This is a genomic window from Caballeronia sp. GAWG2-1 (genome assembly GCF_023631405.1).
Taxonomy (GTDB): domain Bacteria; phylum Pseudomonadota; class Gammaproteobacteria; order Burkholderiales; family Burkholderiaceae; genus Caballeronia.
In genome coordinates this window covers 57,672-107,703 of record NZ_JALQDD010000024.1, presented here as the reverse complement: position 1 = coordinate 107,703, position 50,032 = coordinate 57,672, and the positions used below count along the sequence as shown (strand labels likewise).

The window sequence follows — 50,032 nt, the reverse complement described above, 5'->3', positions numbered from 1 at the left end:
CCCGCCGTGATGCTCGAACCGTTACGTTGGGTACTGTCTTCGGTAAAGGTCGACTTGCTGCTCGACGAGCCCACGCTCAGTTCCACCTTCCAGTCCGGCGTCTTACCGCTGGCCAAGGGACTCGCCCCATTGATCAGACTGCCGCCTGCGGCAAGCGCGTGTAGCGTGTCCACGCGCGCATTGCCCGAGCCACTCCCCGCTGCTTGCGCCTGCTGACCCGCGGTCTGGATCGCATCGATCACCGAGGACTTGAACGCCAGCGTCACGCCCGAGCTATGCATCTCGTGCGTCTCGTCATGATGACGATCGGTCTGCGAGGCATCGACGATCACCTCCGCGCCCGTGCCTGTCACATTGCCCGCTGCAAGCACGTCCGAACCCGTGATGTGCAGCGTGTTGCCCGCCTGCATCGTCACGTTGCCCGTGGTGCTGCCAATCAGGCTGCCTTGCGCGCTCTTGTTTGCATCGTTGACCGTATCCTTGTTATCGACGGTGCCGTAGGAAATACCCACGCCCGCCGTGCCAAACCCCGTCTTCTTCTCTTCGTGGAAGTGGCTCGACTGGTTGACGTCCTGCGTCGTCGTAACCGTCAGATCGTGGCCAGCCACCAGACTGACATCGTTCGTGGCGGCCACCGTCGAACCGGCAATCGACACGTCATGCCCGGCGTTGATGTTCACCGAATCGCCCGACACCGTACTGCCCACACCGATATTCGCGTGCGTGTTCTGCACGTCATCGGTCGTGGTCTTCTTGATGACACTGCCGCGCTCCGAATGCACATCGGCGTAACGATCATGCTCTTCGCGCGCTTCGTTGAGCGTCACGTCGCCCGTGGACACGATGGCCGCCGCGCCCGTGTCCGCCGATAGAGACGAGCCCGTGAGCGTCACATTGCCTTGGCTCTTGTCCGTGCTCACCGCCTTGAGCGTCGCGTTGCCCGCTGCGCTAAAGCTCGTGCCAACCGCTTGCTCATCGTAGTCATGCCCGACGCGCTTGTCACGGTCATCGGTCGCGACGTTGTCGGACTTCAATGCGTTCGTCACCGTCGTCGCGGTGAGATTGCCGCCCGCCACCACCGTCATGTCTTTGCCCGCGCTCACCGACGCGCCCTTGAAGGTCATGTCGTTGCCGCTTTGCATCGACAGACTGCCGCTCGCGCCGATGCCGCTCGTCTGGTTGACGAGCGTGTTCTCTTCCCAATGATGATTTGCGCTCTTCGTCACCGATTGCGATGTGCTCGACTGCACCGCATCCACGACGATGTCATTGCCCGCCGTGATCTGCGCGTCGCCGCCCACGTTGAGCGTCGCGCCATGCACCGTCAGATCGTGGCCCGCCGCGACCATCATGTCGCCCGTCGATTCGATCGCGCCTTGCGCGCCCACCAGCGTCTGCGTCACCTTGCTGTTGCCTGCGGCCGAACTCACGCCTACCGTATCGACGAGCGTCGTGTTGACGATGTCATGTCCGGCCAGCACCGCCACGCGATTGCCGCTGATACGACCCGATGCATTCACCACATCGTTCGTGGCGGACACCACCGTCGCGCCGTTGGCCGATGAGCTGCCGATGCTGCCGCCACGGTTCAAAATGTCCGTTGCGCTGATCACCGTCTGCGTGCCGCCCTTGATCACGCCGCTATTGGTCACGCTGCCGGTGGCGTGAATCTCCACATCGTCCGCGGCAATGAGCGCGCCGCTCGGCTGCAAATCATTCGCGTGCGCCTGCGCCAGATACACCACCGGAGCCAGCACATGCTGCGTCGCGCCATCGGGCAAGGTCACGACCTGATCCACCAGCCATACGATGTCGCTCGTGAGCGCATCCATCTGCGCGGCGCTCAACGCCAGGCCCGGCGTCAAATTGAATTCCTTCGCGTAGTTCACGCCATTGGTCATCAACGCGCGATACTCGTCCTCGTTACTCGTATAGCCTTGCAAGTACACACGGCCCGTGAGCTGCGTGATTTGATTGCGGATCGATTGCTCTTCATACAAGCCATCGCCCAGACGCTTCTCGGTCTTCGCCGGATCGAGGTTCAGCGCCTTTAACATGTAGTCGCTGGAGATGAAGCTGGCGTAGCTCGTCAGCCGCGGATCGGTCGCGATCAGATACGCCGCGCTCGGCGACGTGTCGATGTGATACAGGCCGCTGGTGGGCAGCGTGATGGTCATCGCGCCCGTGGGACCCGCGACCGATTGCGGCGCGTTGACCCGCGCGCCGTTGCCCGTGGCCGCGCTCGTGGCGGGGCCGCTGGCATCGCTCACTGTCGACGATGCGCCGCCCGCCGCGTTCACGCTCGCCGCGCTGCCGCCCGAGACTGGCGCCATCGCCGTATTCGCGCCAAGCGTGCCGCCGGTGGCGCCCGTGGCCGAATTGGCCGCCGCCACGTTGACGTTGTTCACATCCAGCGCGTCGATCACAATCGCGTTATTGGCGATGATCGTGCCACCCGTGCCGCCGAACGCAACCGGCGCGAGGACGATCGACGGCTCCTTGACCTTGCCGACATCCTGACCGATGTCCACGTTCCAGGCGTAAGTCGATTCGATGTTCTGCCGCTGATATTGATAAAGCGTCTGCCCAATGTTGTTGACGATCGTCCCGGCGATGTTGCCGTTGCCGCTCGCGTCAATCGTGCCGTTTTGTACTGCGCCGCCGATGCGGATCGCATCGCCCGCCGCAATCGCGCTATACGCGTTGTTGATCGTGCCGACGTTGGCCAGCGTCATCGTGCCGCCCGCGAGCAGTTGAGCTTGCTGGGCTTGCGTGCCGCTTATCCGATCTTCGCTCTTGGTGGTCGTCGTATCGCGCGCGATCTCCACGCGCTCCCAGCCGTTGTGTGCGTCGTCGCGTGTCGGATATTCGCTCGCCGGGTCGTAATTGATGTGCGGATCGTAGGCGTCCCAGAAGACCACCGTGATCGTTGCGTCGGAGTTTTTGGTGAGCGTGTTGTAGTAGATCGTGGTTGGCGTGCCGTTCACGTTCACGACCAGCACGCGATCGACCCCGTTCGCGCCGTCACTGCTCGACACCACGTCCGCGTCGCTAAAGGTGCGTGTGAACGGCGTCTTATAGTCGTTCCAGTTCGAGCATGAACCTGAGTAGTTCGTCGCGCATCGGGTGTATTTCTGACGCTTCGTCTGGTGAACGGTGTCCACATTGGTCGTCACTGTTTCAACCGTCACCGCCGCACGCGTGTTGTTGAGCGTATTCGCCGCGACCTCGATATTGCCTTGCGCCTCGATCGTCGATTGATCGTTGGTCACCGTGTTCGCGCGATTCGCGAGCACGCCGTTGGCGTCGCGCGTGGCGTCGCCCGCGATGTCGATGTCGCCCAGGCTGAACACGTTCGCGCCTTGCGTGTTGCTGATATCGCCCGACGAGTACAGGTTCAGTTGCGAGGCCGCCGCCATCACCGCCGCCGCGCCCGTATTCATGATCGATTGCGTGCCGGTGAGCGTCACCGTATTGCCGATGATCGTCGCGGTATTCACGAGCGTCGCGCTCGTGGTCGTAACCGTGTCGCCTTCGATACGGCCTTCGTTGGTGATCGCATTCGCCGCGTTGAGCGTCGTGGTCGCGGAATTCAAATCCGCGAGCGCCTGATTGTCGATGTTCCGCGCGTTCACCGTCAGCGCGTTGACCGCTGCGAGCGTGCCCTGATTGGTGAAATCGCCGGTCGTCGTGAACGTCAGATCGTGGTTCGCCTGAATCTGGTTCACGCCATCGAGCGTGTAATCGCCGTTGATCGTCACCGCGCCATCGTTGCCCGCGATCATGCGGCCGTCGCCCGTGAGCGTGTTGGTCACGAGACTCAGGTTCTGGTCGCTGCCGATCGCGCCATTCTGGTTCGCGAGCATGCCCGTGGCGATCGACACGCTGCCGCCGCTACCCTGATCGTTGCCGATGCGGCCGTTTGTATTGTCGATCGAGGCCGCGTTCAAACCGAGCGCGCCGTTCGCGTGAATGGAGCCGCCCGCGTTCAGCAAGGCGGCGTTCGCACCGTTCAACGTCAAGGCGTTCGCGCCCGAGAACGTCGCGTTCGTGTTGTCCGCCCACTGCGCGAGGTTGAGCGCGAGGTCGTGCCCGGCGAGCACTTGCGCGCCGTTCGTGTTCGACAGCACTTGCGCGTTGAGCGTCAAATCGCCATTGCCGCCGATGGTGCCCGCGCCCGCCACGCCGTCCGTATTGCTATTGGTGATCGACGCCGCGCTCAGGGTGCTCGCGCCGCTGCCGGTATTCGCGATGCGTCCGTTCGTGTTATCGATCGATGCGCCCGCGACGCTCAAGGCCGCGCTATCGCCATCGGCTTCGATCTGGCCGCCGGTGTTATCGATCGCGCCCAGAGCGCCTAGCGACACGCCCGTGTTGCCCTGAATCAACCCCGCGCGATTCGTGAAGCCGCTCATCGATTGCGCCGCAAGCGCGCCGCCCGCAACCAGCGTGCCGCCTGAATTATCGACGCTCGCACCCGAGACCGATACGTCGCCATTGCCGCCAATGAAGCCGTTGTTCGTGTTCGTCAGCGCAGCGCTGGCCGTGACCGTGGTCGCGCCCGCGCCGCCATTGGCGATCGAACCGTTGTCGTTGGTAATCGATTGCGCCGTCACGGCTAAACTATTGTTCGCTTGCAGCGTGCCGTTCGTGTTGTCGAGCGCGCCCGTGTCGTTGATCGATACGTTTTGCGCGCCCACATAACCGCCCGCGCGGTTGTCGAGCGACGCGACATCGAGCGTCGCCGACGTTTGCGCGGCAAGCGTGCCGCCCCGGTTCGACAGCACACCGCTCGTCACGGCAAGCGCGCCATTGGTCGCAATCGTGCCGCCGGTGTTCGAAAGCGAACTCGTGCTCACGGACAGCGTGCCATTGCCCGAACTGGCGATCGTGCCATTGTCGTTGACGAGCGCGGCCGGCGCGAGCGTCAAATCCGCGGCATTGGTTTGAATCGAGCCCGAGGTGTTGTCCAGCGTGCCCGACACGATGAACGCAGTCGCGCCGGTCCCGGTTTGCGTGATGCTGCCGCTCCGGTTCACGAGATCGAATGCCGACAGCGCGAGCTGATTGCCCGTGATGGTGCCTGCATTCGTGAGCGTCGTGCCAGCCGATACCGTGATCTCGCCGTTCGCCGCGAGCGTGCCGCTGTTGAACACCGTCTGCACGGCGCTGGCGATCAGGCTCTGCACCGCGGTGATCGAGCCCGCATTCACGAGCTGCCCCGCCTGCGCGATGACACTCCCATTGCCGCCGATCGCGCCATTCCGTGCGTTGTTCAACAAGCCCGCGACGTCCAGCGCCACGCCGCCCGTGCCGAGGGACGCGATACTTCCACTCGTATTGTCCAGACTGCCCGCGCGCAACGAAAGCGCACCGCCCGCCTGCATCGCGCCGCCTTGATTCGATATCGCGCCACTGACGTTCTCGACGAGCGCGCCGTTGGTCGCAATCGTGCCGCCGTTATTTGACAGACTGCTTGTCGTGATCGACAGCGCGCCTGCGCCCGCGCTCGTGATCTTGCCGTTGTCGTTCAGGATCGCGGCGGGCGCGAGCGTCGGGTCGGGCGCGTTGGTCTCAATCGTCCCGTTGGTGTTATCCAGCGTGTTCGAGACCGCAAGCGTGGTCGCGCCCGCGCCGGTCTGTGTAATGCTGCCGTTGCGATTGGCGAGGTTCGCCGCGGTGAGCGCGACCTGGTCGCCGGTGATCGTGCCACCGCTGTTATCGAGCGTCGCGGCGCTCGCCCTCACCGTTTGACCGGCTGAGAGACTGCCGGCGTTTGTCAGCGTCGTGCCGGCCGATGCGCTCGCGTCGCCGTTCGCCGCGAGTGTGCCAAAGTTGACGAGCGCTTGCGTGGCGCTCGCCGTAAGGTCTTGCACCGCGGTGATCGATCCGGCGTTCGCAAGTTGACCCGCTTGCGCGATCACGTTGCCGTTGCCGCCGATCACACCGTTCTGCGCGTTATTCAGCAGCCCCGCGACATGGATGCTCAAGCCATCCGCGTTTAGCGACGTGAGATGGCCCGCGCTGTTATCGAGGCTATCGGCGCGCATGGAAAACGCGCCTGCGGCTTGGATCGTGCCGCCTTGATTCTGCACCGCGCCGGCGATGTTCTCCGTCAGCGCATCGCCGGCAATCATTTGGCCATTGCGATTGGAAAGCGCGCCTGCGGTGATCGTCTGCGCACGGCCCGATTTCAATGCGCCATTGTCGTTGGTCAGCGTGCCGGCGGCGTTCGCCGATAGGCTGCCGCCGGCGGTCGTCGTCGCGCCCGTCAGGTTGATGTCGCCCGCCGTTGCCGCAAGCCCTAGATCGCCGTTGGCCGTGCTCGAACTGCCCGCTAGATTTACCGCTGCGCCCTGAATCGTTGCATTGCCGCCCGCGGCATTGCGCCCGTTGGCGGCGATTGCGCCGGTCGAACTCACCGTCAGATTGCCCGACTGAGCGATTGAACCATCGACGTTCACGCCCGCGCCAAGCGTGCCGGTCGACGAAACGCCGCCCGCGTTGAGCGTGGCGTTCTGTTGCGCGGCGAGCGTGCCGCTGTTGGTCAATGCGCCCGATGTGCTCGCATTGACGTTGCCTTGCGCGTAGGTCGTGCCATTGTTGTCGATGCCTTGCGCAGCGCTCGCATTGATGTTGCCGCTCGCGTTCGTCGTGCCCGCCAGGACCAACTTGCCGTTGGATTGCAGCGTCAAGTCGCCGGCTTGCGCCGCGAGCACGCCTTTAGTCGACACGCCCACGCCGTATTCGTTGCTGACTAGAAATATCCGGTTGGCATACATGCCGCCCAATGCACTCACGTCAATCGCAACCGACGGCGCCGGGCCGTTGCCGGCGATAGGCGTCGCGGCGAGCGTGTTGTAGTCGATCTGATTTGAACCTGCAATCGCGTTCAGATTGTTGGCGTACACCGCCGCATTGATTTGAATTGCTCGGGATAGCAAATCAACCTGATCGACGTTGGTGGCATTCAACCCCGCGCCTTGCACGGTGATCGTCCCGCCCGTGACATTAAAGCCCGCAAGACTGCCGTTCGGCCCATAATTCGGCGTGCCGGTGGTGAGAATGGCGCGCGAGGTATTGATGAAGCCAGCGCCATCGATGACCAGGCCATTCGGATTGGCGACGACCACCTCTGCTTTAGGCCCCGCAACTTCCAAATACCCATGCAGTTGCGAAGGCGCATTGCTCATCACCTGATTGACGATGATCTTTGCTGAATTGCCGGGCGTCAGATTGCCGTTACCACTGATATAACCAGCCTGTTGCGTCTGGATACTGACGGGCGAATTATTGAGAATCACGCCTTTCGCAGGCACGTCAAACTGTGAAAAATTATTGGTGGAAACACCGCTCCCGCTCGGTCGAGCGATATTCACCTGATTCAAACCATTCTGAGTTTGAATGACCTGCGCGCCAGAACCGGGCGCTGCGACGATCTGTGCTAACGTCAGCCCGGAAGCCGAACCGAGCAGCAGCATGGCCGCCCAGGCCATCGCGCTAAAAGCTGACTGAAACACCGAGGCCGCTCGTGCGCGCCGCGCAACGCCTTCTCCCTGCGCGGCTCCGCTGCCGTGCGCCGATGCAAACTCAGCCACCGCAACCAGCATGTGTCGTACGCGATTGAAAACTAACCTGTAGTAATGCTTATTCATTTGCTTATTGTTTTAGATCTTTCGAGAATGCAGCTCACGCCCAAGGCGGAAGGCCGCCATTTACGCGCAAACCAACCGTTGGTAACAATCGGAATTCTCTGACTTTGAGCGGGCGCCTTGACATTCAACAAAAGTTCTGCCTTGCGAGCGCAGGTCGAACGAGAACAAGGAGTCGTCTTTGTCCGACGCGTCGAGGCAGAGTAAGCACGGCCCGCAAGACGGCTTCTTGGCGGTTCAAGTCAACCCGTGCAATCGTCGTGGTGGTCACGGATCACCGTCGCGAACGACTTGAAGCGCTCCTCGCCACGCGTTACATGCAGGTCATTCGGAGGTGATCTGCAAAATGGCGTCGATGATCTTCGCCGCGCTGTCTTTCTTATGGTCGATCGCTTGACGCCGTGCTCGCGTATAGAGCGCGACGCTCGTGGATTATCTTGCGTCGTCAGAACGGCAAACTTGATGGCGGGGAAAAACACGGCAAATGTTCTCGAACAGCGCCGCGTTTGGGCGCCGTCGGACATGCTTAAATTTATGGCGAGCACATCGCACGCGTGCTGCTTTAGCACATGGACGAGCTCAACGAAGGACGTAGCCTGGCCAACCAAGCCGATTTCGTATGCTGTCTTAGCGGCTGCGCCACGCAGAAGAAGATGATCGGATGTGCGTCCGCAAAGATTGTTCGAATGCAGGGCACGTCGAAAAACCGCAATGGGAAGATAAGTAGCAAGCGCCCCGCCCCGAACGAACGGCGGCTAGACGCTGACAGCCGACGGTGTCTTTGTGAAGACTCGAATGACGACAGCGGGCCGAAATCCGTCTCGTCCGGATTGCCATTTTTGGCATTCCAAAGACCGATTGCCACGCACGTCGAACTAGCCCGTTCGCGACTGAGGTAAAACGCGACACGTACCACCGCCTGATTTTCCACAGAGCGCTGACCCACTACCCGCGAAAACAACTCTAGTCGTCGAGGCGACGTGGGCAGCGACCGCCGTCTCCTTACCCTTCGATAAAGCGCAAAGCTCGCCGGCACGTGTACTCATCGCCGGCTACTTTCATTTCGGGATATTGATTGCTCACCTACAAGGCGTCGGATGAGCAAGAAAGGGAATGAGCGCCGAAGCGGCGCAGGCAAGCTGAGCAAGGCAGACAGCCAGCACGCTGAATGAGTAGCGTCGTCCCCGAAAGCCCCTCACCATTGACGCAAAACCGCCAACGGTTTGACAACTTGAGTTGAAAATGCTGGTGGGCCGGGTGGGGCTCGAACCCACTATCGGTCGATTATGAGTCGACAGCTTATACCAGTTAAGCTTCCGGCCCTTTTGAAAGCAGAGGGCAAAAAGAAAGCGCCATGGCGGCGCTTTCTCTAATACAAACGTTGCGCGACAACTGAAGGGTTGCGAGTTTGCCTCACAACGCCTTCCATTACAAGCCCATTGATCCGATCAGTTCCCTTCCAGGAATGACTTGAGCTTGTCCGAACGGCTAGGATGCCGCAGCTTGCGCAACGCCTTCGCCTCGATTTGCCGAATCCGCTCACGCGTCACGTCGAATTGCTTGCCGACTTCTTCCAGCGTGTGGTCCGTGCTCATCTCTATGCCAAAGCGCATCCGCAACACTTTCGCCTCGCGCGGCGTCAACGAATCGAGCACGTCCTTCACGACATCGCGCATGCTGGCATGCAGCGCGGCATCGGAGGGAGCCACCGTGTTCGTATCTTCGATGAAGTCGCCAAGATGCGAATCGTCGTCGTCGCCGATCGGCGTTTCCATGGAGATCGGCTCCTTCGCGATCTTCATGATCTTGCGGATCTTGTCCTCCGGCATCTCCATCTTCTCGGCCAGCGTCGCCGGGTCCGGTTCCAGCCCGGTTTCCTGCAGAATCTGCCGCGAGATGCGGTTCATCTTGTTGATCGTTTCGATCATATGAACCGGAATGCGGATGGTGCGCGCCTGGTCCGCAATCGAGCGCGTGATGGCCTGACGAATCCACCATGTCGCGTATGTCGAAAACTTGTAGCCGCGCCGATATTCGAACTTGTCCACCGCCTTCATCAGTCCGATATTGCCTTCCTGAATCAGGTCGAGGAACTGCAAGCCGCGGTTCGTGTACTTCTTCGCAATCGAAATCACGAGACGCAGATTCGCCTCGGTCATCTCGCGCTTCGCCTGACGCGCCTTCAGTTCGCCCGCCGCCATCTGACGGTTGGTTTCCTTCAGGTCCTTGAGCGGTAACACGACGCGCGCCTGAAGGTCCAAGAGACGCTGCTGCTGCTCGCGAATCGCGGGGATATTGCGCTCGAGCACGGCGCTGTAGTCGTGCCCTTCGGCCACTACTTTGTCGCCCCACTCCAGATCAGTCTCGCTGCCCGGAAAGCGCGTGATGAACTCCGCGCGCGGCATGCCGCACTTGTCGACGACCGTGTGCAGAATCTGCCGCTCGACCTGGCGCACTTCGTCCACTTGCGCGCGCAGCGTGTCGCACAGACGCTCGACGGTACGCGCGGTGAAGCGGATGCTCATGAGTTCGGTCTGAATGGCTTCCTGCGCCTTCAGATAGGCCTTCGACTTGTAGCCTTCCTTCTCGTAGGCGCGCCGCATCTTGTCGAACCATTCGCTGATGAGCGAGAACTTTTCGAGCGACTGACGCTTGAGCGCTTCGAGTTGGGCGGCGTTCGCGCTGGCTTGCGCCGCGCCATCGTCGTCGTCCTCTTCCTCGTCGCGTTCCTCGTCCGATTGCTGCTCTACGTCCTCGGTCTCTATCGCTTCGGCTTCCTGTTCGGAAAAACCGTCGGTGTCTTCCGCGTTCGGGTCGATGAGGCCATCCACCAGTTCGTCGACGCGCGTCTCCTCGTTCTGCACACGCTCGGCCATCGCGAGAATGTCGGCGATGGTCGTCGGGCATGCGGAGATCGCCATGACCATGTGTTTGAGGCCGTCTTCGATACGCTTCGCGATCTCGATTTCGCCCTCGCGTGTCAGCAACTCGACCGTGCCCATTTCGCGCATGTACATGCGCACCGGGTCGGTCGTTCGGCCGAATTCGGAGTCGACGGTGGAGAGCGCGACTTCGGCTTCTTCCTCGACTTCATCGTCGGAAGAAGCGTTCGGCGCGTTGTCGTTCAGAAGGAGCGTTTCGGCATCCGGCGCCTGCTCGTACACCGCCACGCCCATGTCATTGAACGTGCTGATGATGCCTTCGATCGCCTCGGTTTCCGTGAAGTTATCGGGCAGGTGATCGTTGATTTCGGCATACGTGAGGAAACCGCGCTCCTTGCCGAGTTTGATGAGCGCGCGAAGCTTCGAGCGGCGCTCCTCGATCTCCTCGACAGTGCCGGGCGCGCTCGACGCGAACGCGTCCTTCAGAAGCGCCTTTTCCTTCGCACGGCGGTCGCGAGCCTTGGCCTTTTCGACCTTCGCCGCAGGCGCGGCGGTGGGCTCCGCAGTTTGCGTTGCGTCGTCTTCGACGGGTACATCGTTCAGCTTTTTCGTCATGGAGTTCGCCATACAGGCTTTAGTCTCGACTCGCGGCTGCTGGACAACAGCCGATGGAACCGTAAATACCAAATGCGCACGCTGCATCGTCCTGCGTGCCCTGCCCGGGGCGCCATCGCGGTTGAATCCGTCGCGGTTCATCACGGCGAATTCGCCAAACGCCCTTCACCACGATAGCAGCCGCTTCCCTTGCGCCCGTCTGTACGTCGGCGTGCTTTCCTGTCCGTTTCGTGTCGGAGCAATGCTCAAACGCGTGCTGCGCACCGCTTTTACATGACTCCGACAGCCGATTCAGCCAGCGCCTTGCTGCAACTTCCCTGCTTCCTTCGCTAACTATTCCACGCACCAATGAAGGGATTTCACCCTTCGAAACGGGAGAGGAATTGACAAAAAGCAACTACTTTTAACATTTTATTATAGCATCTCGCTATCCGGCTTAAGGGCTAGCCGCCCGTCCCGCCTTGATCTGCGCGATCTTCGCCGAAAGCTCCGAGAACTCCGCAACCTCTTCCGGCGAAAGTCCCGGCTGCCGCGCCAGCAAATCTAGCCGCGCGCGATAGCTGTCGTGTTGCAATTTCAGTACCGTCGCTTGCAACTCTTCGGCGAGCAGGCGTTTCTGCTCTTCCACACGCTGCGCGGCGTCCTCGTCGGACGGATCGCGCATCAGTAAATCCCGCACGTTTTCATCATAGGCGAGAATTTCCTGGAAGATATCCTCGTAGGTGGGCGCGTTTGCTGCGTTTCTCAAGATGTCTGAAAGCATCTGGAATTCTGCGCTCGCGCCCAGTTCGCGCGCATGCGCGATGACTTCGCTGAACAGTTCGCCATGCTCGGTCATGGTGACGAGCGTGCGTTCGCTGATTCGATCGAGCGATGCCGCGATGCCCGGATACATCACCAGATTGCGTAGCGCGCGCTGTTCCTGACCCGTGACACGCCGGCGTTCGCTCCTCGGCACCATCGCGCGGGCGACAGCGGCGGCACGCGAGTCGATGTCGCAAAGCGCGGCGATTTCCGTGAACGGCGTAGCGAGGCGGTCGGCCAGCATATGCAGAATTTGCACGCGCAATGCGTTGGCGGGCAGCGCCTGCAACAGCGGCTTCGCGTCGAACAGGGCCTTCGCGCGGCCTTCGGGCTGGTCGAGTTCCTTGTCGTTCAGCACCTCGTTGAGCAGGAATTGCGACAGCGGCATTGCGCGGTCGACTTGCTCACCAAAACCGTCGGCGCCGAATTCGCGCACATAGCTGTCCGGATCGTGCTCTTTCGGTAGAAACAGAAATTTTATCGTGCGGTTGTCCGCTGCGTGCGGCAGCGCGGCTTCGAGTGCGCGGCGCGCGGCGCCCCGGCCGGCGGAGTCGCCGTCGAAGCTGAAGACCACCGTTTCCGTCTGTCGAAAAAGCTTCTGTACGTGGACCGGCGTGCAAGCCGTGCCGAGCGTGGCGACGGCGTTCGCGAAACCTAACTGCGCAAGCGCGACCACGTCCATATAGCCTTCGACGACGAGCGCATAACCCAGTTCACGAATGGCAAGACGCGCCTCGAAAAGGCCGTAAAGCTCGCTGCCTTTGCTGAATAAAGGCGTTTCCGGCGAATTCAGATACTTCGGTTCGCCGCTGTCCAGCACGCGTCCGCCGAAGCCAATGACGTTGCCCTTCACATTTCGAATAGGGAACATCACACGTTCGCGGAAGCGGTCGTAGCGGCGCGCTTGTCCTTGCGCGTCGGTTTTTTCGCTGACGATTACGAGCCCTGCTTCCACCAGATTTTCATGGCGATAATCGGGGAACGCGCTTTCGAGATTCTGCCAGCCGTCGGGCGCGTAGCCCAAGCCGAAGCGCGCCGCGATCTCGCCAGTCAAGCCGCGCTTTTTCAGATAACCGATGGCGTTAGGCGCGCCGCGCAACTGTTTGCGATAGAAGTCGCAGGCGGTCTGCATGACTTCGGTGAGCGCGACGCTGACGGCCTTGCTCGGCGCGTTGGCATAGGCGTCACCGCCCGCGCCACCCGCGCCGCCGCGAAACGACGGCTCCTGCGGCACGGTCAGACCCGCCGACTGCGCGAGGTCCTTCACGGCCTCTGGAAACGTCAGCCCCGTATGCTCCATCAAAAAACCGATGGCCGTGCCATGCGCGCCGCAGCCGAAGCAATGATAGAACTGCTTGGTCGGACTGACCGTGAACGACGGGCTCTTTTCGTTATGGAACGGACACAAACCCATGAAGTTCGCGCCGCCCTTCTTCAATTGGACGTAACGGCCCACCACGTCGACGATATCGACGCGGTTGAGCAGGTCCTGCAGGAATGCGTGCGGTATCAACGTAGGCGAACGCCGCTGATTACTTGGCGAGCGCGGACTTGACCTGCGCGGAAACGGCCGTCATATCCGCCTTGCCCGCGAGCTTCGGTTTCAGCGCGCCCATGACCTTGCCCATGTCTTGCGGGCCGGCTGCGCCCGTCGCGGCGATGGCGGCCTCGACTTCAGCGGCGATGGCATCGGCGGAAAGCTGTTCGGGCATGTACGCCGCGAGCACGGCGAGTTCGGCGTTTTCCTTCGCCACGAGATCGTCGCGGCTGGCCGCTTGAAACTGGCTGATGGAGTCCTTGCGCTGCTTGATCATCTTGTCGACGACGGCGACGACGGCCGTGTCGTCGAGCGTGATGCGCTCATCGACTTCTCGCTGCTTGATGGCTGCGAGCAGCAGGCGAATGGTGCCGAGGCGCTCGGTTTCGCGCGCGCGCATGGCATTTTTCATGTCGTCGTTGATCTGATCCTTGAGGCTCATCGTTCACCCGGTGCAATTGCGAAATTCGCGATATTGAAAACCCGGCTGGCGCGACGCGTGCCCGTGCGGCTCCCGACCCTTTCCGCTAAAGCAAAAACCCGCTTGGGAATGCTTCCGCAAGCGGGACTTTGAGCGAGGCCGTTGAAACCGCGGCGAAGCTTGAGGCCATCGTGACGTCAGCCGGAGCGAAAGAATCCGTGCCCGAACGCGCGTTTCGAGGCGCCTTCGAACAAATACGGAATCCTCCGATAACCGTTCGAGTATAGCAGGCGCGATGGCGTTTCGAGACCGCGCCACGGCGGCCGGAACGACCCGTCTCAGCCGTGCGCGAACTCCGCCGCGGCCTTGCCCGCCGCGACGCCGGAAGCCCACGCCCATTGAAAGTTGTAGCCGCCGAGCCAGCCCGTCACATCGACAGCCTCGCCGATGAAATACAAGCCCGCGACGCGCTCGCTCATCATCGTCGTGGACGAGAGTTCGCGGGTATCGACGCCGCCGCGCGTGACTTCGGCCTTGCGATAACCTTCGGTGCCGCTCGGCGTGATCGTCCAGTCCGACAACGACGCGCCAAGGCCCTTGAGCGTGCGGTCGGGGAGATCGGCGAGGCGGGCATCGACGGAAACATGCTGCGCTTCGAGCCACGCGTGCGCGAGCCGTGCGGGAACGTGGTCCGCGAGAAAGTTGCCTATTTGTTTCTTCGATCCCGCCTTGGCTTCGAGCAGGAGTTCGGTGGCGTCGGCGTCGGGCAGGAGATCGACGTGGATCGGCTCCGACGTATTCCAGAAACTCGAAATCTGGAGCACGCCCGGACCGGACAGCCCGCGATGCGTCAGCAGCAAGTCCTCGTCGAATTCACCTCGCGTCTTGCCCTTGCCCGTGCCGATGCGAACCGGCAGCGACAGCCCCGACAACGCCGCGAACGGCGCCCAGACGGCCGACGTGAAAGTGAGCGGCACGAGCGCGGGAAGCGTCTCGACTAGCTTGTGGCCGAACTGTTTCGCCACGCGATACCCGAAATCCGTCGCTCCGATCTTCGGAATGGACAAGCCGCCCGTCGCGATGACGAGCGCGGCCGCGTCGATTGCGCCCGCCGAGGTGTCGAGCGTGAAGCGCGCGCCGTCGTGCCGGATCTCGTGGACGCTCACCGGGCGCCGCCACGCGACGCTGCCGGCATCGCACTCGCTTTTGAGCACGTCGATGATGGTTTCGCTCGAATCGTCGCAAAAAAGCTGGCCTTTGTGCTTTTGATGCCATTTCACGCGGTACTGCTTCAAGAGCGCGAGAAAGTCGCGCGGCGTGTAACGCGCGAGCGCGGAGCGGCAAAAATGCGGATTCGCCGACAAAAAGTTTGCCGGCTGCGCGTTGAGATTGGTGAAGTTGCAGCGGCCGCCGCCCGAGATACGGATTTTTTCGGCGAGACGCTCGGCGTGGTCGATCAGCACGACGCGACGCCCCGACTGGGCGGCGACTGCCGCGCACATCATGCCGGCCGCGCCCGCGCCGATCACGGCGATATCGAAGGATTCCATGGCGCGCATTGTAACTGGGGGGCGTCGTTACACTGCTATACTTTTCTGTTCCCTTCAAGCGCTCAACCCATGCTAGTTCTCGGCATAGAAAGCTCCTGCGACGAAACCGGCCTCGCCCTCTACGACACGGAGCGCGGCCTCCTCTCGCACGCCCTGCATTCGCAGATCGCGATGCATCGCGAGTACGGCGGCGTGGTGCCCGAACTGGCTTCGCGGGATCACATCCGCCGGGCGCTGCCGCTCCTCGAACAAGTCATGGCCGAGGCCCGCGCCGCGCGCGCCGACATCGATGCCATCGCGTTCACGCAAGGTCCGGGGCTTGCGGGCGCGCTGCTGGTGGGCGCGAGCATCGCCAATGCGCTGGCGATGGCATGGGACAAACCGACTGTCGGCATCCATCATCTCGAAGGACACCTGTTGTCGCCGCTGCTCGTCGATGCCCCGCCGCCGTTTCCGTTCGTCGCGCTGCTCGTATCGGGCGGCCATACGCAACTGATGCGCGTCACCGATATCGGCGTCTACGAGACGCTCGGCGAAACGCTCGACGACGCGGCGGGCGAAGCCTTCGACAAAACCGCAAAGCTGCTCGGGCTGGGTTATCCGGGCGGGCCGGAAGTGTCGCGGCTGGCGGAATTCGGCACGCCTGGCGCGGTCACGCTGCCGCGTCCGATGCTGCATTCAGGCGATCTCGACTTCAGTTTCAGCGGCTTGAAGACCGCCGTGCTGACTCAAAGCCGCAAGCTCGGCGCGAATGTCTGCGAGCAGGCAAAGGCGGATCTGGCGCGAGGTTTCGTCGATGCAGCCGTCGACGTGCTCGTCGCCAAGTCGCTCGCGGCGCTCAAGAAAACCGGGCTGAAGCGGCTGGTCGTGGCGGGCGGCGTCGGCGCGAACCGGCAGTTGCGCGAGGCGTTGTCGGCTGCGGCAAAGAAGCGGCGCTTCGACGTGCATTACCCCGACTTGGCGCTTTGCACCGATAACGGCGCGATGATCGCGCTGGCGGGCGCGTTGCGGCTTGCCCGCTGGCCGGAGCAGGCCGGGCGGGATTATGCATTTACGGTGAAGCCTAGATGGGATTTGAGTTCGCTGGCGCGAGTTTGATCTTTGCGTGGCTTCGTGCGAAGTCTGGTTTGCTGAATTAACCGCACGACGACCTCGACATAGTCAAAACCCACACGGATCGCAACACGCGATCAACGCCGGCCAACGAGCGACGCATGCGCCTTGCGCGAACGGGCGGCACGCACGCAACGGCGATATTCGCGCGGCCACTGCATCGCCAAATGAGGAAAAGGGCGTCGCTCCAACGTTCATTTCGGCGGATCGAACGCCTGCACAACCGCCCCGAACGCCGGCAGCGCCTCACACCGATCGCCATGCGCGATCAACGCCGGCCAGCGATTCCCGCTGACCAACGCCCCATGCGCTTCACGCACGAACTGCAGCGCGCACGCAACGGCGATATCCGCGTGACCGATTGCGTCGCCGAACCAGAAAGGCGTCGGTCGCGCCGCGCGATCCGCTTCCAGCACGTCGAGCACGCGTTCGATCTGCCCCGCGCAGCGCTCGACCCAAGCCTGCGACTTTTCCGCGTGCATCACGCGCTCGTAGACCAGCGCCACAGCCTTGTCCGCGAGACCCGTCGCGAGCGCACACACCTTCAGCGCCGCACGACGCTGCGCGCCGCTTTGCGCAATCATCGCGCGGTCGTCGCCGACGAGTTCATCGAGATAGTCGAGGATCGTCGCGCTCTCGATCACCGTGTCGCCCGACTCCAGCACGAGCGTCGGCACGCGCGAGAGCGGGTTGAACGGCGCGATCTTGCCGGCATCGCCGAAAGTCGACCATGGCCAATGCTCGTAGCCAATGCCATAAAGATTCAGCGCAATGGCCACGCGTCTGACAAACGGGGAATCGTATTGGCCGATGAGAATCACGACGCACTCCGCAAAGTTCGGGTCGAACAGTTTAAGCGCGCGCGGGCTTCGGAAACAATGGCCACGCGAGCAACGCGCACACGCCCGCCAGCAGCCACACGCCCGGCCACGAAGTCGCCGCCAGCACATGCGGAATGACGAGCGGCGTCACGAACAAGCCCACGTAGACGGCCGTGTTGGTCATGCCGAGCGCGGTGCCGGCGCGCTGCATGCCGGCGAGCGTGGCGAGTTCGGTGTACGCCACCCCATGCCATGCCGATACACAAATGCCCGCAAAGACCAACATCGCCGCGAGCAAGTACGGAAGCTGCGCGACGCCCAGCGCGGTCGCCGCCGCCAACGCCACGAACGACACCGACGCGACCACCACCGACCCGCGCAGATACGCGCGCCGGTTGCCGCGACGATCCGTATGACGGCCGCTCCAGACGCGCATGATCATGGCGCCGAGTTGCAGCGCGCCCATCGTCGCGCTGATCGCCGCGACGCCGAAGTGTCCCGCGTCGTGCATGAAAACCGTCGCGAAGGTCAGCACCGCGAATTGCGGCACGCACAGCACGCCGATGCCGAGCACCACGCGCCAGATCCGCGCATCTCTCAACGGCGCAACCGTCGTTGCCTGCGATACCCCCGCGTCCGCGCGATGCGACCTTTCCGGGGGCTCATGCAGCCAGCGCCAGGTGAATGCGCCCGAGATCGCGCACATTGCGGCGAGCGTGCCGAACACCGCGCCAAAACCGTGCGATGAAGCGAGCCACGGCAGCAACGCCGCGCCCAGACCGCCACCCATCGGCACGGCGGTCTGGCGGATGCTCATCGCGAGACCGCGCTCGCCTTCGCCAAACCACGCCATGACCGCGCGCCCGCTCGATCCGTTGACGCTGCCGCCGAGCGTGCCGAGCAGGAACATCGCGAAAACGAGCCAGCCGAGCGCGGGCGCCGCGCCGAAGCCCGACGGCACCGCGAAGACGCTCATGCCGAGCAGCACGGCAGACGTCGCGAACAGTCCCGTCAGCAAGACGGGCCGGTCGCCCCAGCGGTCGGTGAGCAGTCCCCAAGGAAGTTCCGATACCGCAAGCCCCAGCCCGAGCGCGCCGAGCACGAGTCCGACTTCGCCGTTGCCGAAGTGATAGCCGCTGCGCATCCAGACGGCCGTCGTCGGAATGCCGCCGATTGCCGCCGAAAAACTCGCGTTGGCGGCCACGCCCACGCCGAGCACTTTCCATCGATGCGCGCTCGAATGCGACGCTGTGTTCAAAGCTAAAGGAGTTGCCATGTTGCCGCCCTATTTTCAATTTGACTGAACCCAGTGTGACGGCATACGATCATCCTGAAAATAGCAAAGTTTTGCACCGATCGTTTAATAAAACAGGATTGTTGCCATGACTCAAACCACGTTCGACCTCGCGGTCCTTCGCAGCTTCGTCGCGGGCATGGATTTGGGAAGTTTCGCCAAGGCCGCGGACCGCGTCGGTCGCTCGACTTCCGCCGTCAGCGCGCAGATCCGCAAGCTGGAAGAGCAGGCGGGCACGCCGCTTTTTCGTAAATCGGGCCGTGGGCTCGCGCTCACCGACGCGGGCGCGGTGATGCTCGCCTATGCGCGCCGTCTCGTCGAATTGAACGATGAAGCGGCGGTCGCGGTGCGCGGCGTCGATCTCGAAGGCTGGATACGGCTCGGTCTGCAGGAAGACTTCGGCGAAGTTTTGCTGCCGGAAGTGCTGGGCCGCTTTGCGCGGGCGCATCCGAAAGTGCGGATCGAAGCGCGGGTGGCGCGCAACACCGAATTGCTGGAGCGCATCGAGTCGGGTCAGCTCGATCTCGCGCTCGTCTGGGGCGCAGGCAGCGCAACCGACGTTGGCAACGCGACCAGCCTCCCTCAACCGATCGCCGCGCCGCCGATGCGCTGGATCGTGTCATCGACAGTACCGTGGCAGTTCGATCCGGACGAGCCGCTACCGTTGATCGCGTTCGACCGTCCGTGTCTCTTTCACAGCGCGGCGGCCGCAGCGCTGGATCGCGCGGGCATCAAGTGGCGCATCGCGTTCACGAGTCCGAGTCTGTCGGGATTGTGGGCGGCCGCCGCCGCAGGTCTCGGCGTGACGGTGCGCACGGCCTATGGCGTGCCAACCACGGTGCGCGCCCTCGAATGCGATGAGAGCGGCTTGCCGTCGCTGCCGTCGATTCCGCTCGCGCTGCATCGCGGATCGGGCGCGGGATCGCCCGTGGTCGACCGGCTCGCGTCACTCGTGATGGATTCGGTGCGCGAGATGCACGCATCGACTCAAACCGTGGCGGCTTGAGCCTTCGCTCAACCGAGGCGCTTGTCGCGCTCGATCACCGCATACGCGCTGTGATTGTGGATCGACTCGAAGTTTTCGGCTTCGAGCACATAAGCGACGATGCGCGTATCGGCATTCAGCCGCGTGGCCACGTCGCGCACGAGGTCCTCGACGAACTTCGGATTTTCATACGCACGCTCGGTCACGAACTTCTCGTCGGGCCGCTTGAGCAAGCCCCACAATTCACACGACGCCTCTTCCTCGGCAATTCGCACCAGTTCTTCCACCGCGACTTCGCCCGCCAACTCCGCCGTGATGGTCACGTGCGAGCGCTGATTGTGCGCGCCGTACTGCGAAATCTTCTTCGAGCAAGGACAAAGGCTCGTAACGGGGACGAGCACTTTCATGGTCATGCGCGTTTCGCCGTCGCGCGTTTCGGCGATAAAGCTCACGTCGTAATCCAGGAGACTCTGCACGCCCGACACGGGCGCGGTCTTCATGACGAAGTAAGGCAGACTCACTTCGATACGGCCGGAATGCGCCTCCAGTTTCGTGAGCATCGAGACGAGCAGCGCACGCAGGGAAGTTTGATCGAGCGGCTCGCGATTCTCCTCGAGCAGCGCGACGAAACGCGACATATGCGTGCCCTTTTGCTCGGCGGGCAGATGCACGTCGAGATTCCATACGCCAACGCTCGGCTGCACGCCGTTTGCCGACCGCACCGACAACGGATGCCGCACTCCCTTCACGCCGACACGCGCAATCGCGATCTGACGCGTATCAAGCGTGCTTTGAACGTCGGGCATCACGAAGGCGGGATTCATCTGGTTCATTGATTCTTGTCCTTGGGCTCGCGCGGTCTTTCCTGAAAGCGCGCTTCAAAACTCGTATGCGAACACGGCGCGGATTGCGGCCCGCGCCGTGTAGAGACTAAGTGCAAAGCACGACGTGCCCCGAGCGCGCCGCGTCAGGCTGAAACGTCAGGCGACGCGCTTTTCCAGCTTGCCCGGCTGGGCGCTCACGACCGCGTTGAGAAAGCGCTCGCGAATGGATTTCGCGATACCCGCGCCGTCCAGACCGACGCTTGCAAGCAGCTTCGCGGGATCGCCGTGATCGATAAAGACGTCCGGCAAACCAAGCTGAAGCACGGGCTTCACGACCGAACTGGCCAGCAGCGCTTCGACGCATGCCGAACCCGCACCGCCCATGATCGCGCCTTCCTCGATGGTCACGAGCGCGTCGTGAGTGGCGGCGAGTTCGCGCAGCAAGTCGGCGTCGACAGGCTTCACGAAGCGCATGTTGGCCACCGTCAGATCCAACTCTTCGGCGGCAACGAGCGACGGCGCGACCATGGTGCCGAACGCGAGAACGGCGATGCGCTTGCCCGAGCCGAGTTTCTGCGACGACTCGCGGCGCACCTCGCCCTTGCCAAGCGGAATGGCGGTCATTTGCTTGACGGTTGCCACGCCCGTGCCCGCGCCACGCGGATACCGCACGGCTGTCGGGTTCGGCTGCTGAAGCGCGGTGTAGAGCATCTGACGGCATTCGTTTTCGTCGGATGCGGCCATCACCGTCATGTTCGGGATGCAGCGCAGGAACGCGAGGTCGTAATTGCCCGCGTGCGTTGCACCGTCCGCGCCGACGAGACCCGCGCGGTCGATGGCGAACACCACCGGGAGATTCTGCAGTGCGACGTCGTGGATCAACTGGTCGTACGCGCGCTGCAGGAAAGTCGAGTAGATGGCGACGACGGGCTTCATGCCGTCTGCAGCCAAGCCGCCCGCAAATGTCACCGCATGTTGCTCGGCGATGCCGACATCGTAATAACGATCCGGGAAGCGCTTTTCAAATTCGACCATGCCCGAGCCTTCGCGCATGGCAGGCGTGATGGCAACCACGCGCGAGTCTTGCGCGGCAGCGTCGCACAGCCATTCGCCGAACACCTGCGTGTAGGTTTTCTTCGAGGGCGCCGTCGATGGCTTGATGCCTTCGGCCGGATTGAATTTGCCGGGACCGTGATAGAGCACCGGATCAGCTTCGGCGAGCTTGTAGCCTTGGCCTTTCTTGGTCACGACGTGCAGGAATTGCGGACCACGCAGTTCCTTGATGTTCTGCAGCGTCGGAATGAGCGAATCGAGATCGTGACCGTCGATCGGCCCAATGTAGTTGAAGCCGAACTCTTCGAAGAGCGTGGCTGGCACGATCATGCCCTTCGCGTGCTCTTCGAGCTTGCGGGCGAGATCGAGCATGGGCGGCGCGACGCGCAGCACGCGTTCGACACCGGCGCGCGCGGCGGCGTAGAAGCGGCCCGACATCAGACGGGCGAGATGACGATTCAACGCGCCCACGGGCGGCGAGATCGACATGTCGTTGTCGTTGAGGATCACGAGCAAGGGCACGTCGTCGGCGACGCCGGCGTTGTTCATTGCCTCGAAGGCCATGCCCGCGGTCATCGCGCCGTCGCCGATCACGGCGATGGAATAGCGGTTGTCGCCCTGCAGCTTGTTGGCGATCGCCATGCCGAGCGCCGCCGATATCGACGTGCTCGAATGCGCCGTGCCGAACGTGTCGTACTCCGACTCGCTGCGGCGCGGGAAGCCCGAGATGCCGTTCAACTGACGCAACGAGTGCATCTGGTCGCGCCGGCCTGTCAGGATCTTGTGCGGATAGGTCTGATGGCCGACGTCCCAGACGATACGGTCATTCGGCGTATCGAATACGTAATGCAGCGCGATCGTCAGCTCTACCGTGCCGAGATTGGACGAGAGATGGCCGCCCGTCTGCGACACGCTGTCAAGCACGTAGGCCCGCAGTTCGTCGGCAAGCGGCTGCAGTTGGCGTCGATCGAGGGCGCGAAGGTCGGCCGGATCGTCGATGGTTTTCAGCAAGTCGTACATCGTCGTCCCATTTTAGGAAAACTGGCGTGATTCGTTCAACGCGGTCATTGCGCCGTGGGGTTCGTCACGCATTCAACGTTCAGTGCACCCGGTTCACAACCAGGTCGGCAAGTTCGGCCAGGCGCTGACCGCGCGCGCCGAACGGCTCTATTGCAGCGTGCGCATCGCGGCCGAGTTGCGCGGCGAGTTCGCGCGACGCGTCCAGCCCGATGATCGAAACATACGTGGGCTTGTCGTGCTGCGCATCCTTGCCCGCGGTCTTGCCAAGCGTGGCGGAGTCCGCCGTGACATCGAGGATATCGTCCACCACCTGAAACGCGAGGCCGACCGCGGCGGCGTAATGATCGAGCGCCGCGAGCGCCTTGGCGTCCGGACGTTCGCCCGCGAGCGCACCCATGCGCACCGAGGCGCGCAGCAACGCGCCCGTCTTCTTGCGATGCATGGTTTCGAGCTCCGGCCGCGACAGCTTGCGCCCGACGCTTTCGAGATCGATGGCCTGACCGCCCGCCATGCCGAGCGAGCCGCTTGCGAGAGCCAGTTCGCGCACGAGCGCGGCCTGCTGGGTATCGCTCAGACCATTGCCCTCGGATGTCAGCGCGACGAACGCCTGCGACTGCAACGCGTCGCCGACGAGCAGTGCCGTCGCTTCGTCATATTGCACGTGTACCGTGGGCTTGCCGCGACGCAACGCGTCGTCGTCCATTGCGGGCATATCGTCATGCACGAGCGAATAGACGTGAATCATTTCGAGCGCCGCGCTTGCCGCTTCGACGGCCGGCGCGCTCGCGTGGGTCAGTTCGCCCGCAGCGTGCACGAGAAGCGGCCGCACACGCTTGCCGCCGCCCAGCACCGCGTACCGCATGGCTTCGTGCAGACGCGCCGGCGCGATGTCCGTGCCCGGCAGATAGTGCTCCAGCGCGGTCTCGACGCGATCGAGCGTGGCACGCATCCATTGTTTGAAGCTCATAGGTCGTCGTCCCCTCGGTCGTTGGTGGCTCCTGCACCCTGGGTCGCGCGCTGTACCTCGGCGGGCAGCGGCTTGAGCGTCTCGCCATCGAGCACGCGCACCTGCTGCTCGACTTTTTCGAGCTGTTGTTGGCAAAAGCCCACAAGCGCGGCGCCGCGCCGGTATGCCGCGAGCGACTCCTCGAGACTCAGCGCGCCCGCTTCCATGCGGCCGACGAGTGATTCGAGTTCCGCGAGCGCTGTTTCGTAGTTTTCCGGAAGCGGCGCGGCGTCGTTAGCAAGCGCGCCTGCACCGGTTTCTTCGCGTGTATCGGGGACAGCGGTCTTCGCCATGAATCGTGGATGTGCAAATGTATTTTGGAACCAAGTCGCACATTCTACGGCAAAAGCCAGTTTTTCGACCCGAAACACGTCCGTCGCAAAGCGTGGAGACGGCTAATCCTTGAGCTTGCGCCACAGCCGCCCGGCGTAGGGACGCGACGCCCTCGCGCCGGCTTTGAACGGAACTCCTGCAACAATTTATACCCAAATCAAGACCTTATACGCCCGAGTGTGGCGGATTTCGGTATAATCGCGGGCTCCCTAAATCGAATCTTCGATGGTTGGGTTGTTCACTGCTTTCACGTCTTAACGGGAGTGGGAATGTCCAATCTGAGCAATGCATTGCAACTGAATGCCATTCACAGTCAGTTGCCAGTCACGGCTTACTTTGACGAAGCGCTTCTTACGCGCGAAATCGAAACACTTTTCAAGCTTGGTCCACGCTACGTCGGGCATGAACTCATGGTTCCCGAAGCGGGAAACTATTTCGCGCTTCCTGGCGAGGGCGAAGGGCGCGTGCTCGTGCGCAATCAGCAGTCGAATATCGAATTGCTGTCGAACGTGTGCCGCCATCGCCAGGCAATCATGCTGAACGGTCGCGGCAGCGCGGACAACATCGTCTGCCCGCTGCATCGCTGGACGTACGATCTGAACGGCCAGTTGCTCGGCGCGCCGCATTTCGCCGACAAGCCCTGCTTGAATCTCGGCGCCACGCCGCTGCAAAACTGGCAAGGCCTTCTCTTCGAGGCCGCGGGTCGCAATGTCGCGGCCGATCTCGCGAAACTCGGCACGGCGCGTCATTTCGACTTTTCGGGCTATATGTTCGATCACGTCGAAGTGCACGAGTGCAACTACAACTGGAAGTCCTTCATCGAGGTTTATCTGGAGGACTATCACGTCGCGCCGTTCCATCCGGGACTCGGCAGCTTCGTGTCGTGCGACAACCTCGAGTGGGAATTCGGCGACTGGTACAGCGTCCAGACCGTCGGCGTGCACAAGAATCTGGAGAAGCCGGGCAGCCCGACGTATCGCAAGTGGCACGACGAAGTCCTGCGCTTCCGTAACGGTACGCCGCCCGAATTCGGCGCCATCTGGATGGTGTATTACCCCGGTCTCATGATCGAGTGGTATCCGCACGTGCTGGTGGTCTCGTGGCTGATCCCGCAGGGCACGCAGAAGACGACCAACATCGTCGAGTTCTACTATCCCGAGGAGATTGCGCTTTTCGAGCGCGAGTTCATCGAGGCGGAACGTGCGGCCTATATGGAAACCGCGCGTGAGGACGATGAAATTGCCGAACGCATGGACGCCGGCCGGCGCGCGCTCATGTCGCGTGGCGAGAATCAGGTCGGGCCGTATCAGAGTCCGATGGAATCCGGCATGCAGCATTTCCACGAGTTTCTGCGGCATCAGCTCGGGGCTATCTGAACGCCGTTCGGCTATCACGCGGGAATCATGAAAAGGCGGGCTTTCGAGTCCGCCTTTTTGTTTAGACTAGCTGTATCCCACTTCACGCGCGCGGCGATTGACACGACCGGGCGCGGACGCTTTGCAAGGGATCGGGGTCGCGCGCCGAAGCGCACACTCTGTCCGACACAGGAGCCGTCATGCCGCACACCCACTACACCACGCTCATCTCGGCGACGAATCTTGCCGAACGGCTCGCCGCCGCGCCCGTCAGCGTGCTCGTGTTCGATTGCCGATTCGACCTCGCCGCGCCTGAATCCGGCGCAGCGGCTTATGCCCAAGGTCATATTCCGGGCGCGCACTACCTTCATCTCGACCGCGACTTGTCCGGCGTCAAGACGGGGGCGAACGGACGCCATCCGTTGCCCGAACGCGGCGCGCTCGTCGAAAAACTCGCGAGCTTCGGGCTAAACGAAGGCCAGCAAGTCGTCGCCTACGACGCGCAAGGCGGCATGTACGCGTCGCGTTTGTGGTGGCTCCTGCGTTGGCTCGGTCACGATTCCGTCGCGCTGATCGACGGCGGTTTGCCCGCGTGGGAGGCAGCAGGTCAGCCACTCGATACCGCCGCGCCGCAAAAGACAAACGGCACGTTCAAAGCCGCCGCGCCGCTTGCCGTCACCATCGATGCTCCGGCGATCGAACGCAGCATCGGCACGCGCGACCATCTGCTAATCGATGCGCGCGCCGCGGACCGGTATCGCGGCGAGAACGAGACGCTCGATCCCGTCGGCGGTCACATTCCCGGCGCGCTGAATCGCTTCTTCAAGGACAATTTGACGCCGGAAGGCCGCTTCAAGACCGCGCACGAATTACGCGATGCGTTCGGCTCGCTGATCGGCGCCACGCCCACCGACCGCATCGTGCTGCAATGCGGCTCGGGCGTGACGGCATGTCATAACGCGCTAGCCATGGAGATTGCCGGCCTGCACGGCGCGGCGTTGTATCCGGGATCGTGGAGCGAATGGAGCGCCGACCCGGGCAGGCCCGTGGCGACCGGCGCGAAGCCTTGAGGCGCGTAAAGCGCCGTCACTTGACGCCGTGCTCGCGGAACCACGCGAGCGCGCGCTTCCAGCCATCCTCCGCGTCTTCCTTGCGATAGCTCGGCCGGTAATCCGCGAAGAACGCGTGCGGCGCGTCGTCATACACGACGATCTGCGACTCCCGCGCCTTCGGCTGGCCATTCGCCACGGCCTGCTTGATCTGTTCGAGCGTGTCCTGCGGAATGCTCTGATCCTGCCTGCCGTATAGCCCGAGCACAGGCACATTGAGTTCGGCCGCGTTGTCGATCGGGTTGCTCGGCGTGTTCGCCGTCTTGTTCCCCGTGACGCGCCCGTACCATGCAACCGCCGCCTTCACGTGCGGATTGTGCTCCGCATAAAGCCACGTAATGCGCCCGCCCCAGCAGAACCCGGTGATACCTAGCCGCTTCAGATCGCCGCCGTGCTCGCCCGCCCATTTGACGGTTTCGTCGATGTCCGAGATCACTTGCGAGTCAGGCACCTTCGAGACGAGCTGCTCGTTGAGAAGCTGCATGGACTTGTACGCCGAGGCATCGCCCTGACGCGTGTAGAGATCCGGCGCGATGGCAAGATAGCCTTGCTTGGCGAAGCGCCGGCAGACATCGGCGATATGCTCGTGCACCCCGAAAATCTCGTGGATCACGATGACGACAGGCAGATGCGTCTTGCCCTTCGGCTGCGCGCGATACGCCGGCACGAGCACGCCATCCGCGCCGCGCACGCCCACGGCGCCGGCTTCGAGACCGGCGTCATCGGTATGAATGGTTTGTGCCGACACGGGCAGCACGCACGCTGCGAAGCCTGTGCCGAAAGCTGCCTTGATGAAGTTGCGACGGTCGAACGGAACGTGGGGAATGAGGCTGTCGACTTCAGGGGTAAGCATGCAAAGCTCCCGCGGCAAGCGCCGGCAGGCGTCGATTCGCGCGGCCGGCGGCATGGATTCTGGAACCGCGCGAGCGTGTTCAAGGCTTCACGACGCGCGGCGCTGTACGACTCCCAAGCGAACGCGCCCGACATATCACAAGGCGCGCCGCTCATTCTAAACAGCTTTGCAGCGTCGATGCAGCTCAGTGCAGCTTGACGCGCGGCGCGGTGGACCGGCGCAGCCAGTGCGCGATGGTGTCGAGCACCATGCGCGCGTAGCCGTGGAGCGCGGCGATATGCAGCCGATACAGCGACATGTACATGAAGCGCGCGAAGAGGCCTTCGATCATCATGTTGCCGCCGATGAGCCCGCCCATCAGGCTGCCGACCGCGCTATAGCGACCGAGCGACACGAGCGAACCGAAATCGCGGTACGTATATTCCGGCAGCGATTTGCCGTTCATGCGGCGCTCGAAAGCCTTAAAGAGAAAGCTCGCCTGCTGATGCGCCGCCTGCGCGCGCGGCGGCACACCGCGCTCGTTGCCGGGCCACGGACACGCGGCGCAATCGCCCAGGGCGAATATGTTGTCGTCGACTTCCGTTTGCAGCGTGCGGCGCACGATGAGCTGGCCGAGACGATTGGTCGGCAAGCCGTCGAGCTGCGAGAGAATGGCCGGCGCCTTGATGCCCGCCGCCCACACCGTGAGGTCCACGCGAATGGTCTTGCCGCTCGCCGTGCGAATGGAATCGCGCGACACTTCCGCGACGGTTTCGCCCGTCATCAAGGACACGCCCAGCTTCGTCAATAGCTCGGCCGTCGCGGTCGATACGGTGTCGCGCAGCGCGGGCAGAATGCGCGGCCCCGCTTCGATCAGCACGATACCGATGTCGTGCTTCGGATCCAGCTTGTGCAAACCGTACGCGGAAAGCACGTGCGCCGTGTTGCGCAGTTCCGCCGACAATTCCACGCCCGTCGCACCCGCGCCGACGATCGCCACCTGAATGCGCGGCGCGTTCAGCGAACCGAGCGGCACGGGCGGCCCTTCGGAATCGTCGATGCCCGCCGCCACCGGTTCCGGCGCGAAGTGCTCGGCGCGCATGCATGCCGCGATGAGCCGCTTGCGAAAGAGCTCGGCCTGGCCAACTGTATCGAGCGCGATGGAATGTTGCTGCGCGCCTTCGACGCCGAAGAAATGCGTCGTGCTGCCGATGGCAATGACGAGCGTGTCGTATTCCAGCTCGCGCTGCGGCAAGACCTCGCCCGCTTCGTCGTCGCGCAACGCGCTGATGGTAATGCGTTTTGTCGCGCGGTTCAGCGCGATCAACTCGCCCTGCTGAAACTCGAAGCCGTGCCACATGGCCTGCGCGGCGTATTCGAGTTCCTGCGTGAACGGGTCCATGCTGCCTGCGGCCACTTCATGCAGAAGCGGCTTCCAGATATGCGTGGGATTACGGTCCACCAGCGTGACTTGCGCACGCGGTGCCGTTTTACTGTCCGTCGTACCGAAACGGTCGCCGAGACGAGTCGCCAATTCGAGACCGCCGGCCCCTCCGCCGACGATGATGAATCGATGCATAAAGCTCTCCCGAATTTTTCTCCGCACGCGGAGTAATCAACTTACCGAGCCTCGGACCGCACGTACGTTCGACGACATGTCGGCCCGATGTCTCACCTTCCAAAAACCATTCTGCTTGAACGCGCGGCGCACTTGCAATGGCCGGCCTCGCATGTCCGGCATTCAGCGCGCTCTTTTTGCTCAGTGTGCTTCTTCCCAGTTATTGCCGACGCCCACCTCAGCCACGAGCGGCACGTTCAGCTTGGCGACGCCACACATCAATTCGGGTAAGCGCTTCCTGACTTCGGGCAGTTCCTCTTCGGGAACTTCGAGCACGAGCTCATCGTGTACCTGCATGATCATCTTCGCGTAGATATTCGTAGCCTCGATCCAGTCCTGCACCGCGATCATCGACAACTTGATGAGATCAGCGGCCGTTCCCTGCATGGGCGCGTTGATGGCCGCGCGTTCGGCCGCCTGACGACGCGGACCACTGCCGCCGTTGATCTCCGGCAGCCACAGACGCCGGCCGAACACGGTCTCCACGTAGCCGTTCATCTTCGCGGTCACGCGTGTGCGCTCCATGTAGTCGGCAACGCCCGGATAACGCGCGAAATAGCGGTCGATATAAAGCTTCGCCGCGTCGCGCGTGATGCCGAGATTCGACGCGAGCCCGAACGAACTCATGCCATAGATCAAGCCGAAATTGATCACCTTGGCGATACGACGCTGGTCGTTCGACACTTCGATCGGCGTCACGCCGAACACTTCCGACGCGGTCGCGCGGTGCACGTCCTCGCCTTCCTTGAACGCGCGCAACAACGATTCGTCACCCGAGATATGCGCCATGATGCGCAGCTCGATCTGCGAGTAATCCGCCGATACGATCTTGCAACCCGGCGGCGCGATGAACGCCTCGCGGATGCGCCGGCCTTCGCCCGTTCGCACCGGGATGTTCTGCAAGTTCGGCTCGTTCGACGACAAGCGCCCTGTCACCGCGACAGCCTGCGCATAGTTCGTATGCACGCGTCCCGTCGATGCATTCACCATGCGCGGCAGCTTGTCCGTATAAGTGGACTTGAGCTTCGACAGCCCGCGATGTTCGAGCAGCACCTTCGGCAGCGGATAATCCTCGGCGAGTTTTTGCAGCACTTCTTCGTCGGTGGAAGGCGCGCCGCTCGGCGTCTTCTTCACCACCGGCAGTTCGAGTTTCTCGAAGAATATCTGTCCGATCTGCTTGGGCGACCCGAGATTGAATTCGCCGCCCGCCAGTTCATAGGCTTCCGTTTGCAAGTCGATCAGCCGTTTGGCGATCTCGTTGCTCTGCGTGTCGAGCTTCGCGCGATCGATCAGCACGCCGTTGCGCTCCATCTTGCGCAACACGCGCGAAGTCGGCAATTCGATCTCGCGATATACCTTCAACAAGCCCTCTTCCTGCACGACTTGCGGGTAAAGCGCCTGATGCAGACGCAATGTGATGTCCGCATCTTCGGCGGCATACTCGGCCGCCTTGTCGAGCGCGACTTCGTCGAAACCGATTTGCGACGCGCCCTTGCCCGCGACGTCCTCGTATTTGATGGTCTTCACGCCCAAGTGCCGCAGCGCGAGGTTGTCCATGTCATGCGGCCGATGCGACTCCAGCACGTACGACTGCAACAACGTGTCATGCTCGACGCCGCGCATGACGATGCCGTAATTGGCGAGCACCTGCTCATCGTATTTCAGATGCTGGCCGACCTTCTTCTTCGATTCGTCTTCGAGCCACGGCTTGAGCTTCGCGAGCACTTCATCGCGCGGCAGTTGCACGGGTGCGTCCGGCCCGCGATGCGCGAGCGGGACATATGCGGCATGGCCAGGTTCGACCGAGATGGACAAGCCGACGATCTGCGCGGTCATCGGGTCGAGCGCGGTGGTTTCGGTATCGAACGAAGTGATCTCGGCGGCATCGATGCGTTCGAGCCACGCGCCGAACTGTTCCCACGTCTGCACCGTCTCGTAGTGGTGGACGATCTCCGTGACTTCGGCGGGCGGCGTGTCGGTCGGGCCTTCGACGGCATCCGCGATTTCGACTTCACGCAGCCAAGTCTTGAAGCCGTGACGCAGGAACACGTCGCGCAATTCGTCGCGCGACTCGGGACGGCTTTCGAGCGTTTCGTCGATCGACGCGATCTGCGACGCCAGGTCGCATTCCGTGTGTACGGTAACGAGCTTGCGAGCCATGGGCAGGAAGTCCAGAGCCTTGCGCAGATTGTCTCCTACCGCACCTTTGATCTCGCCCGCATGTTCTACGATGCCATCAAGGGAGTCGTATTGCGTGAGCCACTTGAGCGCAGTCTTGGGACCGCACTTTTCGACGCCCGGCACGTTATCGACCGTATCGCCGATGAGCGAAAGATAATCGACGATACGTTCCGGCGGCACGCCGAACTTGGCGACGACGCCGGCGCGATCGAGCGTTTCGTTGGTCATCGTATTGATGAGGGTGACATGATCCGTCACGAGTTGAGCCAGATCCTTGTCGCCCGTCGAGACGATCACTTTCATGCCGCGCTTTTCGGCCTGAGCCGCGAGCGTGCCGATGACGTCGTCGGCTTCGACGCCTTCGATCATCACGAGCGGCCAGCCGAGCGCACGCACGGCGACGTGAATAGGCTCGATCTGCTTCGAAAGGTCTTCGGGCATGGAAGGCCGGTTGGCCTTGTAGTCGGCGTACCAGTCGTCGCGAAACGTCTTGCCTTTGGCGTCGAAGACGCACGCGCTATACTCTGCATTGGTTTCACGCCTAAGGCGTCGCAGCATGTTGATCATTCCATACAGTGCGCCGGTCGGCCCGCCGTCGGGGCCGCGCAGGTCAGGCATGGCATGGTAAGCCCGGTACAAGTAGCTAGAACCGTCGACCAATAGCAGGGTCTTACCTTCAAGACTTCGTTCTTCAGGCATTATGAACAAGAGAAAAGTGATTCCGAGTCTGCGATCGCTCGCAGATCAAGAGCGCGCGACGGCCAAAAAGGCTCGCGCATCGTGGCAGATGTTCACGATTATGGCAGAGTTTATCGAGGCTACCGAGTACCTCTCGGAGATCCGTCCTGCCATCAGCATCTATGGTTCCGCGCGTCTCAAACCCGAGTCGCCGTACTATCAGCGGACCATTGAAATCGCGCAAAAATTCTCCGATGCAGGCTTTGCCGTGATCTCCGGCGGCGGTCCCGGCATCATGGAAGCAGCCAATAAAGGCGCACATGCGGGCAAGTCGCCGTCGGTGGGTCTCAACATCGAATTGCCGCACGAGCAGTCGGGCAATCAATGGCAGGACATCTCGCTGCGCTTCCGTCACTTCTTCACGCGGAAGGTTACGTTCGTCAAGAATTCGGATGCGGTCGTCGTGATGCCGGGCGGCTTCGGCACGCTTGACGAACTGGCCGAAGTGCTCACGCTCATTCAGACCAAGAAGTCGCGCCACGTGCCTATCGTGCTGGTGGGCGCCGAATTTTGGGCCGGCTTGCTCGACTGGTTCAAGAACACGCTGTTGACCAATGGCGTCATCGGCGAAAAAGATCTTGGACTCATGCAAGTGATCGACGATCCCGATCAAGTGCTCGATGCGGTGCTGCGCTTCTATGAAGATCGCGAAGGCGCGGCAGAGCAACCGGCGGAAGGTAAGTCGGATGAGGACCGGATGTTTTATTTGTGATTCGAAGGCTGTCGGGCGAGCGGAATCGCTATCTTCCCTCTCGCCCTTTCCCCTCTCTCGCCTCATTCACGAGCAGCATCTCTCTGACACACGCCCATAAAGCGTAGTCTTCCGAATCGAATACTGGAGTTTGCCGGCGCCCGCATAGGCGTTCGCTGTCGAGCCGCTGCATGGCGCATCGCAATCTTCAGCCACGCACGAGCCGCCTTGAAGAAGACCGCCCGCTTCGCTTCTTCGCGTTTCGACGTCTCACTGAAACGCCACCTCCGCAAAGCTGCGCAACTTCCGGCTATGCAACCGCGACAGGCCATTCATGCGCAGTAGTTCCATTGCCTTCACGCCGATCTGCAAGTGCTGATCCACTTGCGCACGATAAAACTGATCGGCCATGCCCGGCAGCTTGAGTTCGCCATGCAGCGGCTTGTCCGACACGCATAGCAACGTCCCGTAAGGCACGCGGAACCGGAAGCCGTTCGCGGCGATAGTCGCGCTTTCCATATCGAGCGCGATCGCGCGGCTTTGCGACAGCCGCTGCACCGGCTCGCGATGATCGCGCAATTCCCAATTCCGGTTGTCCACACTCGCGACGGTGCCCGTGCGCATCACGCGCTTCAGTTCCACGCCTTCGAGTTGTGTCACCTGCGCCACGGCCTTCTCGAGCGCGACCTGCACTTCCGCCAGCGCGGGAATCGGCACCCACAGCGGCAGGTCGTCATCCAGTACGTGATCCTCGCGCACATAGCCGTGCGCCAGCACGTAATCGCCCAGACGCTGTGTGTTCCGCAAGCCCGCGCAATGCCCGAGCATGACCCACGCGTGCGGACGCAGCACCGCGATGTGATCCGTGATGGTCTTTGCGTTCGACGGTCCCACGCCGATGTTCACCATCGTGATGCCGCTGCCATCCGCGCGCTTCAGGTGATACGCGGGCATCTGCGGCAGACGCGCGATTGGCGCGCCTTCCTCCGGTTGCTCGCCGAGATTGGCGTTGTAGGTGACGACATCGCCCGGTTCGACGAACGACGAATACTCGCTGCGATACGCGCGCGTTTCCTCGTCATCCGCGCGCGACATCAGCGTGCGGCCGAGCTTCACGAACTCGTCGATATAGAACTGATAGTTCGTATAAAGCACGTAGTTCTGAAAATGCGTGGGCGAAGTCGCCGTGTAGTGCCGCAGCCGATGCAGCGAAAAATCCACCCGCGCCGCCGTGAAGAGGGCAAGCGGATGAGGCTCGCCCGCGGCAGGCTCATACGTGCCGTTCACGATGCGGTCGTCGAGCAGCGCGAGGTCCGGGGTATCGAAGACATTGCGCATGGCGAGCAGGCGATCACGGTCGAGATCGCCTTCGAGATGGATGCCTTCGGCGAACGCGAAGTGAATAGGAATGGGTTGCGCCGACACGCCCACTTCAATGCCCACATGATGGTTCTTCGTCAAGAGCCGCAACTGCTCGCGATAATAATCGCCGAAGAGATCCGGACGCGTGAGCGTAGTCTCGAAGATGCCGGGCCCGGCGACGAAACCATACGAGCGCCGCGAGTCGATCTGCGTGTTGAGCTCGGTACGCACGCGCACGAACGGATAGCACGCGCGCACGCGATGCGTGAACTGCTCGTTGCGCCGATACCGCGCGAACGCGTCGCGCAGGAAAGCGGTGTTGGCTTCGTAGATGGCGGAGACCCGCGAGACGGCGGCTGCGGGGTCGTCGAATGATTCGGTTGGGAAGTCGTTTGCAGGCGTTCCCTGAGTGGTCTGAGTCCGGTCGTTTGTCATGATCTTGTATGCGTGTCTGATGCCCTCGTAGTCATCGACATTAACACGGAAGCATGCAAGAACCATGAAGCCCCCGCGCCGCGCAAGTGCGTGCGAACACGGCGCGCAACAGCTTTTTGAACGTTCCGGCCGAAATCCGCGAAGCAGCGCAAAATAAGGCGTTGCGCCGGCATGGGGTTCGCGTTTTGCTAGAATCCGGCCATCGCCTGGAGAACTGACATGAAGCCGCTCTATTTCGCCGCCGCCGCGGCCGTCCTTGCCGTCGCAAGTGTAGGCGCCACGGCGCAAACCCTCCAGGCCGAGCAGGCGGGCGCACAGCCACAAATGTCGCAGGAAGAAGCCGCTGGCCTGCCTGATCTGAAGGCCATCAACCGCCCGCCCGCGAACGCGAGTTCGAAGGTCGAAATTTCGCCGCCGCGCATGCCGAGCTTCCACGAACTCAGCACCAACGGCACCGAGATCACCGAGTATCGCGACAAGGGCAAGCCCGTCGAGATCAACGTGCATTCGAACTTCGGCACGCGCTATCAGATGAGTTCGCCTTACGACACCTCGCCGCAAGTCCGCGATAACGGCAAGGCAAGCACGCGCCTGCCATCGGTAAGCGTGCGCTACTGATCCACGGGTTGTTTGCGCCCGCTCGTCTGAGCGGGCGTCTCCACGCAGTGCTCACGCGACTGCGCCGTTCACCGGCCCGCCACGGGCTTCTCAACCTGACCCAAGTTTCTGCATGGCCGTATTCACCCCCGTCTCTGACGCCGAACTCGGCGACTGGCTGCAACACTACGATCTCGGCGATGTCGTCGAATTGCGCGGCATCCAGTCGGGCATCGAGAACAGCAACTTTTTTCTCACGACCACGCGCGGCGAATACGTGCTCACGATCTTCGAGAATCTCACGGCGACGCAACTGCCGTTCTATCTCGATCTGATGCGCCATCTGGCCGCGCATCGCGTGCCGGTTCCCGATCCCATGCCGCGCAGCGACGGCTCGCTCTTCGGCATGCTGCACGGCAAGCCCGCTGCCATCGTCACGAAACTCGAAGGCGCGCCGGAACTCAAGCCGACGCCCGCGCATTGCATCGAAGTCGGTCAGATGCTCGCGCGCATGCATCTCGCCGGGCGCGATTTTCCGCGGCATCAGCCGAACTTGCGCAGCCTCGCGTGGTGGCAGGAGAACTTGCCAGCCATCGTTGACTTCCTTAGCGCGCCGCAGCGCGAACTGATCGAATCCGAGCTTGTGCATCAGGCCGCGTTTTTCACGTCGGCGGACTACGCCGCGCTGCCGGACGGGCCGTGCCACTGCGATCTGTTTCGCGACAATGTGCTGTTCGCGCCGGGCCGCGATCACGCACGGCTCGGCGGGTTCTTCGACTTCTACTTCGCGGGCGTCGACAAGTGGCTCTTCGACGTCGCCGTGACCGTGAACGACTGGTGCGTCGATCTCGAAAGCGGCGCGCTCGACCCCGCGCGTGTCGACGCAATGCTGCGCGCTTATCAAACCGTGCGCCCCTTCACGCCCGCCGAGGAACGCCACTGGAACGACATGCTGCGCGCCGGCGCCATGCGCTTCTGGGTCTCGCGCCTGTACGATTTTTACCGTCCGCGCGAGGCGCAGATGTTGAAACCGCACGATCCCGGCCATTTCGAACGCATTCTGCGCGAGCGCGTCAAAGCCGCTGCCAGCCTCAATCAGTAACCTTCCACTCTGCTCATGCGACTGATCGAAGTTCCCGCCAAGACCGGCTATGTATGGTTCCGCCAGGGCATCTGGCTGTTCCGCCGCAATCCGTTTGCGTTCCTCACCGTGTTCTTCGCTTATCTGTTCGTGATGACGCTGATTTCGCGCGTGCCGCTCATCGGACCGTTACTGCCGTTGCTGTTCATTCCGGGCATCGCGGTGGGTTTCATGGCCGCCTGCCGCGACACCATCGCGGGCAAGCCCGTTTGGCCGACCGTTCTCGTCGATGGCTTCCGCTCCTACGGCACCGTGGTCGCGCGCCGTCTGCTCGCGCTCGGCGCGATCTACGTCGTGGCGATGGCGGTGATCTTCGCGGCATCGGCACTGGTCGACGGCGGAACGCTGCTCGGCCTGATGATGGGCGACGGCCCCGCCGGCGACCCCGAAACCGTGGCCGCGAGCTTCAGCCCGCTCGCCGTGCTGGTGGCGATGGCCTGCTACATCCCAGTGGCCATGCTGTTCTGGTTCGCGCCCATTCTCGTTGCATGGCACGACGTGACGCCCGCGAAGGCGCTGTTCTTCAGCCTCGTGTCGTGCTGGCGCAATCGCGGCGCCTTCGTGCTTTACGGCGTGTTGTGGATTGCCGTGGCGCTTGCCGTATCATTCGGCCTGACCGCGCTGATGCAGGCGCTTGGCGTGAGTCAGGAGATGGCGTTGGCGGTGCTCATGCCCGCGTCGATTCTCGTCACGACCGCGCTCTACTGCTCGTTCTATGCGACCTATCGCGGCTGCTTCGGCGTGCAGTCGCCGGACACGCCGGATATGCCTAATGCATCGGATACACCGGGCATCTGATGCCCCGAATCCTCGCGCGCGAAGCGTTTTCCGTACACTAACGTCATTGGCCGATACGGCCTTTTGCGGCGCTTCGCCATGACCTCGCCCGACGACTTCCCGCTCGAACTCGATCAGCAAATCTGCTTCGCGCTCTATTCGACATCGCTCGCGATGACGAAAACCTACAAGCCGATGCTCGACAAACTCGGCCTCACCTATCCGCAGTATTTGGCGATGCTGGTGCTGTGGGAAAGCGACAATCTCACCGTAAAGGAAATCGCCGCGCGCCTGTCGCTCGATTCCGCCACGCTCACGCCGCTGCTCAAGCGCCTGGAGGCGCAGGGGTACGTTGAGCGCATGCGCGGCGTCGAGGATGAACGGCAGGTGCACGTGCGCTTGACGGCGCAAGGCCGGTCGCTGCGGCAATCGGCTCGGGCCATTCCGCCTGAGATTTTTTGCGCGGCTGGATCGGATGTGGACGAATTAGTGCGCCTGCGCAGCGATCTCGTCAGGCTGCGCGCATCGCTCAACGAGTATCTAGAACGCTGATAGCCATTCCCTAATCGCATCTTGACCAAAATTTAATTTGCACGCTAATGATTAGCGCGATATATTTCTGTCCGTGGTCGACGCAACGATGACCCGACAGTCAAGTCCAACCCTTCCGCGCCGAACAAGGCGACGAATTCAAGGAGAAAAGCGATGAGCATCCTGTACAAGGCAACCGCGACGAGCACCGGTGGACGCGACGGACGCGCGGTGTCTTCCGACGAACAACTGAACGTGAAGTTGAGCGCACCGAAGGCCTTGGGCGGCACGGGCGCGGAAGGAACGAATCCGGAACAATTGTTCGCGGCGGGCTACTCGGCGTGCTTTCTTTCCGCGATGAAATTTGTCGCCGGCCAGCAAAAGGGTACGGTTCCGGCGGATACGACAGTCACTGCCGACGTGGGCGTCGGCCCGAACGATGCGGGCGGCTTTGCGCTGGATATCGAATTGCGCATCGCGCTGCCGGGACTTGACCGAGCGGAAGCACAAGCGCTCGTCGATGCGGCTCACAAAGTTTGCCCGTATTCGAACGCGACGCGCAACAACGTCGATGTGCGCGTGAAGCTCGTCTGAGCGAATCGAACAAAAAGAAAATGCCGGCTCGCGAAGCCGGCATTTTCTTGGGCGTTGCAAATGAAAAAAGCCGCTGGACAATTCCTGCGGCTTTTTATTAACGCTCTGAAAGCATACTGCTTAGTTCGCCATCCACGTCGGATGACGCGTGCCAGCACGCTGATCCAGGCGCTTCATGCGATATTCGAGATCGTAAATGTCGGTGGCTTCGGCCAAATATGCGTCGTCGCGTTCGCGATCGCGTTGGTCGGCGGACTTCGTCAGAAACAGGAAAATGCGGCTGAGCAGGAACATGGTGGGCCTCGCTTGGATACTGGGGTAACTACCTATGGATGTAACTATAGGGTAATCCCTGATCCGACGCAAGTCTTATCGGCTAGATTCCTGATACTAAAGACTAATTTGCAACACTTGAAATTGTCGCGCGGACTGCTCTAAGCAACGAAAGCCGCGCGCGCGGACTCGCTGGAACGGCGTTGATGTTTGAAGAACTCCCACATCACGGCTGACGAGTCCGGACCCTTGGCTGAATGGAAAGCCACGGTATCGTCGCCGCCCGCCCACGCGTGGCCCAATCCGCGAACGACCACGCTCTTGACGACGCGTCGTCCATTCTTGAAGTAGTCGCGCACGACGCCATCCGCTTGCTTCTCTTCGCGCAACTCGCCTGCGCGCGGAGCACCGGCGGCATCGACGAAACCGTTGAGACGCAAAAATTGTTGCGTCAATTGTTCGGCGTTGGACGGCGACACGACTGAATCCAGTTCGCCGTGAACGATGATCGCCGGCATTCCGGGAAATTCGCGCGTGTCGACGGCAGCATCGACGAGCGTGACGGGGTCGTTGCGACTGCCGCGACGCATGACATCCATCGCGCCGATTGCCGAACTGGCCTCGCCGAACACCACCCCAGAGTGCAAGCCGACAGCGGCGAACAGTTGCGGATATCGCACCGCTAACAAGGCGGACATGCCAGCACCCGCCGACATGCCGGCGAGATAGACGCGCTCGGCGTCGAAACCATGCTCGGCGACGACCGCCTTGACCAGCGATACGATCGACGCCGCCTCGCCGCCGCCTCCATTGCCGGACGCGTCGTACCAGCGCCAGCAACGATGCGCATGATCATGCTTAGACTGTTCGGGATACAGCACGGCGAAACCAAACTTGTCGGCGAGAAGATTGAGGCGCGTTCCTTGCGCAAAATCATCGGCATTCTGCTTACAGCCGTGCAACATGACGACGAGCGGCACTCGGTCGAGTTCGGCTTGCGGCGGCGTGTACAGCGCGTACGAAACATGGTTGACGAAGCGTCCGCCCGTCGGCGGCGCGGAATGATAGGAACGCATCCACTTTCCCAAAGCCCAGGCGGACGCGCGCGGACGAACTCGCGACTCCCGCACCGTCGGCTGCGCACCAACGCCTGAGCCACTGCGCACAGTGGCTGCCTTGGTAGCAGCGCCCGACTTGAGTTTCGTCTTGACGCTTTTCGGTCGGGCTGGCTTTGTTGGGGGACGCGACTTCGGCACACGCAAGGGTTCGACTTGACTGGCGACCAGGCGTCTCAAGCCACGCAACCAGAGCTTGGTAAGGCTTTTCGACATTTGGCTGGGTCCTCTACAAATAAGCGAATCAGAAGGCAGTCTGCTGTGATGGTGACAAGACGTGCCCGGTTGTGCATCGCACAATAACATCAAAAAGACGGTTTCGAGTGACTCGAAAACTCATATATCGGGACGAATTGCAAGGCAATCAAGGCCAAAGAGAATTTTTAACCGAAGTTACACGACGTAACTGACATCATCTTTTCGGCCGAGTCGCATAATTAGGGATTGTCCCAGCAGGTATACTCCAAGGTCTTCTCCACGCAGTCGTGACAGCCGGTGCGAGAAGCACGCTCCATGTCGCACTGCAGCAACCTCTATTCCCAAGCTCTGCAATGAACCTTTTTCCATCAGCCTCAACCTGGTTTTTCGTTACCGCTTTCGGCAGCGTCGGCGTCATGGCGCCGTTGGCGGTCGTGGTTGCGGCGTGGCTCGCCGTCGGCTATCGATGGAAATACGCGTGCGCGTGGCTCGGGTTGCTCGGTGTTGCCAGCGGACTCGTGGCGTTGAGCAAGATCGCGTTTATCGGTTGGGAAATCGGCGTGCGCGATCTGGATTTCACCGGCATCAGCGGTCATGCGTTGATGTCGACGGCTGTACTGCCGGTTGCGCTATTCGTCGCCGCGTTGTCGATGCGCGCGTCGTTGCGCGTCACAGCGATCGTGCTGGGACTTGTTATCGGTGTAATGGTGGGCGTGTCGCGTGTCGTGCTGAACGCGCATTCGATCTCGGAAGTGGTCGCGGGAGGTTTGCTTGGCGCAGTGGTGGCCGTTGCTTTCGCGTGCATCGCGTGGCGGGCGCAAGCGGCGAAAACGCTATCACCGGGACCGGTCGCGGCGAGCCTGGCTGCGGTCGTGATCGCGTTGCATGGCGTGCCGGTGCCTACTCAGCAGTGGATCACGCAGATCGCGCTGGAACTGTCCGGCCACGAGCGGCCGTATATCCGGGCGCGCTGGAAAGTGCAAAACTATCGAATTCCAGCGCGTCGGACCGAGGCGCTGGCGGTGCCGTTCGCGGTTGCTTGAGCGGCCGCACTCTCTGCAAGCCTCAGTCGTTCACACCAATGATCACGCTGGAAGCCTTGATCACTGCAACGGCTTTCTGACCTTCTGCGAGGCCAAGTGTATCGGCGCTGCGGTTCGTGATGATCGCGGTCACCGTGGTTGCGTCGTCCAGCGTCAATGTCACTTCGGCGTTCACGGCGCCCTTCGTCACACTCGCCACCGTGCCACGCAACTGATTGCGTGCCGAAATCTTCGCGGGCGCGTCTTCCATCAGCATGACCCACGACGCCTTGATGAGCGCGAACGCTTCGCTGCCTTCCTTGAGACCGAGCGATTCGCTGCTTTCGTGCGTAACCACGGCAACGATCGTCTGTCCACCCGGCAAGCCCAGTTCGATTTCGTCGTTCACCGCACCGCGCGTGACTTTGGTGACTTTCCCCGCCAGTTGATTGCGTGCACTCGTTTTCATTCCTAGTCTCCCTATGAGTTGCCAGTCGCGGGTGAAGCCTTCCATAGCCATGCCCGCTTGTTGAAGAAACTTGCGATGTTCGCGTTCGACCGCTTGGTAGGTCTCGATGAGACGCCGCGCCGCCGATGTCAATGTGGTTCCGCCTCCGCCCCGCCCACCGCTCGCGGTAATCACGAGTGGCTCGCCAGCGAGATTGTTCATGGTGTCGACCGCATCCCAGGCCGCCTTGTAGCTCATGCCGACGGCCTTTGCCGCCGCCGTGATCGATCCGTTATCGCGAATCGCCGCGAGCAGCGCAATACGCGCCGCGCCGCCAAGAGTCGCGTCGCCACTTTGCAGCCAGACAGCGCCACCAACTGCCAATGAATCGGCTGTGGCGGAGGGTGCTGTTTCGTTCATCGATTGCCTCCCGCATCGCGTTGCGCATTATATCGGCGCGCATACACGGCCACGAACGATAGGTCAGAAAGCCGTTTCAATTCATACGAATGCCAATCATTCTCGCAGTCACGAAATCGACACACGGCGAGTGAAACATGGCGCATTGCGCTTTCACCGATTCGCGCAAGCCCCGCTCAAGCCAAGGACGCGACATGAACGACTTTGCTCTTTCTACTGGCCGTCAGGGCCGCACCACCGGGCAACGGCTCGCCCTGCTGCTCTTTCTGATCGCCATCGCGGCAGGCGCCGTTTATTGCGTCACGCATCTTTTCGAAGACCTCTCGCCCGTGCGCGAATCGTCAGCGTTTCCGTACATCTTGCTTGGCATTGCGCTTTTGATCGCGCTCGGCTTCGAGTTCGTCAATGGCTTTCACGATACCGCGAACGCCGTCGCCACCGTCATCTACACGCACTCGCTGACGCCGAATCTGGCTGTCGTCTGGTCCGGCGCGTGGAACTTCGTCGGCGTGCTGGTCTCGAGCGGCGCGGTGGCCTTCGGTATCCTGCAACTGCTGCCGGTGGAATTGATCATCGGCGTGGGGAGCTCGCAGGGCTTCGCGATGGTCTTTGCGCTCCTGATCGCGGCGATCATCTGGAACCTCGGCACGTGGGCGCTCGGCTTGCCGTCTTCCAGTTCGCATACGCTGATCGGCTCCGTGATCGGCGTCGGGCTGATGAACCAGATGCTGCACGGCGCGAACGGAACGTCCGGCGTCGATTGGGCGCAAGCGACCTCGGTCGGCAAGTCGCTGCTGCTTTCGCCGCTGGTCGGCTTTATCGCCGCGGGCTTTTTGCTCTACGTGATGAAACTGGTCGTGCGCGTGCCCGCGCTCTACAAGGAACCGGAAAAGAACACGCCGCCGCCCTTCTGGATTCGCTGCCTGCTGATTCTCACCTGCACGGGCGTTTCGTTCGCGCACGGCTCCAACGACGGCCAGAAAGGCATGGGCCTCATCATGCTGATTCTCATCGGCACGGTGCCGACCGCCTACGCGCTCAACAAGGCCGTCACGGCCGAGGAAACGCAGACCTTCCTCTCGGTCAGCCACAACGCGTCGGAAGTGCTGCAGCGTTACGCCGATGGCAAGCCCGCCGCCACGGATTCACGCGGCGCCGTCGAGCATTACGTGCAGACAAAGACGCTTGCGCCGGACACGGTTCCGTCGCTGAAAAATCTGATCGATTCCATCGATGCGAAAGTGCGTCCGAGCGAAACCATCGCCAATTTGCCGCAGGGAACGGTGCGCAACGTGCGTAACGACATGTACGTGGCATCGGAAGCGCTGCGTCTGATGGAAAAGCAAAAAGCGCCGGCCTTCACGAAGGACGATTCCGCCGTGCTCACCAACTACAAGGCGCAGATCGATCACGCCACCAAGTTCATCCCGACCTGGGTGAAGGTAGCGGTGGCCGTCGCGCTCGGGCTTGGCACGATGGTCGGCTGGAAGCGCATCGTGGTGACGGTGGGCGAGCGTATCGGCAAGACGCATCTGACATATGGACAAGGCGCTTCGGCGGAACTGGTCGCGATGCTGACCATCGGCGCCGCCGACGTTTACGGCTTGCCGGTGAGCACGACACACGTGCTGTCGTCGGGCGTCGCGGGCACGATGGCCGCGAACGGCTCCGGTCTTCAATGGCGCACCGTGCGTAGTCTCGCGCTGGCTTGGGTGCTGACCTTGCCGGTGTCGATCATCCTCGCGGGCGGACTTTTCTGGGCCTTTCGCGGTATCTTCTAAGCGTTTGTTTTCGCATCCGTTTCGCATCCCTTCCGCATCCTACGCAATTGCACGGCGCAGAGTCCGATCCGCGCCGTGCAAGTTTTGCCCACCCCCATCTGCATCGACTCCCTTTTCGACAATCCGCTTTAACCGCGCAACCGTTCGATTGCGCGTCTAGCCTTTATCCATAAGCCTGAGCCGCTGCGGCACAGCTATTGCTAAACACCACTCGTCGATCGCAACCCACCGGCTGGCGGCCGAAAGCCGCCACTCGACGTGTCGCTGCGTGGGAGACCATGGCGGGGCCGGTTCAAGGCGATCTTTCGATAAGGAGAAGACAAAATGACGATCGGAACCATACTGCTGATTATCTTGATCTTGCTGCTGGTCGGCGCGATCCCGTCGTGGCCGCATAGCCGTAGCTGGGGTTACGGGCCGAGCGGTATTTTGGGCATCGTGCTGATCGTGGTCATCGTGCTGTTGCTCATGGGTCGCATATAACCGCCTGAACGGTTTGCAAACAACGTTCGAGACAGACCGCGAAACAAAAGGGGCGCTCAACCAATGTTGAGCGCCCCTTTGCTTTTGTAGCGAATCGATTTAACCCGCGACTTAAACCCGCGATTAAAACCCGCGTTTCAAACCCGCATGACCTGTCCGTTTGGTTCGATCTTGCGCGGAATCACCGGTTCTGCCGGCTTGCGCGATGACGATGACGCCGACGGCCTGCTTGGAACCGCAGCAGCGCCCGACGATTCGACCGTGCCTTTATCCGCCACCTGCTTGACGGCCGAGGCGCTTTTGCGTTTCTTCTTCGCCGTGCTCTGCGCGGTGTTCTGCGTAGGCACACGCGCCTTGTTTTTGGACTTCGTGGTCTGGACCTCAGGCGGATTCCAGACTTCCGTGTAACGCTCGGCAGCAATAGCCGTGGATGAACCCAGCAAGACAGCGATGGTAAGCAATGCGAGCTTCAAGAGGTCCGCTCCGTGAATTAGTGATCCGCTCTGCGCGAGAGGATGGCGTCGAGCGACCGCTCGGAAGTGTCCAGTTCCAGCAGCGCGGCGTCCAGTCGGTCGAGCGCGCGGGCGGCGAACTGGCCGTCGTGTTCGTCGTCCGGTTCGACGCGCGTGGCGTCGAAAGCCGCGTTGACGGCGCGTGTCGCGCGCATGAAACGTTCGAGCGCAGCGGCTTCGAGCGACTCGTTGCGTGGGTTCATCGGCAAACTCCTTGTTGCGGACAAGCTGTACGAATATACAGTAACCCGGCGGGATGCAAAACACTCCGCACACGGCGTGGCAAAAATGCCAAACATCGCTTGACCGGCGCGCGGCTGCCGTTTCTCACGTTTGAAGGCGGCATTTCGCCGCGTGCATGTCGACAAGCATTCGCGTTAAGCCGCGCTTAATTTTCGACGCACAAACTCCAATCGCGCCCGAACCAGCGCCGCCTTCAACCGTTAGGCGACGAGCCGATCAGATGAGGAATGTGCCATGCCCGCCAATACCGCCGCGCGTCAGTCATTTGCCAACATTGCATCGACGATGCGCAAGCAGTCCGCGCTCAAGCTTCAGGAATGCCGCCTGTCGGAGCCGGTCGAACCGCCGTGGGGAACGGCGTATCGGACGATCGAATGGTCGCTGAAAAGCGATCCGCGCGTGCAGCGACGGGTGGTTCCGGCCGACTGCACCGCCTCCGAATTGGCTGAAACACTACGGTCGCACGTGCCCGGCCGGTGCTACGGTCCATCGGACGAAGACTAAAAGCGCCTTGTACTAATCCATAAATGGACTATTATGAATCTCAAGTTCCTTTAGAGACTCAAAGATAATGCCATCTGCTGCACGCATCGCCTCGCCGGAGAGTGGGCTTCCGCCGCCGCGTCTGGCTCCCGGCTTGGGCGAGCTATCCGCTGCCGGTCTGCGCGCTTTTTTGAACATCGCGCGGGACTGGTCGCTATCCATCGAAGAGCAGATCGTTTTGCTCGGCTCGCCGGGCCGCTCGACCTTCTTCAAATGGAAGAATGCGCCTGACTCGGCGCGGCTCACGCGCGACACACTCGAACGCCTTTCGCTGATTCTCGGCATCTACAAGGCGCTGCAGATTCTGCTTCCTGAGCCGGCCGCCGCCGATACCTGGATCAAACGCCCCAATACCGCGCCGCCGTTCGGCGGCAGACCTGCGCTTGCTCGCATGCTGGCGGGCAATATCAGCGACCTTCTGGCGGTTCGGCAATATCTGGATGCAATGCGAGGCGGATGGGCGTGATCGAAAACAAGGATGTGATTCAAGCCGCGGACTGGCGCACACGCTGGCCGCACGGCCAACTAGACTGGTCGCCGGCGTATCGGGTAATACCCACGCGGTTTCCCGCCGTCAATCTGTTCGATCGCGTCGCGCGTCCGGAAGACTTCGAAGCGCTCTACGCGCTGGAAGCGATGACCAACGACCGCCTGCGTACCGAAGTTGGCGATCTCGATCTCGTTCCGCCCGACGAGCGCTGCTTCGGGCCGGGTTGCGGGCCGATCATGGCCGCGTTCACGCATCTGAACCCCAATGGCAGCCGCTTTTCCGACGGCAGTTACGGCGTGTTCTATTGCGGACGCGAACGGCAGACGGCTATTGCGGAGACGCGCTATCACTCGGGGCTATTTCTCGCGGCGACCAAGGAAGCGCCGCTTCGTCAGCAGATGCGCCTGTACACGGTGATCGCGCATGGCGAAGTGGTCGATCTGCGTGGGAATCGCATCGCGGAAGCGGGACTCGACGCGCGCATCCTCGATCCAGACGACTATGCGCCCGGCAAGGCGCTCGGACGCGCTATCCGGGCAGCGGGCGTGCCGGGCATTGCGTATCCGTCCGTGCGGGATACGCAGGGCGAATGCCTCGCCGCGCTGCACACCACGATGCTGCGCGACTGTCATCACGCGGCGTACCTGGAATACAACTGGAACGGCGAGACAGTCGACTATGTGTTCGAGTTGAATCAAGTGGGCTAGCGAATCAACTCATCGCCACGGCGGCCGGCGACCGCGTACGCGCTAGCTTCTTCGCGGCCGGCCGCGCCGCTTTCGGCCGAGTCTTGCGCGCCACGGTAGATACCGCTTGCGCCGCCGCACTCTTGCCGCTCGCCTTCAAGCCGCCCGCACGCGCCTTTTTGCTCGATTCGGCGAGAAGGTTGGTCAGCCGCGCATCGTTCGGAACGGTACCTTTGCGGTTTTTGCGCGCGGCTTCGCGGGCGCGACGCTTCGCATCCTTTTCGAGGAAGATGGCAAGCGCAGCTTCGTCGGTCTTGAGGCCACGGCGACGCGATGCCGGCATCGATTCCGCCAGTTCGCCCGCTTCGAACGCCTCGATCACCGCCGGATGCACATAGCACTTGCGGCACACCGCCGGCGTATTGCGCAGCAGTTGCGACACTTCCTTGATGGTCCCGACGATGTGCTTGCGCGCCTCCGTCACCGTTTCCCATTGCAGCCGCCGCAGCGCCGCGAGCGCGAACACGCTGCCGGCCCACGTGCGATAGTCCTTCGCCGTGAAATCCGCGCCGGTGATCTCGCGCAGATAATCGTTGATATCGGATGAACTCACCGCGTGGCGCTCGCCATCGGCATCGAGATATTGGAAAAGGTCTTGCCCCGGCAAATCCATGCAGCGCTTCACGATCTTGGCCACGCGCGCATCGCTGACGGAAACGTCGTGCTCGATCCCGCTCTTGCCGCGAAACCGGAAACGCAGCGTCCCCGACGACACCTTCAAATGGCGCTTTAGCAACGTCGTCAGTCCATACGACTGGTTTTCCCGCGCATATTCCTCGCTGCCAACGCGCACGAGCGTCGTATCGAGCAAGCGCACCACCGTCGCGAGCACCTTGTCGCGCGGCATGCCGTCGAGGGCAAGATCGCGCGTGACGCGGGCGCGCAGCTTAGGCAGCACCGCGCTGAACGCGAGCATGCGCTCGTATTTGGTGGCATCGCGCGTTTCGCGCCATTGCGGGTGATAGCGATATTGCTTGCGACCGCGCGCATCGCGGCCGGTGGCTTGCAAGTGGCCGTGCGCGTCCGGACAGATCCAGACATCGATATAAGCGGGCGGAATGGCCAGTGCGTTGATGCGGCGGATCTCCGCTTCATCGTCGATACGCTTGCCCTGCGTGTTGAAGAAGGCGAATTTCCCGTCGATCCATTCGCGCGTGTAGCCGCGACGCGAATCGTCCACATACCGAAGTCCGGGCGGCAGGTCTTCGGGACAGCCTTGCGCGCCGCTGCCCGTAAGCACTTCGGCGACGCTCGCGCCGCCGCCTGCTTCATTACTTTTCGCAATCCGCGCCACGTCTGCCTCGCTTGTCTGCTCATGTCGATGGCAGGCTATCGAGCAACGTGCGTGCCTCGGGCACGTGCGCGATCAGGGCAGCGCCAGCTCCCGCGCGCCTTCGGAGGCGGCCCAGCGCTCTTTGACCGACCAGCGTTCATCGGTGCCCGGCTGGACGATGGTCAACCGCCCTTCCGATGCGAACGCGCCGGTATCGATAAAGATCTGCGCGCCGACTTGCTTGACCACGCGCTGCGGCGTGTGTCCGCAGTACGTGGGCGAAAGTCCGCGCTGGCGCGCCGGGTCCACGCTGCCGAGCGCCAGACCTCGGCCCCAAAGCATGTCGGTACGCGCCTGGTCGGAGAAATCGGCGGTGTCGAGATCGGCGTCGCTACCGAAAAATTCCGCGTGCAGCACGTTGAAGCGCCGCGCCCCGCTGCCGACTATTCGCACGAGCGGCAGCCTCGCCAAACGAATCGCGAGCGCTTCGAGCTGATCGTGCCCGAGCGTCTGCGCCCACGCCCCGCCAATGGCATACCACGCCTCGCGGCGCATGGTGCCGGTCGCGACCGCGATCAGCGATTCCTCGTGATTGCCCATCACCGGATAGAACCACGGCTTGTCGATCAGGTCGATGGCGGCGAGCGAATCCGTGCCGCGATCGATCAGATCGCCGACCGAGAACAGCCGGTCGCGGGCGCCGTCGAAGCCTATCTCGCGCAGGAGATAGCGCAGCGCGTCCACGCAGCCGTGCAGGTCGCCGACCACGAAATCGCGGCCAGTCTCGTTGGCTGGGTGCCGGCAAACGGCAGGTAAAGTAGGACCATTCATTCGAGCGATCTTAGCGTCAGTTAAACGGGGCGTGTGCGGCGTGGGTCGCTTTCATCACGCAAATGACGGTTGGAATACCGGTTCCCGGAATCTGCGTCACCCAAGGCTGGCTGAAAGGCGCGTCGGCAATAATCGCTGCGAAAGTCGCCCGCGCTCACGCCAACGCAAAAAGACAATGATCATTCTCCCAACCGTTTTGCGCAACCGCCCGCGCGCCCTGATCGGCCTTCTGGTCGGCATATCGGTCAGCGCGCTGATTCCCCTCGACGTCACGCCGACCGTGCGCGTCCTGATTGGCTGGGACACGGCCGTGTGGCTTTATCTGCTGCTCATCTGGATACAGATGGCGACCGCGGACCAGAGCAACGTGCAGCAACTCGCCGAGCGCGAAGACGAAAACGCGGCCGCCGTGCTGATGATCGTGAGCGTCGCGGCGCTGGCGAGTCTGGTTGCCATCGTCGTGGAACTATCGGCGGCAAAGAGCATGGGCTCGCATGGGCTGCCGAAGTATTTGCTGACGGGCGCGACCATGCTCGGCGCGTGGTTCCTCATCCCGACGATGTTCACGCTGCACTATGCGCGCCACTACTATCGCTCGACCGAAGGCGAACCCGCGCTCCGATTTCCCGACCGGCATCTGAAGCCGGACTACTGGGACTTGCTGTACTTCTCCTTCACCATTGCGGTGGCATCGCAGACTTCCGATGTCGTCGTCTGCTCGAAGAGCGCGCGCAAGACGGCGCTCGCGCAATCGGTGCTTTCGTTCTTCTTCAATCTCGCGGTGCTCGGCCTTTCGGTCAATATCGCGGCGAGCATGGTCGGCGGCTGAACGCATCCGCGCAACGCGACTGTCACACCTTCCAAATAAGCTGACCGTACGCCGCATGTAAAAACGCGGCGCGCGGCGCTGTCACTTTTACACGGCTCGAAATCCAGGGCTTCGGGCACCTTTAAGTCTGCTCATTCGCGACAAAGGCGGAAATGATCGTGGCGATACGCACACGTTTCGTGCGCGCATGGCACGGCGATTGCTGCACTGCGCCAGTGAATTAGATAGAAACCCTGATCAGCACCGCGAATGCGCGGCCCGGTATCCCGCTCTGGCATCGAAGAGCGCGAGGCCATCGCCACGCGACTTCCGCACTGGAGCCCACTTTGCCCTTGAACGTTCTGCTGGTCGCCTCCGAGGCCGTGCCACTCGCCAAAACCGGCGGTCTCGGCGACATGGTCAGCGCTTACGCCGCCGCGCTGCGTGAAGCCGGCGTCGATGCCACCATTCTCCTGCCCGCATATCCCAACGCTATCGCCCAGGCGACCGATCTCGTCCGCGTCGCGGTGCTCACAGGCTTGCCTGGTGGCGACGCGACGCTCATACGTGGCCGCATGCCCGACACCGGCGTGCCGGTTTTAATGCTGCGCTGCGACGCGCTCTACGCCCGCACGGGTCTGTATCAGGACGCGCAAGGCCGCGATTATCCTGACAACGCCGTACGCTTCGCGACGCTTTCGGCCGCCGCCGTGCGTATCGCGCAGGGTATCAAGGGCGTGAAAAAGCCCGATATCGTCCATGCGCACGACTGGCACACCGGCCTCACGCCGCTCTTGATGAAAGATGCGGGCGTGCACGCGAAAAGCGTATTCACGATCCACAATCTGGCATTCCAGGGCAATTACGCGCTCTCGCTTGGTGCGTCGCTCGGCGTGCCGCAAAAGTGGCTGGCAAATGCGTTGACCGATCCGCAAAGCATCGAGTTCTATGGCGCGCTCAGTCTGATGAAAGCCG

At 62.2% G+C, this 50,032-nt stretch carries 40 protein-coding genes and 1 tRNA gene (1 of these 41 running past the window's edge); 18 read left to right on the top strand and 23 right to left on the bottom strand.

Translation table 11 applies throughout. From position 1 onward, the window contains the following. The 6 genes from NCR98_RS15215 to NCR98_RS15190 all read right to left on the bottom strand — a co-directional run. On the bottom strand, positions 1-7,655 hold a 7,655-nt coding region (locus NCR98_RS15215), incomplete at its 3' end, for a two-partner secretion domain-containing protein (protein ID WP_502799751.1). 1,243 nt (positions 7,656-8,898) lie between these two features. Next, positions 8,899-8,975, bottom strand: a tRNA-Ile gene (locus NCR98_RS15210). Between the two features lie 125 nt (positions 8,976-9,100). Continuing rightward, complete coding sequence (gene rpoD / locus NCR98_RS15205; RefSeq protein WP_250526566.1) at positions 9,101-11,161, bottom strand: RNA polymerase sigma factor RpoD; 2,061 nt, start codon at positions 11,159-11,161, stop codon at positions 9,101-9,103. Positions 11,162-11,585: 424 nt separating this feature from the next. After that, a complete protein-coding gene (dnaG, locus tag NCR98_RS15200; RefSeq protein ID WP_250526565.1) occupies positions 11,586-13,466 on the bottom strand; it encodes a DNA primase in 1,881 nt (626 codons plus the stop codon). Positions 13,467-13,485: 19 nt separating this feature from the next. Beyond that, the gene (locus NCR98_RS15195; protein WP_244829189.1) at positions 13,486-13,932 is read right to left on the bottom strand and encodes a GatB/YqeY domain-containing protein; all 447 of its coding nucleotides are present in this window, start codon (positions 13,930-13,932) and stop codon (positions 13,486-13,488) included. Positions 13,933-14,249: 317 nt separating this feature from the next. Next, on the bottom strand, positions 14,250-15,461 hold the full coding sequence (locus NCR98_RS15190; protein ID WP_250526564.1) for a BaiN/RdsA family NAD(P)/FAD-dependent oxidoreductase: 1,212 nt from the start codon (positions 15,459-15,461) through the stop codon (positions 14,250-14,252). Between the two features lie 69 nt (positions 15,462-15,530). Here NCR98_RS15190 and tsaD point away from each other — a divergent pair, with 69 nt between their 5' ends. Continuing rightward, on the top strand, positions 15,531-16,559 hold the full coding sequence (gene tsaD, locus NCR98_RS15185; RefSeq protein ID WP_250526563.1) for a tRNA (adenosine(37)-N6)-threonylcarbamoyltransferase complex transferase subunit TsaD: 1,029 nt from the start codon (positions 15,531-15,533) through the stop codon (positions 16,557-16,559). 209 nt (positions 16,560-16,768) lie between these two features. On the opposite strand, the gene NCR98_RS15180 is transcribed toward tsaD, so the two are convergent. Beyond that, positions 16,769-17,395: a glutathione S-transferase family protein gene (locus NCR98_RS15180; protein ID WP_250526562.1), complete on the bottom strand. Its 627-nt coding sequence runs from the start codon at positions 17,393-17,395 to the stop codon at positions 16,769-16,771. Between the two features lie 31 nt (positions 17,396-17,426). Further along, positions 17,427-18,671 (bottom strand): MFS transporter, encoded by a 1,245-nt coding sequence (locus NCR98_RS15175; protein WP_250526561.1) that lies wholly within the window; start codon positions 18,669-18,671, stop codon positions 17,427-17,429. A 106-nt stretch (positions 18,672-18,777) separates the two neighbouring features. Between NCR98_RS15175 and NCR98_RS15170 the strand changes: the two genes are divergently transcribed. Continuing rightward, on the top strand, positions 18,778-19,695 hold the full coding sequence (locus NCR98_RS15170) for a LysR substrate-binding domain-containing protein (protein WP_250526560.1): 918 nt from the start codon (positions 18,778-18,780) through the stop codon (positions 19,693-19,695). A gap of 8 nt (positions 19,696-19,703) precedes the next feature. Here NCR98_RS15170 and folE2 read toward each other — a convergent pair whose 3' ends face one another. The 4 genes from folE2 to NCR98_RS15150 form a co-directional block, all read right to left on the bottom strand. Further along, entirely contained in the window at positions 19,704-20,507 is an 804-nt protein-coding gene (gene folE2 / locus NCR98_RS15165; RefSeq protein WP_250526559.1) for a GTP cyclohydrolase FolE2, read from the bottom strand. Positions 20,508-20,654: 147 nt separating this feature from the next. After that, positions 20,655-22,571, bottom strand: a complete 1,917-nt coding sequence (gene dxs, locus NCR98_RS15160) for a 1-deoxy-D-xylulose-5-phosphate synthase (RefSeq protein ID WP_244829182.1) — start codon at positions 22,569-22,571, stop codon at positions 20,655-20,657. Positions 22,572-22,650: 79 nt separating this feature from the next. Continuing rightward, positions 22,651-23,538 carry a polyprenyl synthetase family protein gene (locus NCR98_RS15155; protein WP_250526558.1) on the bottom strand — a complete coding sequence of 296 codons (888 nt, stop codon included), beginning with the start codon at positions 23,536-23,538 and terminating at the stop codon, positions 22,651-22,653. Continuing rightward, a complete protein-coding gene (locus NCR98_RS15150; RefSeq protein ID WP_250526557.1) occupies positions 23,535-23,870 on the bottom strand; it encodes an exodeoxyribonuclease VII small subunit in 336 nt (111 codons plus the stop codon). The genes NCR98_RS15155 and NCR98_RS15150 overlap by 4 nt, the downstream gene beginning before the upstream one ends. A 309-nt stretch (positions 23,871-24,179) precedes the next feature. Between NCR98_RS15150 and NCR98_RS15145 the strand changes: the two genes are divergently transcribed. Both NCR98_RS15145 and NCR98_RS15140 read left to right on the top strand, forming a co-directional pair. Next, positions 24,180-25,286: an aromatic ring-hydroxylating oxygenase subunit alpha gene (locus NCR98_RS15145; RefSeq protein ID WP_244829179.1), complete on the top strand. Its 1,107-nt coding sequence runs from the start codon at positions 24,180-24,182 to the stop codon at positions 25,284-25,286. Between the two features lie 179 nt (positions 25,287-25,465). Continuing rightward, a complete protein-coding gene (locus tag NCR98_RS15140; protein ID WP_250526556.1) occupies positions 25,466-26,335 on the top strand; it encodes a sulfurtransferase in 870 nt (289 codons plus the stop codon). A gap of 16 nt (positions 26,336-26,351) precedes the next feature. Here NCR98_RS15140 and NCR98_RS15135 read toward each other — a convergent pair whose 3' ends face one another. The 3 genes from NCR98_RS15135 to polA all read right to left on the bottom strand — a co-directional run bounded on the left by NCR98_RS15135 (position 26,352) and on the right by polA (position 31,704). After that, positions 26,352-27,227 carry a dienelactone hydrolase family protein gene (locus NCR98_RS15135; protein WP_250526555.1) on the bottom strand — a complete coding sequence of 292 codons (876 nt, stop codon included), beginning with the start codon at positions 27,225-27,227 and terminating at the stop codon, positions 26,352-26,354. 184 nt (positions 27,228-27,411) lie between these two features. Then, positions 27,412-28,785 carry an NAD(P)/FAD-dependent oxidoreductase gene (locus NCR98_RS15130; RefSeq protein ID WP_250526554.1) on the bottom strand — a complete coding sequence of 458 codons (1,374 nt, stop codon included), beginning with the start codon at positions 28,783-28,785 and terminating at the stop codon, positions 27,412-27,414. Between the two features lie 180 nt (positions 28,786-28,965). Next, positions 28,966-31,704 carry a DNA polymerase I gene (gene polA / locus NCR98_RS15125; RefSeq protein WP_250526553.1) on the bottom strand — a complete coding sequence of 913 codons (2,739 nt, stop codon included), beginning with the start codon at positions 31,702-31,704 and terminating at the stop codon, positions 28,966-28,968. 1 nt (position 31,705) lies between these two features. Between polA and NCR98_RS15120 the strand changes: the two genes are divergently transcribed. Further along, complete coding sequence (locus NCR98_RS15120) at positions 31,706-32,455, top strand: LOG family protein (protein ID WP_244829174.1); 750 nt, start codon at positions 31,706-31,708, stop codon at positions 32,453-32,455. 249 nt (positions 32,456-32,704) lie between these two features. Here the strand turns inward: NCR98_RS15120 and NCR98_RS15115 are convergent, their stop codons facing one another. Then, positions 32,705-34,231 (bottom strand): AMP nucleosidase, encoded by a 1,527-nt coding sequence (locus tag NCR98_RS15115; protein ID WP_244829172.1) that lies wholly within the window; start codon positions 34,229-34,231, stop codon positions 32,705-32,707. Between the two features lie 219 nt (positions 34,232-34,450). On the opposite strand from NCR98_RS15115, the gene NCR98_RS15110 reads away from it, so the two are divergent. The 5 genes from NCR98_RS15110 (at position 34,451) to NCR98_RS15090 (ending at position 37,871) form a co-directional block, all read left to right on the top strand. Beyond that, positions 34,451-34,849, top strand: a complete 399-nt coding sequence (locus NCR98_RS15110) for a hypothetical protein (protein ID WP_250466513.1) — start codon at positions 34,451-34,453, stop codon at positions 34,847-34,849. 112 nt (positions 34,850-34,961) lie between these two features. Beyond that, positions 34,962-35,930 carry a homoserine kinase gene (locus NCR98_RS15105; RefSeq protein WP_250466512.1) on the top strand — a complete coding sequence of 323 codons (969 nt, stop codon included), beginning with the start codon at positions 34,962-34,964 and terminating at the stop codon, positions 35,928-35,930. Positions 35,931-35,945: 15 nt separating this feature from the next. Then, on the top strand, positions 35,946-36,767 hold the full coding sequence (locus NCR98_RS15100) for a BPSS1780 family membrane protein (protein ID WP_244829169.1): 822 nt from the start codon (positions 35,946-35,948) through the stop codon (positions 36,765-36,767). 78 nt (positions 36,768-36,845) lie between these two features. Continuing rightward, a complete protein-coding gene (locus NCR98_RS15095) occupies positions 36,846-37,298 on the top strand; it encodes a MarR family winged helix-turn-helix transcriptional regulator (protein WP_244829168.1) in 453 nt (150 codons plus the stop codon). A gap of 153 nt (positions 37,299-37,451) precedes the next feature. After that, positions 37,452-37,871, top strand: a complete 420-nt coding sequence (locus NCR98_RS15090; protein WP_250509837.1) for an organic hydroperoxide resistance protein — start codon at positions 37,452-37,454, stop codon at positions 37,869-37,871. Between the two features lie 120 nt (positions 37,872-37,991). On the opposite strand, the gene NCR98_RS15085 is transcribed toward NCR98_RS15090, so the two are convergent. Beyond that, positions 37,992-38,165 (bottom strand): DUF3563 family protein, encoded by a 174-nt coding sequence (locus NCR98_RS15085; protein ID WP_244829166.1) that lies wholly within the window; start codon positions 38,163-38,165, stop codon positions 37,992-37,994. 140 nt (positions 38,166-38,305) lie between these two features. Next, the gene (locus tag NCR98_RS15080) at positions 38,306-39,475 is read right to left on the bottom strand and encodes an extracellular catalytic domain type 1 short-chain-length polyhydroxyalkanoate depolymerase (RefSeq protein ID WP_250526569.1); all 1,170 of its coding nucleotides are present in this window, start codon (positions 39,473-39,475) and stop codon (positions 38,306-38,308) included. Positions 39,476-39,810: 335 nt separating this feature from the next. On the opposite strand from NCR98_RS15080, the gene NCR98_RS15075 reads away from it, so the two are divergent. After that, positions 39,811-40,500 carry a phosphatase PAP2 family protein gene (locus NCR98_RS15075; protein WP_250526552.1) on the top strand — a complete coding sequence of 230 codons (690 nt, stop codon included), beginning with the start codon at positions 39,811-39,813 and terminating at the stop codon, positions 40,498-40,500. 22 nt (positions 40,501-40,522) lie between these two features. On the opposite strand, the gene NCR98_RS15070 is transcribed toward NCR98_RS15075, so the two are convergent. After that, positions 40,523-41,347, bottom strand: coding sequence for a TOBE domain-containing protein (locus NCR98_RS15070; RefSeq protein WP_250526551.1), 825 nt, complete (start codon positions 41,345-41,347; stop codon positions 40,523-40,525). 194 nt (positions 41,348-41,541) lie between these two features. Here NCR98_RS15070 and NCR98_RS15065 point away from each other — a divergent pair, with 194 nt between their 5' ends. Next, positions 41,542-43,128, top strand: coding sequence for an inorganic phosphate transporter (locus NCR98_RS15065; protein WP_250466506.1), 1,587 nt, complete (start codon positions 41,542-41,544; stop codon positions 43,126-43,128). A gap of 324 nt (positions 43,129-43,452) precedes the next feature. After that, on the top strand, positions 43,453-43,611 hold the full coding sequence (locus NCR98_RS15060) for a DUF3309 family protein (RefSeq protein WP_244829161.1): 159 nt from the start codon (positions 43,453-43,455) through the stop codon (positions 43,609-43,611). A gap of 137 nt (positions 43,612-43,748) precedes the next feature. On the opposite strand, the gene NCR98_RS15055 is transcribed toward NCR98_RS15060, so the two are convergent. Together NCR98_RS15055 and NCR98_RS15050 are read right to left on the bottom strand one after the other, a co-directional pair. Further along, complete coding sequence (locus NCR98_RS15055; protein ID WP_250526550.1) at positions 43,749-44,084, bottom strand: hypothetical protein; 336 nt, start codon at positions 44,082-44,084, stop codon at positions 43,749-43,751. A 17-nt stretch (positions 44,085-44,101) separates the two neighbouring features. Next, the gene (locus NCR98_RS15050; protein ID WP_250526549.1) at positions 44,102-44,326 is read right to left on the bottom strand and encodes a hypothetical protein; all 225 of its coding nucleotides are present in this window, start codon (positions 44,324-44,326) and stop codon (positions 44,102-44,104) included. A 274-nt stretch (positions 44,327-44,600) separates the two neighbouring features. On the opposite strand from NCR98_RS15050, the gene NCR98_RS15045 reads away from it, so the two are divergent. The 3 genes from NCR98_RS15045 to NCR98_RS15035 all read left to right on the top strand — a co-directional run bounded on the left by NCR98_RS15045 (position 44,601) and on the right by NCR98_RS15035 (position 46,106). Beyond that, positions 44,601-44,870, top strand: a complete 270-nt coding sequence (locus tag NCR98_RS15045; protein ID WP_244829158.1) for a DUF2866 domain-containing protein — start codon at positions 44,601-44,603, stop codon at positions 44,868-44,870. Between the two features lie 67 nt (positions 44,871-44,937). Beyond that, positions 44,938-45,375 (top strand): MbcA/ParS/Xre antitoxin family protein, encoded by a 438-nt coding sequence (locus NCR98_RS15040; RefSeq protein WP_250466503.1) that lies wholly within the window; start codon positions 44,938-44,940, stop codon positions 45,373-45,375. Next, positions 45,375-46,106 carry an RES family NAD+ phosphorylase gene (locus tag NCR98_RS15035; protein ID WP_370652224.1) on the top strand — a complete coding sequence of 244 codons (732 nt, stop codon included), beginning with the start codon at positions 45,375-45,377 and terminating at the stop codon, positions 46,104-46,106. The genes NCR98_RS15040 and NCR98_RS15035 overlap by 1 nt, the downstream gene beginning before the upstream one ends. A gap of 4 nt (positions 46,107-46,110) precedes the next feature. Here NCR98_RS15035 and NCR98_RS15030 read toward each other — a convergent pair whose 3' ends face one another. Both NCR98_RS15030 and NCR98_RS15025 read right to left on the bottom strand, forming a co-directional pair. Continuing rightward, complete coding sequence (locus NCR98_RS15030; protein WP_250526548.1) at positions 46,111-47,439, bottom strand: DNA topoisomerase IB; 1,329 nt, start codon at positions 47,437-47,439, stop codon at positions 46,111-46,113. A 72-nt stretch (positions 47,440-47,511) separates the two neighbouring features. Next, positions 47,512-48,249, bottom strand: a complete 738-nt coding sequence (locus NCR98_RS15025; protein WP_250466501.1) for a metallophosphoesterase — start codon at positions 48,247-48,249, stop codon at positions 47,512-47,514. 175 nt (positions 48,250-48,424) lie between these two features. Here NCR98_RS15025 and NCR98_RS15020 point away from each other — a divergent pair, with 175 nt between their 5' ends. Then, positions 48,425-49,078, top strand: coding sequence for a DUF1345 domain-containing protein (locus tag NCR98_RS15020; RefSeq protein ID WP_244829153.1), 654 nt, complete (start codon positions 48,425-48,427; stop codon positions 49,076-49,078). Between the two features lie 326 nt (positions 49,079-49,404). Beyond that, positions 49,405-50,032, top strand: the 5' portion of a protein-coding gene (gene glgA / locus NCR98_RS15015; protein WP_250509835.1) for a glycogen synthase GlgA. Its footprint extends 1,004 nt past the window's final position; the window shows 628 of its 1,632 coding nt (coding positions 1-628); the start codon lies at positions 49,405-49,407; its stop codon lies off the right edge, out of view.

Excerpts from the sequence above, each read along its gene's own strand:
- NCR98_RS15070 (WP_250526551.1), bottom strand. The coding sequence starts at position 41,347 with ATGAACGAAACAGCACCCTCCGCCACAGCCGATTCATTGGCAGTTGGT.
- NCR98_RS15110 (WP_250466513.1), top strand. The coding sequence starts at position 34,451 with ATGAAGCCGCTCTATTTCGCCGCCGCCGCGGCCGTCCTTGCCGTCGCA.
- rpoD (WP_250526566.1), bottom strand. The coding sequence starts at position 11,161 with ATGGCGAACTCCATGACGAAAAAGCTGAACGATGTACCCGTCGAAGAC.
- NCR98_RS15175 (WP_250526561.1), bottom strand. The coding sequence starts at position 18,671 with ATGGCAACTCCTTTAGCTTTGAACACAGCGTCGCATTCGAGCGCGCAT.
- NCR98_RS15190 (WP_250526564.1), bottom strand. The coding sequence starts at position 15,461 with ATGGAATCCTTCGATATCGCCGTGATCGGCGCGGGCGCGGCCGGCATG.
- NCR98_RS15145 (WP_244829179.1), top strand. The coding sequence starts at position 24,180 with ATGTCCAATCTGAGCAATGCATTGCAACTGAATGCCATTCACAGTCAG.
- NCR98_RS15115 (WP_244829172.1), bottom strand. The coding sequence starts at position 34,231 with ATGACAAACGACCGGACTCAGACCACTCAGGGAACGCCTGCAAACGAC.
- NCR98_RS15090 (WP_250509837.1), top strand. The coding sequence starts at position 37,452 with ATGAGCATCCTGTACAAGGCAACCGCGACGAGCACCGGTGGACGCGAC.
- NCR98_RS15120 (WP_244829174.1), top strand. The coding sequence starts at position 31,706 with ATGAACAAGAGAAAAGTGATTCCGAGTCTGCGATCGCTCGCAGATCAA.
- NCR98_RS15045 (WP_244829158.1), top strand. The coding sequence starts at position 44,601 with ATGCCCGCCAATACCGCCGCGCGTCAGTCATTTGCCAACATTGCATCG.
- NCR98_RS15020 (WP_244829153.1), top strand. The coding sequence starts at position 48,425 with ATGATCATTCTCCCAACCGTTTTGCGCAACCGCCCGCGCGCCCTGATC.
- NCR98_RS15025 (WP_250466501.1), bottom strand. The coding sequence starts at position 48,249 with ATGAATGGTCCTACTTTACCTGCCGTTTGCCGGCACCCAGCCAACGAG.
- tsaD (WP_250526563.1), top strand. The coding sequence starts at position 15,531 with ATGCTAGTTCTCGGCATAGAAAGCTCCTGCGACGAAACCGGCCTCGCC.
- NCR98_RS15135 (WP_250526555.1), bottom strand. The coding sequence starts at position 27,227 with ATGCTTACCCCTGAAGTCGACAGCCTCATTCCCCACGTTCCGTTCGAC.
- NCR98_RS15050 (WP_250526549.1), bottom strand. The coding sequence starts at position 44,326 with ATGAACCCACGCAACGAGTCGCTCGAAGCCGCTGCGCTCGAACGTTTC.
- NCR98_RS15150 (WP_250526557.1), bottom strand. The coding sequence starts at position 23,870 with ATGGCGAAGACCGCTGTCCCCGATACACGCGAAGAAACCGGTGCAGGC.
- dxs (WP_244829182.1), bottom strand. The coding sequence starts at position 22,571 with ATGTACGACTTGCTGAAAACCATCGACGATCCGGCCGACCTTCGCGCC.
- NCR98_RS15140 (WP_250526556.1), top strand. The coding sequence starts at position 25,466 with ATGCCGCACACCCACTACACCACGCTCATCTCGGCGACGAATCTTGCC.
- NCR98_RS15130 (WP_250526554.1), bottom strand. The coding sequence starts at position 28,785 with ATGCATCGATTCATCATCGTCGGCGGAGGGGCCGGCGGTCTCGAATTG.
- NCR98_RS15105 (WP_250466512.1), top strand. The coding sequence starts at position 34,962 with ATGGCCGTATTCACCCCCGTCTCTGACGCCGAACTCGGCGACTGGCTG.
- NCR98_RS15060 (WP_244829161.1), top strand. The coding sequence starts at position 43,453 with ATGACGATCGGAACCATACTGCTGATTATCTTGATCTTGCTGCTGGTC.
- NCR98_RS15155 (WP_250526558.1), bottom strand. The coding sequence starts at position 23,538 with ATGAGCTTCAAACAATGGATGCGTGCCACGCTCGATCGCGTCGAGACC.
- folE2 (WP_250526559.1), bottom strand. The coding sequence starts at position 20,507 with ATGAACCAGATGAATCCCGCCTTCGTGATGCCCGACGTTCAAAGCACG.
- NCR98_RS15170 (WP_250526560.1), top strand. The coding sequence starts at position 18,778 with ATGACTCAAACCACGTTCGACCTCGCGGTCCTTCGCAGCTTCGTCGCG.
- NCR98_RS15040 (WP_250466503.1), top strand. The coding sequence starts at position 44,938 with ATGCCATCTGCTGCACGCATCGCCTCGCCGGAGAGTGGGCTTCCGCCG.
- NCR98_RS15075 (WP_250526552.1), top strand. The coding sequence starts at position 39,811 with ATGAACCTTTTTCCATCAGCCTCAACCTGGTTTTTCGTTACCGCTTTC.
- NCR98_RS15085 (WP_244829166.1), bottom strand. The coding sequence starts at position 38,165 with ATGTTCCTGCTCAGCCGCATTTTCCTGTTTCTGACGAAGTCCGCCGAC.
- NCR98_RS15095 (WP_244829168.1), top strand. The coding sequence starts at position 36,846 with ATGACCTCGCCCGACGACTTCCCGCTCGAACTCGATCAGCAAATCTGC.
- polA (WP_250526553.1), bottom strand. The coding sequence starts at position 31,704 with ATGCCTGAAGAACGAAGTCTTGAAGGTAAGACCCTGCTATTGGTCGAC.
- NCR98_RS15065 (WP_250466506.1), top strand. The coding sequence starts at position 41,542 with ATGAACGACTTTGCTCTTTCTACTGGCCGTCAGGGCCGCACCACCGGG.
- NCR98_RS15195 (WP_244829189.1), bottom strand. The coding sequence starts at position 13,932 with ATGAGCCTCAAGGATCAGATCAACGACGACATGAAAAATGCCATGCGC.
- NCR98_RS15080 (WP_250526569.1), bottom strand. The coding sequence starts at position 39,475 with ATGTCGAAAAGCCTTACCAAGCTCTGGTTGCGTGGCTTGAGACGCCTG.
- NCR98_RS15100 (WP_244829169.1), top strand. The coding sequence starts at position 35,946 with ATGCGACTGATCGAAGTTCCCGCCAAGACCGGCTATGTATGGTTCCGC.